Origin of the sequence: Sphingobium jiangsuense (genome assembly GCF_014196495.1) — a bacterium.
GTDB classification, from domain to species: domain Bacteria; phylum Pseudomonadota; class Alphaproteobacteria; order Sphingomonadales; family Sphingomonadaceae; genus Sphingobium; species Sphingobium jiangsuense.
On record NZ_JACIDT010000006.1, the window covers coordinates 110,954 to 165,463 of the forward strand.

At 66.9% G+C, this 54,510-nt stretch carries 64 protein-coding genes and 1 tRNA gene (2 of these 65 only partly in view); 47 read left to right on the plus strand and 18 right to left on the minus strand.

All coding sequences use genetic code 11. The annotated features are described in order from the left end of the window. The 7 genes from GGR43_RS10050 to GGR43_RS10080 form a co-directional block, all read right to left on the minus strand. Positions 1-516, minus strand: the 5' portion of a protein-coding gene (locus GGR43_RS10050; RefSeq protein ID WP_188071850.1) for a phosphoadenylyl-sulfate reductase. Its footprint begins 264 nt before the window's first position; the window shows 516 of its 780 coding nt (coding positions 1-516); the start codon lies at positions 514-516; the stop codon falls past the left edge of the window. Between the two features lie 3 nt (positions 517-519). Further along, positions 520-951: a DUF934 domain-containing protein gene (locus tag GGR43_RS10055; RefSeq protein WP_188071851.1), complete on the minus strand. Its 432-nt coding sequence runs from the start codon at positions 949-951 to the stop codon at positions 520-522. Further along, on the minus strand, positions 944-2,575 hold the full coding sequence (locus GGR43_RS10060) for a nitrite/sulfite reductase (protein WP_188071852.1): 1,632 nt from the start codon (positions 2,573-2,575) through the stop codon (positions 944-946). The genes GGR43_RS10055 and GGR43_RS10060 overlap by 8 nt, the downstream gene beginning before the upstream one ends. A gap of 2 nt (positions 2,576-2,577) precedes the next feature. Then, positions 2,578-2,865 (minus strand): DUF2849 domain-containing protein, encoded by a 288-nt coding sequence (locus GGR43_RS10065; protein ID WP_188071853.1) that lies wholly within the window; start codon positions 2,863-2,865, stop codon positions 2,578-2,580. Continuing rightward, complete coding sequence (gene cobA, locus GGR43_RS10070) at positions 2,862-3,662, minus strand: uroporphyrinogen-III C-methyltransferase (RefSeq protein WP_188071854.1); 801 nt, start codon at positions 3,660-3,662, stop codon at positions 2,862-2,864. The genes GGR43_RS10065 and cobA overlap by 4 nt, the downstream gene beginning before the upstream one ends. A gap of 101 nt (positions 3,663-3,763) precedes the next feature. Then, positions 3,764-5,197, minus strand: coding sequence for a succinylglutamate-semialdehyde dehydrogenase (gene astD, locus GGR43_RS10075; protein ID WP_188071855.1), 1,434 nt, complete (start codon positions 5,195-5,197; stop codon positions 3,764-3,766). Positions 5,198-5,213: 16 nt separating this feature from the next. Continuing rightward, entirely contained in the window at positions 5,214-6,623 is a 1,410-nt protein-coding gene (locus GGR43_RS10080) for a protein adenylyltransferase SelO family protein (protein ID WP_188071856.1), read from the minus strand. A gap of 37 nt (positions 6,624-6,660) precedes the next feature. Here GGR43_RS10080 and GGR43_RS10085 point away from each other — a divergent pair, with 37 nt between their 5' ends. The 3 genes from GGR43_RS10085 (at position 6,661) to GGR43_RS10095 (ending at position 10,235) form a co-directional block, all read left to right on the plus strand. Continuing rightward, positions 6,661-7,554 (plus strand): alpha/beta fold hydrolase, encoded by an 894-nt coding sequence (locus GGR43_RS10085; protein WP_188071857.1) that lies wholly within the window; start codon positions 6,661-6,663, stop codon positions 7,552-7,554. Beyond that, positions 7,547-8,716, plus strand: a complete 1,170-nt coding sequence (locus tag GGR43_RS10090) for a glycosyltransferase (RefSeq protein ID WP_284277181.1) — start codon at positions 7,547-7,549, stop codon at positions 8,714-8,716. Before GGR43_RS10085 ends, GGR43_RS10090 begins: the two co-directional genes overlap by 8 nt. 112 nt (positions 8,717-8,828) lie before the next feature. Continuing rightward, positions 8,829-10,235: an NAD(P)H-dependent flavin oxidoreductase gene (locus GGR43_RS10095; protein WP_188071858.1), complete on the plus strand. Its 1,407-nt coding sequence runs from the start codon at positions 8,829-8,831 to the stop codon at positions 10,233-10,235. A gap of 303 nt (positions 10,236-10,538) precedes the next feature. Here GGR43_RS10095 and GGR43_RS10100 read toward each other — a convergent pair whose 3' ends face one another. Beyond that, positions 10,539-11,252: an endonuclease/exonuclease/phosphatase family protein gene (locus GGR43_RS10100; protein WP_188071859.1), complete on the minus strand. Its 714-nt coding sequence runs from the start codon at positions 11,250-11,252 to the stop codon at positions 10,539-10,541. Between the two features lie 111 nt (positions 11,253-11,363). On the opposite strand from GGR43_RS10100, the gene radA reads away from it, so the two are divergent. From radA to GGR43_RS10125, 5 genes are all read left to right on the plus strand, one after another. After that, positions 11,364-12,731, plus strand: a complete 1,368-nt coding sequence (gene radA, locus GGR43_RS10105) for a DNA repair protein RadA (protein WP_188071860.1) — start codon at positions 11,364-11,366, stop codon at positions 12,729-12,731. Between the two features lie 72 nt (positions 12,732-12,803). Beyond that, positions 12,804-13,367: a CvpA family protein gene (locus GGR43_RS10110; protein WP_188071861.1), complete on the plus strand. Its 564-nt coding sequence runs from the start codon at positions 12,804-12,806 to the stop codon at positions 13,365-13,367. A 92-nt stretch (positions 13,368-13,459) separates the two neighbouring features. Further along, positions 13,460-13,942 (plus strand): iron-sulfur cluster assembly scaffold protein, encoded by a 483-nt coding sequence (locus GGR43_RS10115; RefSeq protein ID WP_188071862.1) that lies wholly within the window; start codon positions 13,460-13,462, stop codon positions 13,940-13,942. 17 nt (positions 13,943-13,959) lie between these two features. Then, positions 13,960-15,762, plus strand: coding sequence for a cation:proton antiporter domain-containing protein (locus GGR43_RS10120; RefSeq protein WP_188071962.1), 1,803 nt, complete (start codon positions 13,960-13,962; stop codon positions 15,760-15,762). 1 nt (position 15,763) lies between these two features. Beyond that, a complete protein-coding gene (locus GGR43_RS10125) occupies positions 15,764-16,090 on the plus strand; it encodes a DUF423 domain-containing protein (RefSeq protein WP_188071863.1) in 327 nt (108 codons plus the stop codon). Positions 16,091-16,097: 7 nt separating this feature from the next. Here the strand turns inward: GGR43_RS10125 and aroB are convergent, their stop codons facing one another. Together aroB and GGR43_RS10135 are read right to left on the minus strand one after the other, a co-directional pair. Further along, positions 16,098-17,207 (minus strand): 3-dehydroquinate synthase, encoded by a 1,110-nt coding sequence (gene aroB, locus GGR43_RS10130; protein ID WP_188071864.1) that lies wholly within the window; start codon positions 17,205-17,207, stop codon positions 16,098-16,100. After that, positions 17,204-17,770, minus strand: coding sequence for a shikimate kinase (locus GGR43_RS10135; protein WP_188071865.1), 567 nt, complete (start codon positions 17,768-17,770; stop codon positions 17,204-17,206). Before GGR43_RS10135 ends, aroB begins: the two co-directional genes overlap by 4 nt. 100 nt (positions 17,771-17,870) lie before the next feature. Between GGR43_RS10135 and GGR43_RS10140 the strand changes: the two genes are divergently transcribed. The 5 genes from GGR43_RS10140 (at position 17,871) to GGR43_RS10160 (ending at position 23,452) form a co-directional block, all read left to right on the plus strand. Beyond that, a complete protein-coding gene (locus GGR43_RS10140; RefSeq protein WP_188071866.1) occupies positions 17,871-18,059 on the plus strand; it encodes a hypothetical protein in 189 nt (62 codons plus the stop codon). Positions 18,060-18,137: 78 nt separating this feature from the next. Next, the gene (locus GGR43_RS10145) at positions 18,138-19,979 is read left to right on the plus strand and encodes a hypothetical protein (RefSeq protein ID WP_188071963.1); all 1,842 of its coding nucleotides are present in this window, start codon (positions 18,138-18,140) and stop codon (positions 19,977-19,979) included. A 7-nt stretch (positions 19,980-19,986) separates the two neighbouring features. Next, the gene (locus GGR43_RS10150; RefSeq protein ID WP_284277183.1) at positions 19,987-20,922 is read left to right on the plus strand and encodes a tyrosine recombinase; all 936 of its coding nucleotides are present in this window, start codon (positions 19,987-19,989) and stop codon (positions 20,920-20,922) included. Positions 20,923-20,931: 9 nt separating this feature from the next. Continuing rightward, positions 20,932-21,876 (plus strand): acetyl-CoA carboxylase carboxyltransferase subunit alpha, encoded by a 945-nt coding sequence (locus GGR43_RS10155; protein ID WP_188071867.1) that lies wholly within the window; start codon positions 20,932-20,934, stop codon positions 21,874-21,876. 97 nt (positions 21,877-21,973) lie between these two features. After that, a complete protein-coding gene (locus GGR43_RS10160; RefSeq protein ID WP_188071868.1) occupies positions 21,974-23,452 on the plus strand; it encodes a M48 family metalloprotease in 1,479 nt (492 codons plus the stop codon). Positions 23,453-23,600: 148 nt separating this feature from the next. On the opposite strand, the gene GGR43_RS10165 is transcribed toward GGR43_RS10160, so the two are convergent. Further along, entirely contained in the window at positions 23,601-23,771 is a 171-nt protein-coding gene (locus GGR43_RS10165; RefSeq protein WP_188071869.1) for a Flp family type IVb pilin, read from the minus strand. A 125-nt stretch (positions 23,772-23,896) separates the two neighbouring features. Then, the gene (locus GGR43_RS10170) at positions 23,897-24,091 is read right to left on the minus strand and encodes a Flp family type IVb pilin (RefSeq protein WP_188071870.1); all 195 of its coding nucleotides are present in this window, start codon (positions 24,089-24,091) and stop codon (positions 23,897-23,899) included. 63 nt (positions 24,092-24,154) lie between these two features. Between GGR43_RS10170 and GGR43_RS10175 the strand changes: the two genes are divergently transcribed. After that, the gene (locus tag GGR43_RS10175; protein ID WP_425502185.1) at positions 24,155-24,619 is read left to right on the plus strand and encodes a (deoxy)nucleoside triphosphate pyrophosphohydrolase; all 465 of its coding nucleotides are present in this window, start codon (positions 24,155-24,157) and stop codon (positions 24,617-24,619) included. Between the two features lie 99 nt (positions 24,620-24,718). On the opposite strand, the gene GGR43_RS10180 is transcribed toward GGR43_RS10175, so the two are convergent. Further along, the gene (locus GGR43_RS10180) at positions 24,719-25,582 is read right to left on the minus strand and encodes a methyltransferase domain-containing protein (RefSeq protein WP_188071871.1); all 864 of its coding nucleotides are present in this window, start codon (positions 25,580-25,582) and stop codon (positions 24,719-24,721) included. Between the two features lie 43 nt (positions 25,583-25,625). Between GGR43_RS10180 and GGR43_RS10185 the strand changes: the two genes are divergently transcribed. The 5 genes from GGR43_RS10185 (at position 25,626) to GGR43_RS10205 (ending at position 28,288) form a co-directional block, all read left to right on the plus strand. Beyond that, positions 25,626-26,498 carry a ComF family protein gene (locus GGR43_RS10185; protein ID WP_223177387.1) on the plus strand — a complete coding sequence of 291 codons (873 nt, stop codon included), beginning with the start codon at positions 25,626-25,628 and terminating at the stop codon, positions 26,496-26,498. A gap of 15 nt (positions 26,499-26,513) precedes the next feature. Further along, positions 26,514-26,771 (plus strand): glutaredoxin 3, encoded by a 258-nt coding sequence (gene grxC / locus GGR43_RS10190; protein WP_188071872.1) that lies wholly within the window; start codon positions 26,514-26,516, stop codon positions 26,769-26,771. 13 nt (positions 26,772-26,784) lie between these two features. Further along, a complete protein-coding gene (locus tag GGR43_RS10195) occupies positions 26,785-27,615 on the plus strand; it encodes a carbon-nitrogen hydrolase family protein (protein WP_188071873.1) in 831 nt (276 codons plus the stop codon). Further along, positions 27,612-28,136, plus strand: a complete 525-nt coding sequence (locus GGR43_RS10200) for a DUF1178 family protein (RefSeq protein ID WP_188071874.1) — start codon at positions 27,612-27,614, stop codon at positions 28,134-28,136. The genes GGR43_RS10195 and GGR43_RS10200 overlap by 4 nt, the downstream gene beginning before the upstream one ends. A gap of 75 nt (positions 28,137-28,211) precedes the next feature. Beyond that, positions 28,212-28,288: transfer RNA gene (locus tag GGR43_RS10205), tRNA-Arg, on the plus strand. Here GGR43_RS10205 and GGR43_RS10210 read toward each other — a convergent pair. From GGR43_RS10210 to GGR43_RS10225, 4 genes are all read right to left on the minus strand, one after another. Further along, complete coding sequence (locus tag GGR43_RS10210; protein WP_188071967.1) at positions 28,247-29,944, minus strand: recombinase family protein; 1,698 nt, start codon at positions 29,942-29,944, stop codon at positions 28,247-28,249. The two genes, GGR43_RS10205 and GGR43_RS10210, sit on opposite strands and share 42 nt — an antisense overlap. Before the next feature lie 18 nt (positions 29,945-29,962). After that, positions 29,963-30,139, minus strand: a complete 177-nt coding sequence (locus GGR43_RS10215; RefSeq protein ID WP_188071983.1) for a hypothetical protein — start codon at positions 30,137-30,139, stop codon at positions 29,963-29,965. 142 nt (positions 30,140-30,281) lie between these two features. Continuing rightward, positions 30,282-30,773, minus strand: a complete 492-nt coding sequence (locus tag GGR43_RS10220; RefSeq protein WP_188071875.1) for a type II toxin-antitoxin system YhaV family toxin — start codon at positions 30,771-30,773, stop codon at positions 30,282-30,284. Between the two features lie 3 nt (positions 30,774-30,776). Next, entirely contained in the window at positions 30,777-31,103 is a 327-nt protein-coding gene (locus GGR43_RS10225; protein ID WP_188071876.1) for a type II toxin-antitoxin system PrlF family antitoxin, read from the minus strand. A gap of 433 nt (positions 31,104-31,536) precedes the next feature. On the opposite strand from GGR43_RS10225, the gene GGR43_RS10230 reads away from it, so the two are divergent. Both GGR43_RS10230 and GGR43_RS10235 read left to right on the plus strand, forming a co-directional pair. Next, on the plus strand, positions 31,537-32,208 hold the full coding sequence (locus GGR43_RS10230) for a DNA methyltransferase (protein ID WP_188071877.1): 672 nt from the start codon (positions 31,537-31,539) through the stop codon (positions 32,206-32,208). Positions 32,209-32,300: 92 nt separating this feature from the next. Further along, a complete protein-coding gene (locus tag GGR43_RS10235) occupies positions 32,301-32,579 on the plus strand; it encodes a hypothetical protein (protein ID WP_223177388.1) in 279 nt (92 codons plus the stop codon). A gap of 140 nt (positions 32,580-32,719) precedes the next feature. Here GGR43_RS10235 and GGR43_RS10240 read toward each other — a convergent pair whose 3' ends face one another. After that, positions 32,720-32,941: a helix-turn-helix domain-containing protein gene (locus tag GGR43_RS10240; protein WP_343054474.1), complete on the minus strand. Its 222-nt coding sequence runs from the start codon at positions 32,939-32,941 to the stop codon at positions 32,720-32,722. A gap of 165 nt (positions 32,942-33,106) precedes the next feature. Between GGR43_RS10240 and GGR43_RS10245 the strand changes: the two genes are divergently transcribed. The 26 genes from GGR43_RS10245 to GGR43_RS10370 form a co-directional block, all read left to right on the plus strand. Continuing rightward, on the plus strand, positions 33,107-33,379 hold the full coding sequence (locus tag GGR43_RS10245) for a DNA -binding domain-containing protein (RefSeq protein WP_188071968.1): 273 nt from the start codon (positions 33,107-33,109) through the stop codon (positions 33,377-33,379). Between the two features lie 146 nt (positions 33,380-33,525). After that, positions 33,526-33,744 (plus strand): transcriptional regulator domain-containing protein, encoded by a 219-nt coding sequence (locus tag GGR43_RS10250; RefSeq protein ID WP_188071879.1) that lies wholly within the window; start codon positions 33,526-33,528, stop codon positions 33,742-33,744. Between the two features lie 13 nt (positions 33,745-33,757). Continuing rightward, positions 33,758-34,303, plus strand: coding sequence for a DUF2285 domain-containing protein (locus GGR43_RS10255; RefSeq protein ID WP_284277184.1), 546 nt, complete (start codon positions 33,758-33,760; stop codon positions 34,301-34,303). A gap of 130 nt (positions 34,304-34,433) precedes the next feature. Next, entirely contained in the window at positions 34,434-34,700 is a 267-nt protein-coding gene (locus tag GGR43_RS10260) for a helix-turn-helix transcriptional regulator (RefSeq protein ID WP_125726080.1), read from the plus strand. Beyond that, a complete protein-coding gene (locus tag GGR43_RS10265; RefSeq protein ID WP_125726078.1) occupies positions 34,697-35,581 on the plus strand; it encodes a replication initiator protein A in 885 nt (294 codons plus the stop codon). Before GGR43_RS10260 ends, GGR43_RS10265 begins: the two co-directional genes overlap by 4 nt. Before the next feature lie 184 nt (positions 35,582-35,765). After that, on the plus strand, positions 35,766-36,914 hold the full coding sequence (locus GGR43_RS10270; RefSeq protein ID WP_125726076.1) for a phosphoadenosine phosphosulfate reductase domain-containing protein: 1,149 nt from the start codon (positions 35,766-35,768) through the stop codon (positions 36,912-36,914). Beyond that, positions 36,911-38,362, plus strand: coding sequence for a DNA cytosine methyltransferase (locus GGR43_RS10275; protein WP_125726074.1), 1,452 nt, complete (start codon positions 36,911-36,913; stop codon positions 38,360-38,362). Before GGR43_RS10270 ends, GGR43_RS10275 begins: the two co-directional genes overlap by 4 nt. After that, positions 38,359-38,946, plus strand: coding sequence for a DUF2840 domain-containing protein (locus tag GGR43_RS10280; protein WP_125726072.1), 588 nt, complete (start codon positions 38,359-38,361; stop codon positions 38,944-38,946). The genes GGR43_RS10275 and GGR43_RS10280 overlap by 4 nt, the downstream gene beginning before the upstream one ends. Continuing rightward, complete coding sequence (locus GGR43_RS10285; RefSeq protein ID WP_125726070.1) at positions 38,943-39,500, plus strand: S26 family signal peptidase; 558 nt, start codon at positions 38,943-38,945, stop codon at positions 39,498-39,500. The genes GGR43_RS10280 and GGR43_RS10285 overlap by 4 nt, the downstream gene beginning before the upstream one ends. Beyond that, positions 39,497-40,186, plus strand: coding sequence for a lytic transglycosylase domain-containing protein (locus GGR43_RS10290; protein ID WP_125726068.1), 690 nt, complete (start codon positions 39,497-39,499; stop codon positions 40,184-40,186). Before GGR43_RS10285 ends, GGR43_RS10290 begins: the two co-directional genes overlap by 4 nt. Then, entirely contained in the window at positions 40,183-40,764 is a 582-nt protein-coding gene (locus tag GGR43_RS10295) for a hypothetical protein (RefSeq protein WP_223177389.1), read from the plus strand. The genes GGR43_RS10290 and GGR43_RS10295 overlap by 4 nt, the downstream gene beginning before the upstream one ends. 238 nt (positions 40,765-41,002) lie before the next feature. Further along, positions 41,003-42,760 carry a relaxase/mobilization nuclease domain-containing protein gene (locus GGR43_RS10300; protein WP_125726066.1) on the plus strand — a complete coding sequence of 586 codons (1,758 nt, stop codon included), beginning with the start codon at positions 41,003-41,005 and terminating at the stop codon, positions 42,758-42,760. Between the two features lie 20 nt (positions 42,761-42,780). Next, on the plus strand, positions 42,781-44,760 hold the full coding sequence (locus GGR43_RS10305) for a conjugal transfer protein TraG (protein ID WP_125726064.1): 1,980 nt from the start codon (positions 42,781-42,783) through the stop codon (positions 44,758-44,760). Between the two features lie 9 nt (positions 44,761-44,769). After that, positions 44,770-45,192, plus strand: coding sequence for a ribbon-helix-helix domain-containing protein (locus GGR43_RS10310; protein WP_125726062.1), 423 nt, complete (start codon positions 44,770-44,772; stop codon positions 45,190-45,192). 63 nt (positions 45,193-45,255) lie between these two features. Continuing rightward, on the plus strand, positions 45,256-45,546 hold the full coding sequence (locus GGR43_RS10315) for a type II toxin-antitoxin system ParD family antitoxin (protein WP_125726060.1): 291 nt from the start codon (positions 45,256-45,258) through the stop codon (positions 45,544-45,546). Further along, on the plus strand, positions 45,546-45,914 hold the full coding sequence (locus GGR43_RS10320; protein ID WP_125726058.1) for a type II toxin-antitoxin system RelE/ParE family toxin: 369 nt from the start codon (positions 45,546-45,548) through the stop codon (positions 45,912-45,914). The genes GGR43_RS10315 and GGR43_RS10320 overlap by 1 nt, the downstream gene beginning before the upstream one ends. 177 nt (positions 45,915-46,091) lie before the next feature. Beyond that, positions 46,092-47,078 (plus strand): P-type conjugative transfer ATPase TrbB, encoded by a 987-nt coding sequence (gene trbB, locus GGR43_RS10325; RefSeq protein ID WP_125726056.1) that lies wholly within the window; start codon positions 46,092-46,094, stop codon positions 47,076-47,078. Positions 47,079-47,113: 35 nt separating this feature from the next. Next, positions 47,114-47,425: a TrbC/VirB2 family type IV secretion system protein gene (locus GGR43_RS10330; RefSeq protein WP_125727399.1), complete on the plus strand. Its 312-nt coding sequence runs from the start codon at positions 47,114-47,116 to the stop codon at positions 47,423-47,425. After that, positions 47,422-47,703, plus strand: coding sequence for a VirB3 family type IV secretion system protein (locus GGR43_RS10335; RefSeq protein ID WP_125726054.1), 282 nt, complete (start codon positions 47,422-47,424; stop codon positions 47,701-47,703). Before GGR43_RS10330 ends, GGR43_RS10335 begins: the two co-directional genes overlap by 4 nt. Continuing rightward, the gene (gene trbE / locus GGR43_RS10340; protein WP_125726052.1) at positions 47,700-50,147 is read left to right on the plus strand and encodes a conjugal transfer protein TrbE; all 2,448 of its coding nucleotides are present in this window, start codon (positions 47,700-47,702) and stop codon (positions 50,145-50,147) included. The genes GGR43_RS10335 and trbE overlap by 4 nt, the downstream gene beginning before the upstream one ends. Further along, positions 50,144-50,863 (plus strand): P-type conjugative transfer protein TrbJ, encoded by a 720-nt coding sequence (trbJ, locus tag GGR43_RS10345; RefSeq protein ID WP_125726050.1) that lies wholly within the window; start codon positions 50,144-50,146, stop codon positions 50,861-50,863. The genes trbE and trbJ overlap by 4 nt, the downstream gene beginning before the upstream one ends. Positions 50,864-50,876: 13 nt before the next feature. After that, positions 50,877-51,182 (plus strand): putative entry exclusion protein TrbK-alt, encoded by a 306-nt coding sequence (gene trbK-alt / locus GGR43_RS10350; RefSeq protein ID WP_125726047.1) that lies wholly within the window; start codon positions 50,877-50,879, stop codon positions 51,180-51,182. Further along, positions 51,179-52,483: a P-type conjugative transfer protein TrbL gene (gene trbL / locus GGR43_RS10355; protein ID WP_125726045.1), complete on the plus strand. Its 1,305-nt coding sequence runs from the start codon at positions 51,179-51,181 to the stop codon at positions 52,481-52,483. Before trbK-alt ends, trbL begins: the two co-directional genes overlap by 4 nt. A 6-nt stretch (positions 52,484-52,489) precedes the next feature. Beyond that, entirely contained in the window at positions 52,490-53,173 is a 684-nt protein-coding gene (trbF, locus tag GGR43_RS10360; protein WP_188071881.1) for a conjugal transfer protein TrbF, read from the plus strand. Continuing rightward, complete coding sequence (trbG, locus tag GGR43_RS10365; protein ID WP_125726224.1) at positions 53,170-54,195, plus strand: P-type conjugative transfer protein TrbG; 1,026 nt, start codon at positions 53,170-53,172, stop codon at positions 54,193-54,195. Before trbF ends, trbG begins: the two co-directional genes overlap by 4 nt. Further along, positions 54,192-54,510, plus strand: partial view of a TraB/TrbI/VirB10 family type IV secretion system protein gene (locus GGR43_RS10370; protein WP_125726222.1) — the beginning only. Its footprint extends 911 nt past the window's final position; the window shows 319 of its 1,230 coding nt (coding positions 1-319); it begins with the start codon at positions 54,192-54,194; the stop codon falls past the right edge of the window. Before trbG ends, GGR43_RS10370 begins: the two co-directional genes overlap by 4 nt.

Below are 54,510 nucleotides of genomic sequence, written 5' to 3' on the forward strand. Positions count from 1 at the left end.
GTCCTCGATCTCGAACCGGGGCAGGTTCTGGCGGGTGACGGACTGGAACGCCTTGCGGCCGGAAATCCACGCATCCAGCCCTTTTTTCGCGCGGGCGAGCGGCTCCACCTTGCGGATTTCGCAGCAGCCGTCGGGGTCGTAGGACCAGCGCAGGCCCTTGTCGTCCTTCTTCGCCAGCATTTCCGGGTCCGGCTCCACCACCCGGCTGTCGGTCAGCCCCAGCGTGGTGACGAGCGTCTGCCGATAGTCGAGCGTTTCCGGGAACATCTTGAGCGTATCGACGAAGATCACCGGCACCGACGGATCGGCCTGCGCGATCAGGTGCAGCAGCACCGCGCTTTCCGTGCCGAAGGAGGAGACGACCGCCACCTCGCCGATCGCCTTCTCCGCGAACAGGGTGCGCAGCATGGTCTGCGTATCGACCCCTTCGAAGCGGGCGTTGAGCGCGTCCGCATCCGCCTGGGTGAAGGCGGGGCGGGCGTCGATCACATCGATCTGGCGGGCAGCAGTGGTCATCGTTCAGTTCACCTCATGCCGTTTCGCCCAGATCGGGCGGCGGCCATCCACGGATTTTTGATAGACATCGGCGTAGCGGGAAAGCGTGGCTTCCACCACCGCCGGGTCGAGCGCCTTGTCGGGCGCGAAGCTGTCGAAGCCGCAGCGGCGCATCGCGAACAGCTGGTCCACCAGCACGTCGCCGCTGGCGCGCAGTTCGCCCCGATAGCCCGCCTCGCGCAGGATGCGGGCCGAGCTGTAGCCGCGCCCGTCGCCGAAGGCGGGAAAGGCGACCTCGACCAGTGCGATGCGATCGAGATGCGGCAGCAGCGCGCGGGCATCCTCGCCCGGTGCGATGCGGACGGCGGTGGCGTTGGACGCGCCGAGGAATTCCTCGATCGACACCGGAGTCTCGCCGATGGTCTCGCCTTCGCGGAAGTTCAGCAGATCAACCATAGATCGCCTCCTTGAACGGAGCCATGCCGAGGCGGCGATAGGTGTCGAGGAAACGCTCCCCCTCCTGCCGCTGCGCGAGATAGAGGTCGGTCGCCCGCTCGATCGCATCGACCACGCCGTCCTCGGTGAAGCCGGGGCCGGTGATGGCGCCGAGCGAGCAATCCTCCGCGCCCGATCCGCCGAGCAGCAGCTGATAATTTTCCGTGCCCTTCCGGTCCACGCCCAATATGCCGATATGCCCGGCATGATGGTGGCCGCAGGCGTTGATGCAGCCGGAAATCTTCAGCTTCAGCTCGCCGATCGCCTCTTCCTTGCCGTTCCCGGCGAAGCGCCGGGCGATCTTCTGCGCGACCGGGATGGAGCGCGCATTGGCGAGGCTGCAATAATCGAGGCCGGGGCAGGCGATCATGTCGCTGATCCGGTCGAGATTGGCGGTGCCGAGGCCCGCCGCGTCCAGCTGTTGCCAGATGGTGTAGAGATCCGCCTTCTTCACATAGGGCAGCACGATGTTCTGCGCATGGGTGACGCGCAGCTGGTCGAGCGAATGGCGCTCCGCCAGGTCCGCCATCAGGTCGATCTGGTCGGCGCTGGCGTCGCCGGGGATGCCGCCCACCGGCTTCAGGCTGATGTTGACGATCGCATAGCCGGGCTGCTTGTGGGGGAGGACATTGCGGTCGAGCCACAGCGCGAAATCCGGGTCGGAGCGGTCCACCTCTTCGGGCAGGCCGGTTTCATAGACCGGCGGCGCGAAATAGGCGCGGATGCGGTCCAGCTCCTCGGTCGGCGGCTGGATGCCGAGCTGCCGCATATGGGCGAACTCTTCCTCCACCTGACGGCGATATTCATCGACGCCCAACTCGTGGACCAGGATCTTGATCCGCGCCTTGAACTTGTTGTCGCGGCGGCCGTAGCGGTTGTAGACGCGCAGGCAGGCCTCCAGATAGGAAACCAGCTCGTCCTCTTCCACGAAATCGCGGATTTCCGGGGCGACCATCGGCGTGCGGCCCATGCCGCCGCCGGCGAACACGCGCGCGCCGATGCGGCCGTCGCGCTCCACCAGTTCGAGGCCGATGTCGTGCAGCCGCATCGCCGCCCGGTCATTGGCCGAGGCGATGACGCAGATCTTGAACTTGCGCGGCAGATAGGTGAATTCCGGGTGGAAGCTCGACCATTGGCGCAGCAGCTCGGCCCAGGGGCGCGGGTCGGTGATCTCGTCCGCCGCCACGCCCGCATATTGATCCGAACTGATGTTGCGGATGCAGTTGCCGCTGGTCTGGATCGCGTGCATTTCCACCGTCGCCAGATCCGCGAGGATATCCGGCGCGTCCTCCAGCTTGATCCAGTTGTACTGGATGTTCTGGCGCGTGGTGAAATGGCCGTAGCCCCGGTCATATTTGCGCGCGATATGGGCGAGCATCCGCATCTTGCGAGAGGACAGCGTGCCATAGGGCACCGCGACGCGCAGCATATAGGCGTGCAGCTGGAGATAGAGGCCGTTCATCAGGCGCAGCGGCTTGAACTGGTCCTCGGTCAGTTCGCCCGCGAGGCGGCGGCGGGCCTGATCGCGGAATTCCTCGACGCGGGCATCGACCATCGCCTGATCGTAGGAGTCGTAAAGATACATGGTCAGGCCCTCACGATGGGAATGTCGGCGTTGATGGCAAGGTCCGTGCGGACGGTCGGACCGCTGGCGCGGATGCGTTCCTTGATATGGTTGGGCAACGGGCCGGAGTCGGTCTGTTCCGCATCGACGATATAGGCGACGTTGACGCGGCGCGCCTGCTCCTCGCGGGCGAGGATGGCGTCGCCCTCATCCCCTACATCTACGGCCTCGCCGATGTGGCGCGACCAGCCCTTGCCGGTCCACCAGATCACGTCGCCGCTGGCGAGGTCGTTTCCGGTCAACAATTTCACGCAATAGTCTCCAGTTCCGGCGCGAAGCGCGCCTTTATTCCATCCGGTTCGATCTGGCGCACCACATCGCCCACGACGATGAGGGCGGGGCTCTGCACCCGTTCCTCGGCCACCAGCCGGCCCAGGTCGGCGAGGCAACTGACCAGCGTGCGGCTGTCGGCGCGCGTGCCCTTTTCCAGCACCGCGACCGGCATGGCGGGCGTGATGCCGTCGGCGATCAGCTTTTCGGCGATATCGGCCGCCGTCGCAACACCCATATAGATGACGAGCGTGCGGTCGTGCCCGGCAAGGCCCGCCCAGTTCTGGTCGGTCAGGCCCTTGCACTGCCCGGCGACGAAGGTGACGGCGCTCGACAGGCCGCGATGGGTGAGGGGCAGGCCCGCTTCGGCGGCGCAGCCCACGGCGGCGCTGATGCCCGGCACGACCTCGACCGGCACGCCCGCCGCGCGGCAGGCCTCGGCTTCCTCGCCGCCGCGCCCGAAGATGAACGGATCGCCGCCTTTCAGCCGCACGACATCGCGCCCGGCCAGCGCCTCGCGCACCAGCAGCGCGTTGATCTGGTCCTGCGGCATCGAATGGCGGGACCGGGCCTTGGCGACGGAGATCATCTCGGCATCGGGATGGGTGAGCGCCAGGATTTCCGGCGCGACCAGCCCGTCATGCACGACCAGCCCGGCCTGGCCGAGCAGCCGCGCCGCGCGCAGGGTCAGCAATTCGGGGTCGCCCGGCCCCGCGCCGACCAGATGGACGGTGCCGACGCGCGTGCGCACGGGAAAGGAGGATGCACTGATAGCCATGGTGGGGGACATGATGTTTTCGCCCCCGCGCCGCAACGCAAAATCTTTTGACGGGGATGAAGTTAATCTTTGCGATGAGGCGGAATGCCGGTTTTCCGCCCTTAATCGCCCATCGCGCTGGTGTCCACCGGGGCAAGGCCGATGGCGATCGAGGCGCGCAGATGCTCGTCCTCGGTCGAGGTCACCGGATAGGCGCAATAGTCCGCTGCATACCAGGCGCTGGGGCGGTGGTTGCCGGAAAGGCCGACGCCGCCGAACGGGGCGTTGGAAGGCGCGCCGTTGGTCGGGCGGTTCCAGTTGATGACGCCCGCGCGCACCTGCGCCCAGAATTGCTCATAGTGCTCCGGCCCGCCGCCCACCAGCGCGGCGGACAGGCCGTAGCGGGTGGCGTTGCAGGCAAGGATGCCCTCGTCGAAATCGCCGACCTGCACGATCTGGAGCAGCGGGCCGAACAGCTCCATGTCGGGCCGCTCCGTCGCCATGGTCATGTCGATGATCGCGGGCGAGAGGAAGGGCAGGTCGCCATGGGGGCGCTTCAGGTGGAGCACGGGCCGCCCGCCCGCCTCCAGCAACGAGAGGAATCCTTCGGTCAGCCCGTCCGCCGCGCGGCCGTCTATCACCGGGCCCATGAACGGGGCAGGGCTGGCATGGGGATGATCGACGATGAGCCGGGCGGTGAGCTTCTTCAGTTCCGCGATGATCGGGGAGGCGAGGGCGTCGCGCACGATCAGCCGCCGCGCGCAGGTGCAGCGCTGCCCCGCCGACAGGAAAGCCGACTGGACGATCAGCGCCGCCGCGCTGGCCAGATCGGGCGTGTCCCAGAGCAGGATCGGGTTGTTGCCGCCCATTTCCAGCGCGACGATCTTGTCCGGCCGGTCGGCCAGCGCCCGGTTGATCGCGATGCCGGTGCGGGCCGAGCCGGTGAAGAGAACGCCGTCGACCAGCGGATGCCCGACCAGCGCCTGCCCCTGTTCCGGCCCGCCGAGGACGAGCCGCACGACATCCTCCGGCACGCCCGCCTCATGATAGCAGGCGACCAGCATCCCGGCGGTGGCGGGAGTCTTCTCGGAGGGCTTGAACAGCACGGCGTTGCCCGCGATCAGCGCCGGGACGATATGCCCGTTGGGCAGATGGGCGGGGAAATTATAGGGGCCGAGCACCGCCAGCACGCCATGGGGCTTGTGCCGCAAATTCTGCCGCGCGCCCAGCGCGCCTTCGAGGCTGCGCTGGCCGGTCCGTTCCGAATAGGCGGCGATCGAGATTTCGACCTTGTTGATGACGGCGCCGACCTCGGTGCGGGCTTCCCACAGGGGCTTGCCGGTTTCGCGGGCGATCAGGTCGGCGAACGCCTCTTCCTTCGACCGCACGACATTGGCGAACCGGCGCAGCGTTTCCATGCGGAAGGAAACCGGCCGCGCTGCCCAGTGCGCCCATGCCGCCGCCGCGCGCTCCGCTTCCCGGTCGACGTCATGCGTGGCGCCTTCCCACAGCAGGGCGCCGGTGGCCGGTTCGAAGGACTTGAGCGTTTCAACCATCGCCGGCGATAATGCCTTATTCCGCAGGGCTTTGGAAGGCGGCGGGGGCATATTCATGCGCCTCCCGCATCGACCGGATCGCCGCCACCTTGTCGTGGAGCGGCTGCCAGTCGTCCCGCTGCGCGATGGCGTCCCAGATCGTCTCCACCTCGTCGATATGCATGGAGCAGGGGCCGGGGCCATGCCAATAGGGATGACGCGTCGCGCCCTCATCCGCCAGCCCGTCGAGAGCCTTGCGAAACGAGTCCCAATGCTCGCCCGCATAGCCCTCGTCGCGCAAAGTTCCGCCGCGCCAGTCGAAGAAGAAGCGGTCGATCGTCACCCGGTCCGCGACCATCGCCTGAACGCCCTGCTGGATCAGCGCCGCCGCCCGCTCCTCACCGGGCCAGCCGATGCCGAGCCGCCAGCAGAAGCGCCTGCGCATCGCGTCGGCGTACAGGTCCGGGAAACGCTCCAGCGCGGCGACCAGCGGCTCGCTCTCCGCAAGCTCGCGCAGCGAGATCGCCAGCTGGGCGACGTCCCAATGGATCGCCTCGGCCTGCCGACCGAAGGCGTAGAGGCCCTGATGGTCGAAATAGGCGGCGGTGAAACCCGGTTCCCAATAGGGGGTGAAGCGCCACGGACCGTAATCGAAGCTCTCGCCCGTCACGTTGATATTGTCGCTGTTGAGCACGCCATGGACGAAGCCGGCGATCATGTAGCTGGCAGCGAGGTCGGCGGTGCGCTCGACCACCAGATTGAGCAGCTGGCTCGCCGGGTCGGCTTCCGGCTCCACCCGGTAGAGGCGGGTCAGCGCATAATCGGTGAGCGCGCGCAGCAGCGGCTCGTCGCGCAGGAACGCCGCGCGCTGGAAGCTGCCGATGCGGATATGCGAATGGCTCAGCCGCACCAGCACGCAGGAGCGGGTGGGGGACGGCTCGTCGCCGCGATGCAGCGCCTCGCCGGTCTCGACGACGGAGAAGGTCTTCGACGTCGCGACGCCCAGCGCCTCCAGCATCTCGGTGGCGAGGATTTCCCGCACCCCGCCTTTCAGCGTCAACCGCCCGTCACCGAAGCGGCTATAGGGCGTCTGGCCCGATCCCTTGGTGCCGAGGTCCATCAGACGACCCGCCCCGTCGCGCATCTGGGCGAAGAGGAAGCCGCGTCCGTCGCCGATCTCCGGGTTGTAGACGCGGAACTGATGGCCGTGATAGCGCAGCGCCAGCGGCTGTTCGAGGGAGCCGGGCAGCGGCGCGAACCTGCCGAAATGCTCGATCCACGCCGCATCGTCCAGCCCGTCGAGGCCGACGCTCGCCGCCCAGCGGTCGTTGCGGAAGCGCAGCACATGCTGCGGAAACCGGGCCGGGGCGACCGGATCGGCGAGGCCGGGCACGGACATTATGTCGGTGGCGGGCGTGAATTTGGTGGCTTGCGGGGTCAGGATCATGCGGCAATATGGGGGCATGATAGCGGGAGGATCAAGCATGACGGAACAGGCCGACGCAAATTGGGTCGATGGATATTGGTGGTCCAACGACGGTTTGCGCCTGCATTATCGCGATTATCCCGCCTTGCCGGAGCATGCCGACCGCCCGGTGCTGCTCTGCCTGCCGGGCCTGACCCGCAACGCCCGCGATTATGAGGCGCTGGCGCGACGGCATGCCGGGGAATGGCGCGTGATCTGCCCGGAAATGCGCGGACGGGCGGAGAGCGCCTATGCCAAGGACCCGATGACCTATGTGCCGCTGACCTATGTGCAGGATGTGGAGCGGCTGCTCACCGATCTGGGCCAGCCGCGCTTCGTCGCCATCGGCACCTCGCTGGGCGGCATCATGACGATGATTATGGCGCCGACGCATCAGGACAGGCTGGCGGGCGCGGTGCTCAACGATATCGGGCCGGAAATCGAGGCGGCCGGGCTGGATCGCATCCGGGGCTATGTCGGCTCCGGCAGCAATCATCCGACCTGGGTGCACGCGGCGCGGGCGCTGGCCGAAAATCAGGGCGCGGCCTTCCCCGATTACGGGCTGGAGGACTGGCTGGGCATGGCCAAGCGGCTCTTCCGCCTCAACAATAACGGCCGGGTGGTGCTGGATTACGACATGCGCATCGCCGAGCCGCTGCGCATTCCCGGCGGCGAGGCTGGCGTCGACCTCTGGCCGCTGATGGCCGCTTTCCGATCCATCCCCACGCTGATCCTGCGCGGAGAGCTGTCCGACCTGATGAGCGAGGCGACGGCGGAACGGATGAAGGCGGAGATCGGCGAGGAGGCGGAACTGGTGACGGTGGCGCGCGTCGGCCATGCCCCGACCCTGAACGAGCCGGAGGCGGTGGCGGCGATCGATCGCCTGCTCGCGCGGGTGGCCGCGCGTGGCTGACGGCAGACCGTCGATTCTCCATAGGCCGTCGATCCTCCATCTTCACAGCGGTTTCGATCTGGGTGGCAAGGAAGCGCGCGCCGTCCGTCTGATGAACCTGTGGGGCGGGCGCGCGCGGCACAGCATCATCAGCGCCGATCCCGATGCGCTGGGCGCGGCGAAGGCGATCGCGCCGGATGTGGAGTGCGATTTTCCCCATGACCTGCTGCCCCCGCTCCACGGCCTGCCGGAGCCGCACCGCTACTGGCGCTGGGCGCAGGTGATGCGGCGCTTCGATCTGGTGCTGAGCTATAATTGGGGGTCGATGGACGGGGTGATGGCGCATCGCCTCTTTTCTCCCTTCATGGCGCTGCCGCCGCTGATCCATCATGAGGACGGCTTCAACGCCGACGAGGCCGAGCGGCTGAAACCCAAGCGCAACCATTTCCGCCGGCTGGCGCTGGCCCGCGCCCATGCGCTGGTGGTGCCCTCGCAGCGGTTGCAAGGGATTGCGCGCGCCGTCTGGCGCCAGCCGGAGAAGCGGCTTCACATGATCGCCAACGGCATCGACGTGGACGACTATGCGCGACCGCCCGCACCCGACGCGATCCCCGGCTTCGTCCGCTCCCCCGGCAAGCTGGTCGTCGGCACGCTCGCCGGGCTGCGCGCGGTGAAGAACCTGCCCCGGCTGGTACGCGCGGTTGCGCCGCATCGCGACCGGCTGCACCTGGTGATCGTCGGCGAAGGGCCGGAACGCGGCGCGATTCTGGAGCAGGCGCGGGCGCTGGGCGTCGAGGATATTTATCTGCCCGGTTTCCTGCCCGACCCCTCGCATTATGTCGGCCTTTTCGATATATTCGCCCTGTCGTCGGACAGCGAGCAATTCCCCATCTCGCTGGTCGAGGCGATGGCCGCCGGATTGCCGGTCGTCTCCACCGATGTCGGCGATGTGCGATCGATGGTCGCGGACGCCAATCGCGATCATATCGTGCCGGTGGGCGACGAGGCGGCGATGGCCGATGCCTTCGCGCGGCTGCTGGCCGATGAGGGGCTGCGCGCCCGCATCGGCGAGGAGAACCGGCGCAAGGCACGGGCCGACTATCGCGAGGCGGACATGGTTCGCCGCTATGCCGCGCTTTACGAAGGCGCGATGGGACGGCCGGGCGCGCTGTCAGGCAGCTGACGCGGCCGGATCGACACTATCCGGCGGCGGCATGCGCGATTTTCCATGCGCGGCGCTGAAAACTTGCTATAGGCGGCGATTGGCAGGGGTGTTACGACTGTTAGGAGTGCAAATGACGTTCAAGGGGGTAAAACCCATCAACTATGGCGGTCGCGAGGTCTGGCCGCTGGTCGAGGGTGGAAAGGGGGTCGCGGTTTCCAACCACGCCAGTTCCGGCGCATGGGCCGCGGCGGGCGGCATCGGCACGGTTTCGGCCGTCAACGCCGACAGCTATGACGCCTTCGGCAACCCCATCCCGCAAATCTATTCCGGCCGCACCCGGCGTGACCGTCATGAGGAACTGGTCGCCTACGGCATCGAAGGCGCGGTCGAACAGGTGAAGCGCGCGTTCGAGATCGCCGGGGGCAAGGGCGCGATCAACATCAACGTGCTGTGGGAAATGGGCGGCGCGCAGCGGGTGCTGCACGGCGTGCTGGAACGCACGCGCGGCATGGTCGCGGGCGTGACCTGCGGCGCGGGCATGCCCTACAAGCTTTCCGAGATCGCAGCGCATTATGGCGTGCATTATCTCCCCATCGTCAGCTCCGGCCGTGCCTTCCGCGCGCTGTGGAAGCGCGCCTATTCCAAGGCCGCCGAATGGCTGGCGGCGGTGGTTTATGAGGATCCGTGGCTGGCGGGCGGGCATAACGGCCTGTCCAATGCCGAGGATCCGCTGAAGCCGGAGGATCCCTATCCCCGCGTCAAGGCGCTGCGCGACACGATGCGCGAAGGCGGCATTTCCGACGAGGTGCCGATCGTGATGGCAGGCGGCGTCTGGTATCTGCGCGACTGGAACGACTGGATCGACAATCCGGAGCTGGGGGCGATCGCCTTTCAGTTCGGCACGCGTCCGCTGCTGACGCAGGAAAGCCCAATCCCGCAGCAGTGGAAGGACAAGCTGACCCAGTTGGATGAAGGGGATATCCTGCTTCATCGCTTTTCGCCGACCGGTTTCTATTCCTCCGCCGTGCGGAATCCCTTCCTGCGCAATCTGGAGGCCCGGTCCGAGCGGCAGATCGCGTTCAGCCTGGAACAGGCGGGCGACCACACGCACCAGCTCGACGTGGGCGTGCGCGGCAAGAATTTCTGGGTGACGCGCGGCGACCTGATCCGCGCGCGCGAATGGGTGGGGCAGGGCTTCACCAGCGCGCTCAAGACGCCGGACAATACGCTGGTGTTCGTGACGGAAGAGGAAAAGGCGATCATCCGCAAGGATCAGGCCGATTGCATGGGCTGCCTGTCGCAATGCTCCTTCTCCAGCTGGATGGACAGCGAGACGAACTCGACCGGCCGCCTGGCGGATCCGCGCAGCTTCTGCATTCAGAAGACGTTGCAGGACATCGCCCATGGCGGCGACCCGGAACAGAACCTGATGTTCGCGGGCCACGGCGCCTATCAGTTCAAGAAGGATCCCTTCTATTCCAACGGCTTCGTGCCTACGGTGAAGCAGCTTGTGGATCGTATCCTGACCGGCGATTGAGGCCGGTCGAAACGAGGACTATGCGACGGGGGCGGCTTCGGCTGCGCCCGTTTTGCTTGTCTCGCTCGTCACCCCGGCGCAGGCTGGGGCCGCAGGCCATGTTGCGCGCCGCCTCAGCAGATGCCAGCCTGCGCTGGCATGACGTAATAGGGATGGTGGATTGGTGGGGATGGCTGCCATTCTCCCATATCCGTTCGCCCTTAGCTTGTCGAAGGACTGTCTTTCCTTTCAGGTCAAGGAAGTACAGGGCTTCGACAAGCTCAGCCCGAATGGTTCCTCCATATCTGCGAAGGTGCGGAGCGCTCAGCCCTGGCGCAACCGCAGGTCGGCCCAGATCGGCAGATGGTCGGAGGCCCTGCGCGCCAGCAGGCTGGCGTGCACGCCCGAATCCAGCAGTTCGATCCGCTCGTTCACCATGATCCGGTCGAGCCGCCCGACCGGCCGCCGCGACGGGAAGCTCTGGCCGCAGGGCGCGAAGTCGAAATGCCGCTCGAAATCGACGAGGCAGCCGCCGCTGGCCCGCCATTCGTTGAGATCGCCCGCCATCAGCGTCGGCATCGGGTCCGCCCCGGCATAGCTGTTGAGCAGCGCATGGGCCTGCCGCCGCCGCCACAGGCCCGACAGGTCGAGATGCATGCCGTAGAGGCGCAGCGCATGGCCGCCGGGAAACTCGACCTCCGCCACCACCGCCCCGCGCGGCTCCAGATAGGGCAGGTGGATGATGTCGCTCATGTGGATGGTCGCGGACTTGCGCACCAGGATGCTGTTGCCGTGCCAGCCGATGCTGTCCGTCTGCACGTTGAGCGGCGCGACATGATAATCGCTGTGCCGCTCGATCAGATGCGGGGGCAGCACCGCCTCGCGCGGGCCGAAGCGCCGGTCGGCCTCTTGCAGCGCGATGATGTCGGCATCGATTTCGGCCAGCACCGCCAATATGCGTTCGGGGTTGCGGCGGCGATCCGTTCCGACGCCCTTGTGGATGTTGTAGCTGGCGACGCGCACGCAGAGATCCGGCATGGGGCGTTCATGCCGCAATGCCGCACGGCTTTCCAGCCCTGTTGGGACGGCCTTTGCGATTTGCCCTTCAAATTGGCTTGATGTTCTCTCTATGTTCTGCAAGATGGGCCGATGGCGAAGGCGAAGAAAAAATTTGTGTGCCAGCAATGCGGCGCGGCATCGCCCCGGTGGCAGGGGCAGTGCGACGATTGCGGCGGCTGGAACACGCTGGCGGAGGAAGCGCCGGAGAGCGTCTTTTCCGCGCGGCACGACCTGCAAAGCGGCGGGCGGGCGCTGGTGCTGAGCAGCCTCGACAGCGTGACCGCGCTGCCCGACCGGGAAAGCACCGGCATCGCGGAGTTCGACCGGGCGCTGGGCGGCGGCCTCGTGACGGGCAGCGCGACGCTGATCGGCGGCGATCCGGGCATCGGCAAGTCGACGCTGTTGTTGCAGGCGGCGGCCTCGATCGCGCGGCGGGGGCTTTCCGTCGCCTATATCAGCGGCGAGGAGGCGTCCGATCAGGTGCGGCTGCGCGCGCGGCGGCTGGGGCTGGGCGATGCGCCGGTGCAACTGGCGAGCGCCACCTCGGTGCGCGACATATTGACGACGCTGGGCCGGGGCGAGGCGCCGGATTTCCTCATCATCGATTCGATCCAGACGATGCACAGCGACCTCATCGAAAGCGCGCCCGGCACGGTCAGCCAGGTGCGGGCGAGTGCGCAGGAACTGATCCGCTTCGCCAAGGAGCAGGGCACCGCGCTGGTGATGGTCGGCCATGTGACCAAGGACGGCAGCATCGCGGGGCCCCGCGTGCTGGAGCATATGGTCGATACGGTACTGAGCTTCGAGGGCGAGCGCAGCCACCAATATCGCATCCTGCGGGCGATCAAGAACCGCTTCGGCGGCACGGACGAGATCGGCGTGTTCGCGATGGCCGAAGAGGGGCTGGAGGAAGTCGCCAACCCCTCCTCGCTGTTCCTGACCGACCGGGCCGAAAGCGTGACCGGGGCGACGGTGTTCCCGGCGCTGGAGGGCACGCGGCCGGTGCTGGTCGAGATACAGGCGCTGACCGTGCGGCTGGCCAGCGGTGCGACGCCCCGCCGCGCGGTCGTCGGCTGGGACAGCGGGCGGCTGGCGATGATCCTTGCCGTGCTGGAGGCGCGCTGTGCCATCAGCTTCGCCAATTGCGAGGTCTATCTGAACGTCGCGGGCGGTTATCGCATCGCCGATCCCGCCGCCGATCTGGCGGTCGCCGCCGCGCTGATTTCCGCGCTGGCCGAGCGGCCCGTGCCGGGCGGGGCGATCTTCTTCGGCGAGGTCGCGCTGTCGGGCGAGATCAGGCCGGTCGCCCATTCGCCGCTGCGCCTGCGCGAGGCCGCCAAGCTGGGCTTCGGCACCGCCTCCGTACCGGCCAATCTGGCAGGCGAGGCGGCGGGCATGGACCTGCGCGGCTATCGCACCCTGTCGCAATATGTCGACCATGTGCTCGGCCGGGGCTGACCGGCCTTGTTTTTCGACCTTGGCAAGTCGTCGGATGTTCCCTCTGGCCTCAAAATGCTCTAGCGCGACGTCATGAATTCATTGGACATGGCGCTGCTGCTGCTGACCGGAGGGATGGCCGTTTTCGGCTTCCTGCGCGGATTCGTCGAGGAATTGCTGGTGCTGCTCGCCTGGGTGCTGGCTGTGGTGGCGGTGCGCCTGTTCCTGGCGCCGATGTCCGATCTGGCGGGCATCTGGGTCGGCGCGGGGGCGGCGGCGGAAATTCTCGCTTTTGCGGGTCTGTTCATCGTCACCTTCGTCGTGGGCAAGCTTGTCGCCCGGCGCGCGGGGCGGGGCATGCGGACGTCGGTGCTGGGCCCGGTCGACCGCCTGTTGGGCGCGGGCTTCGGCGTGCTCAAGGGCATATTGGTGGCGACGGTGCTGTTCCTCGCCTTCACCCTTGCCTATAATCTCGTCTACACGGTGAACGCCAAGCGCCCGGACTGGATGACGGAGGCGCGCAGCTATCCCCTGCTCAAGGCCAGCGGCGACGCGATGAGCCGTCTGGTGAACGAGCGCACCGATGGCGCGCAGGCTGGCATCGTTCGAGGCGAGGTTCCACGCTATCGACGACGATCCCAGCCTGCGCTGGGATGACGGAGTGGGAGGGATGCCTCAGCTTGCAGGCGGGTGCACTTTTTCCATTGCCGCCCCTTTCCCTGAAGCCCGCGACCGCTTAGGTCTGGTTCATGTCCTCCGCCCTTTATAACCGGGAAATATTGCGGCTCGCGGCGTCGATCCCGCACCATCATCGCCTCGACCAGCCCGACGCCAGCGCCGACAGGCGCTCGCCCACCTGCGGCAGCCGGGTGATCGCCGATGTGCGCGTCGATGCGGACGGACGGATCAGCGCCCTCGGCCTCGACGTGCGCGCCTGCGCGCTGGGACAGGCTTCGGCTTCGCTGATGGCCGCGCATGCGATCGGGCGCACCGCCGAAGAGGTACGGCAGGCGGGTGAGCGGCTGCGCGCGTGGCTCGCCGATCCGGCGGGCGGCGAAGAGGCCGCTTTCTGGCCGGGCCTGTCGGTCTTTGCCGCCGCCCGCGCCTATCCGGCGCGTCATCCCTCCATCCTGTTGTCGTTCGAGGCGGTAGGCGAGGCGGCGGGCGAGGCGGCGGGGCAGGCTGGCGCGCGCGCCGTTTCCGGCAACGACAAGGGGAGCCTGCGCGCATGAGCGGCTGGCAGGAGCTGATGCCGGTGCATCATGCCCCCATCACGCCAACCGACCTGCTGCTGGACGAAGGTTTCATCCTTCTGGGCTTCGCGACCTTCTTCGTGCTGCTGTTCCGCAGGCTGGGGCTGGGCGCGGTGCTGGGCTATCTGGTCGCGGGCGCGCTGGTCGGGCCGCAGGTGCTGGGGCTGGTCGGCGGCGGGCAGACGAAGCTCGACATCGCCGAAATCGGCATCGTGCTGCTGATGTTCATCATCGGGCTGGAACTCAACCCCGCCCGGCTGTGGCGGCTGAAGCGCGACATCTTCGCGCTGGGGCTGGCGCAGGTGGTGCTGTCCGGCGTGGCGCTCGCGACGATCATCTATTACGGCACCGCCTTCTCGACGGGCGCGGCCATCGCGCTCGGCCTGCCGCTGGCGCTTTCCTCCACCGCGCAGGTGCTGCCGGGCCTCAAGAACAGCGGGCGCATCAACTCGCCCTTCGGCGAAAAGGCCTTTTCGATCCTGCTGTTTCAGGATCTGTCCATCGTCCCCCTGATCACCATCGTCGCCGCGCTGTCGCGCAATCCCGCCGATGCCGGAGGGCCGCCGGGCTGGCTGCTCGTCCTCTACACCATCGGCGCGATCGGCGGGCTGGGGCTGGCGGGCCGCTTCATCCTGAGGCCGGTGCTGCAACTGGTCGGCACCATGGGCGAGCGGGAGCTGTTCGTGGTCGTCGGCCTGTTCACGGTGATCGCCAGCGCGCTGCTGATGCATTCGCTGGGGCTGTCGACGGCGCTGGGCGCGTTCGTCGCGGGCGTGCTGCTGGCCGATTCGCCCTACCGGCACGAGATCGAATCCGATATCGAGCCGTTCCGCTCGATCCTGCTGGGGCTGTTTTTCCTCGCGGTCGGCATGGTGCTGGATATCCGGGCGGTGCTGGCCAATCCGTTGTTCGTGCTGTCGATGGCGCTGCTGGTGGTCGCGGTGAAGGTGCTGATCCTCTGGGGCCTTGCGATGCTGTTCGGCATGCGCGGCAAGGCGGCGCTGGGCCTCGGCCTGTTGCTGAGCCAGGGCGGCGAGTTCGGCTTCGTGCTGTTCGCCCAGGCGCGCGACGCGCTGCTCATCGCGCCGCAGGCGGCGAGCATGTTCAACGCGGTCGTCACCCTGTCGATGGCGACAACGCCGTTCCTGATGCTGTTCGCCCGCCGCCTCGAATTCGCGCGGCCCTCGGCGGACAGGTTCGAGACGCCGGAGGTCGCGGCGCGCGGCACCGCGATCATCGTCGGCTATGGCCGCTTTGGCCAGACGGTCGCGCAGATGCTGATGGGCCATGGCTTCGCGGTGACGATGATCGACCGCAAGCCCGCGCAGATCCAGCTGAGCGACCAGTTCGACATGAAGGTCTATTATGGCGATGGCACCCGCGTCGAGCTGTTGCGCAGCGCTGGCGCGGACGAGGCGCGGCTGATCGCCTTCTGCATCGACGACCCCGCGCTCGACGCGCCGGTGCTGGAGCATGTGAAGGAAGCCTTCCCCAATGCCGCCATCGTCGTGCGGGTGTTCGACCGGCGGCACATGATCCGCCTGCACGGGATCAATCTGGGTGGCGTCATCCGCGAGCTGTTCGAATCCGCCATCGCCATGGGCCGCCTGTCGATGCAGCTTCTCGGCGTCAAGCCGGAGGAGATCGCCGAGGTCGAGCAGCAATATCGCGAGAACGACCGCACCCGCTTCGAGGTGCAGTTGAAGGAAGGCGATCTGTTCGCGGCGAAGCATCTGATGTATCGCCCTGGGCGGACGATGAATCTGCGCTCGCGCGAGCAAAGCGGGGAAGGGGAATGAGATGGTCGGTTTTCTGGCGGCCTTGAGCGCGGCGCTGGCGATAGCGGCGGGCGCGTTCGGGGCGCATGGGGCCTCCTCGCCGCAGGCGGCGGAATGGCTGCGCACCGGCGGCCTCTATCAGCTGATCCATGCCGTCGCGGCGATCGCGCTGATGCAGGCGGCACGCCCGGCCGCGATGCTGATGCTGGCGGGCGCGGCGATCTTCGCCTTCACCCTCTATGCGATGGCGTTCGGCGCGCCGCGCTGGTTCGGGGCGATCACGCCGATCGGCGGCACGCTGATGATCGTCGGCTGGCTGTGGGCCGCCTGGGGCTATTGGCGCGCCTGACGCTGGTTCAGGCGGCGACCCGTTCCCCGTCGAGGAACGCCTCGACCGCCTTCAGGTCGACCTGCTTGTCGAGATAGGTTTGCCCGATGCCGCGGGCGAGGAGGAAGGGCAGCTTGCCGCCGTCCATCTTCTTGTCGTGCATCATATGCGCCACCAGCGTCGCGCCGTCGGCATCGACCCCGGCATCGCTGAGGCCGGCGGGCAGCCCCGCCGCGCGCAGATGCGCGGTGACGCGCCGCGCGTCCTCGGCCGGGCACAACCCCTGCGCGGCGGAGAAGCGGAAAGCGAGGGCCATCCCGGCCGCCACCGCCTCGCCGTGGAGCAGCCTGTCGCTATAGCCCGTCTCCGCCTCCAGCGCGTGGCCGAAGGTATGGCCGAGGTTGAGCAGCGCCCGGCGGCCGCTGCGCTCTTCCTCATCGTCCGCGACGATCGCCGCCTTGGCGCCGACGCTCTTCTCGATCGCATGGGCGCGCGCCTGCGGGTCGCCCGCCAGCAGCTTGGTGCCATCCTTCTCGCACCAGTCGAAGAAGGCCGCGTCGTCGATCAGGCCATATTTGACGACCTCGGCATAGCCCGCCCGCACCTCGCGCGCGGGCAGGGTGTCGAGGCTGGTGGGGTCGATCAGCACCAGCGAGGGCTGGTGGAAGGCGCCGACGAGGTTCTTGCCCGCCGCCGTGTTGATCGCCGTCTTGCCGCCGACCGAGCTGTCCACCTGCGCCAGCAGCGTGGTGGGCACCTGCACGAACTGGCAGCCGCGCTTCAGGATCGCGGCGGCGAAGCCCACCAGATCGCCGATCACGCCGCCGCCCAGCGCGATCACATGATCGTTGCGCTCGACCTCCAGCGCCAGCAGCCGGTCCATCAGCGAGGAAAGGCCGTCCCAGCTCTTGGTGCCCTCGCCTGCGGGCAGGGTGATGACCTCGGCGGCGACCCCCGCGCCGGTCAGCGCGGCGAGCAGACGCGGCAGCTGGGCGGCGGCGACATGCTCGTCGGTGACGACGACGAGGCGGCCGCCGCGCGCATAGCGGGCGAGCCGCTCGCCCGCGCGGTCCAGCAGGCCGTCCTCGATCACTATGTCATAGCTGCGCGCGCCCAGCGCCACGCTGACGGTGCTCATCGTCCCAATACCTCCATGATGCGGTCTACCGTCTGTTCGTGCGGCCCGGCCCCGCTGCGGATCTTGATCGGGGCCAGCGCATAGACGGGCGTGCGGATGGCGGCGAGCTCGGTCAGCACCTGCCGGGGATCCTTGCCTTGCAGCAGGGGCCGCCCTTCGCGGCGGGACACGCGCTCCACCAATATGTCGATATCCGCGTCGAGCCAGATGGCGATCGCCCGGTCCAGAATCAGCGCGCGCGTCTCCTCGTTCATGAACGCGCCGCCGCCGGTCGCTATGACCTGCTGTCCTTCCTCCATCAGCCGGGCAATGACCCGGCGTTCCCCGTCGCGGAAGCCCGCCTCGCCATAGCGGGCGAAAATCTCCGGGATGGTCATGCCCGCCGCATGCTCGATCTCGTCGTCGGCATCGACGAAAGGCAGGCCGAGCCGCAGGGCGAGGCGGCGCCCGATGGTCGACTTGCCTACCCCCATCATGCCGATCAGCACGATGGGGCGCGGATCGGCGAGCCGGTCGCCGGCTCGCTTGTCGGGGGCTTGAACGGATTTGTTGTTTCGTTGCATGCTGCGCGGGGCTATACAGCGCCGCACGCGGCAGGCAAAAGCGAAATTGCGCGCCGGGCCGCAAGGAAAGTGAAACAGTTCAGGATTTGCCAGCAGCCTTATGAAAATCAAACGCAGCAACAGCATGTTCGAAAGCTCCCGCCGTCGCGGCGGCCCGCGTTTGCCCGTCATCCGTCTGGCGCTGGCGATTCTGGTTCTCGCGATATTGGTGCTGGCATGGCAGCGCGGCGGGGAGCGCCCCGTCACCCCCGTCGAAAAGCCGATTCCCGCCGAGAAACTCGGACAGTAAGCGGCGATGGCAGGGGAAGGCACCGCGCGGCCGGCCGAAGAGGCGGCGGCCGAGGACCGGGCAGGCGGCGCGCCGGGCATCCGGCGTTTGCCTGGGCGGGTACGCTGGCTGGCCGGGGCGGCGGTCGCGCTTCTCTCCCTCGGCGTCGCGGTGCCGCTGGTCGCCGAGCGCGGCCCAACCTCGCTGCTTCCCCCCGGTTTCGGCGACGAACCGGCGGGCGATGAACCTTCGGGCGAGCCGCAGCAGGCGCAGCCTTCGCCTTCCTCGCCGGGATCGCCCGCTGTCCGGCCGAGCCTGCAACTCGATCTCGGCACGGCGGGCGCGCCGCCGGAAGCTGCCGGAAACGCGCAGGAAGCCGTAGCCGTCCCGGAGCTGACGCCGGAAGAGCTGGCCGCGCAGCAGGCCAAATATGACCTTCCCGACCGCGCGCGGCGGTCGCTGGACCGGGTGGGGCCGCTGACCGACCGCACCGGCGGACTGGCCGCCAATGCCTATGGCAGCGAATCCGGGCAATATCTGGTTGCCCTGATGCGCACGGCCAAGGCGCCCTTCGTATCGCGCTGGGCCTCGATCCTGCTGCGCCGCGCGCTGCTGTCCGCCACCGACACGCCCGCCGACATAGAGGGTGCCGACTGGGTGGCCGAGCGCGCCTGGTTGCTGGTGCGGATGGGCGAGGCCGATGCCGCGCGCCTGATGGTGCAGAGCGTCGATGCCGATCAGTACAGCAAGCGCCTCTACGCGGTGGCGATGCAGGCCTATCTGGCCAGCGCCGACCCGGTGGGCCTGTGCCCGATCTATCAGGGTGCGCTGGCGACCAGTTCCTCGCCGAGCTGGCGCATGGCCGAGGCGATCTGCGCCTCCTTCTCCGCCGAGCAGGGCCGGGCGAGCGCGATCCTCAACCAGACGCAGCGCGGCGGCAAGGTGAGCGGCATCGATTACCGGCTGACCGAGAAGATCGTCGGCGCCGGGGCCAATGCGCGCCGGTCGGTGAAGATAGAATGGGACGGCGTCGATCGCCTGACCGCCTGGCGCTTCGGCCTCGCGACCGCCGCCAATGTCGATATCCCCGCCGAGCTGATGCAGGGCGCGGGGCGTCAGGTGTTGGCGTGGCAGGCCATCGCGCCCGCGCTGGCGGTCGAGAAGCGGCTACCCTCGGTAGAGGCGGCCGCGCGTCTCGGCGTGTTTTCCGGCGGGGCGCTGGTCGATTATTATGCGCAGCTCGCCGCCGCCGATGCCGCGCCGGACGGCTTCCGCACGCGCGTGGACCTGTTGCGCAAAGCCTATGGCGCGCCGTCCGCGGGCGAGCGGATAGAGGCGATGCGCGGCTATTGGGGCGAGGCGGGGCATCGTGATCTGGTCGCGATGCTGGCGCTCGCCCGCGCCGCCGCCGCGCTGCCCACGGCGCAGGTCGGCGGGGCGGACGTCTCCAACCTGATCGCCGCGATGCTGAGCGCGGGCTATGACCTGAGCGCGCTGCGCTGGGCCGGGGCGTCCGACGCGCTTGCCGAGGATGAGGGGCTGGACGGCTGGGCGATGCTGGCCGTGGGCGCGCCGCGCGTGGCGGTGAGGATATCGGCCGACCGGGTGCAGTCCTATATCGGCGCCAACGGCGCGCGCGGACGGATGCTGCTCGCCGGGCTGGCCGGGCTGGGCCGGATCGGGCAGCAGGATGCGGCCCGGATCGCCGGGGATGCCGGGGTGAACCTGCAACCGCGCACCCGCTGGGAACAGACGATCGATCGCGCCGCCCGGCGCGGGGAAAAAGCGACGGTCGCGCTGCTCGCCGGGGTCGGCATGCAGGTGTCGGACTGGCGCCGGATGCCGGCGGAGCATCTCTATCACATCGTCGCCGCGCTCCATCGCGTCGGGTTGAACCCGGAGGCGCGGATGATCGCCGCCGAAGCGATCATGCGGAGCTGAGCCGGACGTGGCGGGCGAAAGGCCCCCCAAAGCCGAGGCGGCGGCGGTGGATCGCGCGCCGATAGACCGTTTCATCGCGATGCTGGCGGCCGAGCGCGGCGCGGCGCGCAACACGCTGCTCGCCTATCGCACCGACCTGGAAGGGGCGAGCGCGGCGCTGGACGCGGCGGGGCTCGTTGGGGCCGACGCGGAGGCGCTGCGCGGTCTTGCCGACCGATGGGCCGGACTGGCGGCTTCCTCGGTCGCGCGCAAATTGTCGGCGCTGCGCCGCTTCTACACCTTTCTGGAGGAGGACGGCGCGCGCGCCGACAATCCGGCGATGCGGATCGCGCGGCCCGGCCTGCGCCGCCCGCTGCCCAAGATCCTCTCCCATGAAGAGGTCGGCCGCCTGTTCGCCGTCGCCGAGGAGAAGGCAGGCGGAGACCATCCCCCGGCCCGGCATGTGCGCATGCTCGCGCTGCTCGAACTGCTCTACGGATCGGGGCTGCGCGCGACGGAGCTGGTTTCGCTGCCGCGCAATTCCATCCACCCCGACCGACCCTTCCTGATCCTGCGCGGCAAGGGCGGGCGGGAGCGGCTCGTGCCCGTTTCCGATCGCGCGCGGGCGACGGCGGCGCGCTGGGCGGGCCATGTCGACCCGGCGTCGCCCTGGCTGTTCCCGTCGGGCAAATCGCATCTCAGCCGCGTGCGCCTGTTCCAGATGGTGCGGGAACTGGGCGCGGCGGCGGGGATCGCGCCCGACCGGCTCAGCCCCCATGTGCTGCGCCACGCCTTCGCCACCCACCTGCTGTCGGGCGGGGCGGACCTGCGCGCGCTCCAGACGATGCTGGGCCATGCCGATATCGGCACGACGCAGATTTACACCCATGTGGACGCCTCGCATCTGGTGGAATTGGTCAATCGCCGTCATCCGCTCGTTGACCTGAGGCGCGGGGCGGCTTAACGGCAGGGCATGGTAAGTTTTCTCGATTTCGAAAAGCCCATCGCGGCGCTGGAAGCCCGCATCACCGAACTGCGCGAAACCGCCGCGACCGGCGAACTCGACATAGATGCCGAGATCGCCAAGCTGCAACAGCGCGCGCAGAAGATGCTGAAGGACAGCTATGCGAAGCTGACCCCGTGGCAGAAAACGCAGGTGGCCCGCCACCCGGAACGGCCGCATTTCAAGCATTATGTCGCGGGCATCTTCGAGGAGTTCATTCCGCTGGCGGGCGACCGCGCCTTTGCCGACGATCAGGCGATCCTGGGCGGCTTCGCGAAGCTGGGCACGCGGCGGGTGATGGTGATCGGCCATGAAAAGGGCGACGATACGGCGAGCCGCCTCAAGCATAATTTCGGCATGGGCAAGCCGGAGGGCTATCGCAAGGCGATCCGCCTGATGGAACTGGCCGATCGCTTCGGCCTGCCGGTGGTGACGCTGGTGGACACCTCCGGGGCCTTCCCCGGCGTGCAGGCGGAGGAGCGCGGGCAGGCCGAGGCCATCGCCCGATCGACCGAGGCCTGCCTCGCGCTGGGCGTGCCGATGGTCGCGGCGATCGTCGGCGAAGGCGGGTCGGGCGGCGCGATCGCGCTGGCGGCGGCCAACCGCGTGCTGATGTTCGAACATGCGGTCTACAGCGTGATCTCGCCCGAAGGCTGCGCGTCGATCCTCTGGCGCACCGCCGAGAAGGCGAGCGAGGCGGCCACCGCAATGCAGGTGACGGCGCAGGACCTGAAGGCGCTGGGCGTCATCGACCGCATCGTGCCGGAACCGGTCGGCGGCGCGCATCGCGACGCGGCGGCGGCGATCACCGCGCTGGGGCAGGCGATCGCCGAGGAACTGGACGGCCTGTCTTCCCTCGACGCCGACACGCTGCGCAAGGACCGGGGCGTAAAATTCCTCAACATGGGTGGATAAACCGCCCCTTCCTCCGCTATTCCGATAGGGAACAGCTCCCCGTGGCGGAGCGTTCCGGTGCTGGTCATGGAATGGACGAGACAAGGGGAGGTGGCCGATGAGCAGGACATATTGGATCGCGGGCGGAGGCGTCGCCGCGGCGCTGGTGGCGCTGGGTGCGTGTTCCGGCGGCGGCGCGGCACGCGACATCCCGCTCGCGACCTCGATCAGCGCCAGCGACAAGGAGCAGGGGGCGAAGGCGCATCCGGAATTGCTCAAGGAATTCGGCGGCGCCTATAGCGGGCCGCAGACCGCCTATGTGACGGGCGTGGGCCGCAAGATCGCCGTGCAGTCCAGCCTTTCCCGCGCGCAGAACGACTTCACCATCACCCTGCTCAATTCATCGGTGAACAACGCCTTTGCCATCCCCGGCGGCTATGTCTACATCACCCGCCAGTTGATGGCGCTGTGCAATGACGAGGCGGAGATGGCGGGCGTGCTGGGGCACGAGATCGGCCATGTGGCCGCGATGCACAGCCAGCGGCGGCAGAAGACAGCCACTCGCAACGCGATCGGCGGCGCGCTACTCCAGATCCTGACCGGTGCGGTGCTGGGCGATTCGGCGCTGGGCGGCCTGTTGCAGAAGGGCATCGGTTCGGGCGCGCAACTGCTGACGCTCAAATTCTCGCGCAGCCAGGAATATGAGGCGGACGATCTGGGCATCCGCTATCTGGCCTCGGCCGGTTACGACCCGAAGGCGCTGTCCGGCATGCTCGCCTCGCTCGCCGCGCAGAGCGCGCTCGATGCGCGGGTGGCGGGGCAGGCGGGCAATGTGCCGGAATGGGCGAGCACCCATCCCGATCCGGCCTCGCGCGTCACCCGCGCGCTGAACAAGGCGAAGGAAACCCGATCCACCAACACGCTGCGCAACCGCGATGCGTTCCTGAACGCGCTCGACGGCGTGACTTATGGCGACGATCCGGCGCAGGGCATCGTCAGCGGCGGGCGCTTCACCCATCCGCAACTGCGGCTGAGCTTCACCGCGCCCAACGGCTATGTGATGCTGAACGGCAGCGACGCGGTGACCATCAGCGGATCGGGCGGCAAGGCGCAGTTCGGCGGGGCCGCCTATTCGGGCGATCTGGGTACTTATGTCGCCTCCGTGTTCCGGTCGCTTTCGCAGAACAGCAGCCTGTCCGCCGATGCGGTGCGGCGCACGACCGTCAACGGTATCCCGGCCGCCTATGCGACGATGCGCGCGAACAGCCAGTCCGGGCAGATGGACGTCACCGTCTTCGCCTATGAGATGGGATCGGGATCGGCCTATCATTTCCTGACCATCGCGCCCGCAGGGCAGGGGCTGGGGCCGTTCAGCACCACGGTCCAGTCGCTCCGGCGGATCACCGCGCAGGAAGCCGCCGCCGTCAAGGCGCGCAAGGTGGACGTGGTGACGGTGAAGGCCGGAGAGACGATCGACACGCTCTCCGCCCGCATGGCCTTTGACGACCTGCGCAAGGAGCGGTTCCTGACCCTCAACGGGCTGACGGCATCCTCCGTGCTGAAGGCGGGGGACAAGGTGAAGATCGTTACCTATTGAACGGAAGATCGGGCTGGCGCCATGTTGCGCCGCCTCCTGAGATGCCAGCCTGCGCTGGCATGACGAGGGAGATCGGGATCGCCGCCCACGAAAAAGGGCGACGGGATGACCCGCCGCCCTCTTTTTTCCGTCAAAACCGGTCAGTCGATTACTGGCCGTTTTCGAGCGTCGTCGCAACATTGTTGAAGGTGTTGGTCAGCGAGTCGCCGACGCGGCCCATCGCCACGATCGCGGCAACCGCGATCAGAGCAGCGATCAGGCCATATTCGATGGCGGTGGCGCCTTCTTCATTCTTCAGCATCTTGCGGATGAACTGCATAATGTGTCTCCTTGAAATCGTAATGAACTACCCGGCCTTATGGTTTCCCAATTCAGCACCTGCCGTTTTATCAATTGCTGGTTGAGAAATTCCTAATAAGAGCCACGGATTTGTTAAAATGATGGTTAATCTTTATTAACCGAATTGGCGACATGGTTCCACATGTCGTTTGTCTTCAAAGCAACGTTCGATGCGGCGGTCACTATCGCCAGGAATATAAGCGAAACAATCAGAGCATATTCGATCGATGTCGCTCCCTTTTCATTTTGGGACAGGCGACCGTTAACTTTTTCGACATCATCTTCTTTCGAATCGCGCATCGGTTTTCTTTCATCGCGGGCGAGCGGCTTGGCAACATAAGCGGGGCCGGTTAATAAACTGATATGATGGACGCTTTATCTGTTTCTCAATCCGCCTCGAACCGCCCCGACTCCGCCCCAACGGCGGAAAGGGCGCGCCTTCTCGTCACCGCCGCCGCACTGGTCGATGCCGACGGCCGGATATTGGTGCAGCAGCGCCCGGAGGGCAAACCGATGGCGGGGTTGTGGGAATTCCCCGGCGGCAAGGTGGAGCCGGGCGAAACCCCCGAAGAGGCGCTGATTCGCGAGCTGAAGGAGGAACTGGGGATCAGCACGCACAAGAGCTGCCTTGCCCCCGTCACCTTCGCCAGCGAGCCACTGGGCGACCGCGACCTGCTGCTCCTGCTCTATATCTGCCGCAAATGGACGGGCGTGCCGCGCCTTCACCATGCCAGCCCGATGCAATGGGTGCGCCCGGCCGAGATGTTCAGCCTGCCGATGCCGCCCGCCGACTTGCCGATGATCGGCATATTGGACGCGCTGGTCTGAACGGGGACATATAATCCTTTCCCCCAAAAGAAGGACAGGGCTTCGACAAGCTCAGCCCGAACGGGGAAGGGGTCGGGCTTGGCTTTGGTCTCCGCCCCCTCAAATCTTCGACTTGAGCGCCTGCGCCAGCGAGACCGTGGCCGATCCGCGCCGTGCCGCTTTGGGCTGCGAGGGGTCGGGCTTCCAGCCGCTGAAATAGAGCAGCGAGAAATGCTCGGCGGTCTTGCCGTCAGGGTCCGCCGCCTCGGCGAAGGCGGCGCAGGCGCGGGCGATCACCTCGCGGGTCAGCGCGCCACGGCGCGGCGCGGTCATCACATTGCCATAGCCCATCCCCCGCAGGTCGCGCATCAGCGCCAGCGCGGTGGAATAGCGCACCGTCAACGCCTCCACATCCGCGACCGGCATCGCATAGCCCGCCCGCGCCAGCAGGTCGCCCGCCGACCGCACGTCGATCTGCGGATGGATATGGGGCGTGGGCCGGTCGCCTTCGGCCGCGAGCAAGGCGGATTTGAGGCGCGCGAGGCTGCCCGCGCCGACGCAGGCACCCAGCAGCAGCCCGTCGGGCCGCAGCAGCCGCCGCATCAGGATCAGCGCGCCGGGCAGGTCGTTGACGCTGTCGAGCGTCCCGCAGGCGAGGATCAGGTCGAAGCTTTCCCCGGCGAAGGGCAGGGCGTCCTCCTCCGCCTGCACCCCCCGGTTGGCGGCGGCGTTGCGCGCGCCGGGATCGCAGCAGGTCACCTCCTTGCCCAGCGCCCGCAGTGCCCGCGCGGCGCTTTCGTCCGGGCAGCCGATCAGCAGCACCTGCCGCAGCGGCCGCTGCACGTCGTCGAGCCGCTCCAGCAGCCCATCCAGCATATGGCGGTAGAGGAAATCATGATCGGCAAATCCATCGAACGCCCGGTCCCGCGCCAGCGCGCGCCGTTTCGGGTCGAAGATCAGCGGGGGGCCCTGCGGTTCGTCCATTTTCGGGCTTGTGCCGATCCGCGCCGCGATGGACAAGCATTATATGGGGGTATTTTCCTTTCTCTCCGCGATCGGCGGACCGATCCTCGGTTCCTTTTCCGCCAGGATCTGCAAGCCGATCCTCGATTCTTTTTCTGTCGGGATCTGCAAGCCGATCCTCGACTATGCGCTGCCGCTGCGCTGTCCCGGTTGCGGAACGATCACCGCCGAGCGGGACCGATTCTGCCTCGATTGCTGGGGGCAGCTCGATTTTCTGGGCGATCCCTGCTGCGCGCGTTGCGGCCTGCCTTTCGAACTGGAGCCGGATGGGCCGGGCAGCCAGTGCGGCCCGTGCGCGTCAGCGCCTCCGCCATGGCAAAGCGCGCGGGCGGCGCTCGCCTATGGAGAGATTGCGCGCAAGGTGGCCATTCGCCTCAAATATGGACGGCGCACCGGCATGGCGCGGCTGATGGCGCATTATATGGTGCCTCATATCCGCTCGATCGCCGAATCCGGGGATAGCCCGCTGCTGGTTCCGGTGCCGCTGCATCGCTGGCGGCTGTGGAACCGCGGGTTCAACCAGTCCGCGCTGATCGCCCGTCATCTGGGGGCGGCGACTGGCCTGCCCGCCGATCCCTTCCTGCTCCGGCGCTCCCGTTCCACCCGGCCGCTGCGCGCGATGAGCCCGCGCGCGCGGGAGAGGGAGGTTCGCGGCGCCTTCGCCATCGATCCCTCCCGCCGGGCGGCCCTGCGCGGGCGGACGGTCATCCTTATCGACGACGTGCACACCAGCGGCGCGACCGCGCGGGCCTGCACCGAAAGGCTGCTCGACGGCGGGGCCGCCGCCGTCCATCTGCTGTGCTGGGCGCGGGTGCTGCCGGGCGGGACGATTGACAAACATCATGGCGCACCCGATTTCGGCATGGGAAACAGTTGAAGGAGCCCTTCGGCCATGAGCCATGTCGAAATCTATACCAAGGATTATTGCGGATATTGCAGCCGCGCCAAGGCCCTGCTGCGCGACAAGGGCGTCGCGTTCGAGGAATATGACATCACCATGGGCGGCCCCAAGAGAACGGAGATGATCGAGCGTTCCAACGGCGGGATGACGGTGCCGCAGATTTTCATCGACGGCAGGCATGTCGGCGGATCGGACGATCTGGCCGCGCTCGACCGGGCGGGCAAGCTCGACCCGCTGCTGGGGCTATAGGAGGGCGGTGACGATGCGCGCAGCCCTGCTCCAGACCACCAGCGGCATCGATCCGGCGGCCAATGCGACGATGCTGGCCGATGCCATCGCCAGCGCGAAGCGGCAGGGGGCGGACATGCTCTTCACCCCCGAAATGGTCGGCTGCATCGATCAGGATCGCGCGCGCGCGACCGCGACCCTGCGCGACGAGGCGCATGACGTGGTGCTCGCGACCGTGCGGGAAGCCGCCGCGCGCGAAGGGCTATGGGTGCATATCGGCTCGCTCGGCCTGAAGGACGAGCGGTCGGACGGGCGGTGGAGCAATCGCAGCTTCGTCATCGACGCGGGCGGCGAAATCCGCGCACGCTACGACAAGATCCACCTGTTCGACGTCGATCTGCCCGATGGCGTGAGCTGGCGGGAATCCTCGGTCTACGGGCCGGGGGAAAGGGCGGTCGCGGTCGATACGCCATGGGGGCGCATCGGCCTTTCCATCTGCTACGACCTGCGCTTTGCCGATCTCTACCGGCGGCTGAGCGATGCCGGGGCGACGCTGCTGCTGGTTCCGGCAGCCTTCACCGTGCCCACAGGCCGCGCGCATTGGGAAACCCTGCTGCGCGCGCGCGCGATCGAATCGGCCGCGTTCCTGCTGGCCCCGGCGCAGACCGGGCGGCATGAGGACGGGCGGGAAACCTACGGCCACAGCCTCGCCATCGACCCGTGGGGGGAGGTGCTGCTCGACATGGGGGAGGAGCCGGGGCTGGCACTCGTCGATATTGATCTGGCGCGCATCGACGCGGTAAGGGCGCGAATCCCGGTGCTCACGCATCGGCGGATGTTGGAGGGAGGCGTCGCGGTCCTGTGATTGTGTTTGATCTGAAATGCTTGCGGGGCGGCCATGTGTTCGAAGGCTGGTTCGGGTCGAGCGAGGATTTCGAGCGGCAGAAGGTGGGTGGATTGCTGCTGTGCCCCTTTTGCGGCGATGTGGAGGTCGAAAAGGCGGTCATGGCGCCCGCGGTCGGCGCGAAGTCGAACCAGCGGGACGGCGGTGGCGTTCCGGCCCGGTTGCAGTCCGGCGCTCCGGCGGAAGGCGCCGCTGCAGGGGCGGCAACGGAGCGGACGCTTTCGATGCACAAGGGCATGGACAGCGAAAAGGTGGGGAAGCTGATGCAGGCGCTCGCCCATGCGCAGGCCGAGGCGCTGGCCGACAGCGAATGGGTGGGGCGACGCTTCGCCGAGGAAGCCCGCGCCATGCATTATGGCGAGGAGGACCAGCGCCCGATCCACGGCGAGGTGGACGCGCGGGAAGCGCGCGACCTGATCGAGGAAGGGGTGGAGGTCGCCCCGCTGCTCTTCCCGATCGTGCCGCCCAAGGCGCAGAATTGATGCGCGGGGATGCAAGCCGGTGGTTGAACCCGGCCGCATCCCCTCCTATAGCAGGCAAGCCGACACAACCGGCGCGCGCCCGTAGCTCAGCAGGATAGAGCATCAGATTCCTAATCTGGGGGCCACAGGTTCGAATCCTGTCGGGCGCGCCATTTCGGTTCAAAACCACGAACGCCTAGCACCGCCGCCTCTACGCCAGAGGCGGCGGTGAGGGTGCGGAGCAGTTCGGTGCGGGTGCCGAGGATGCGGACCTCGGTCTTGCTGACCACTTCGACGCGTTGCGCTATCGCTCGCAGATGGTCGCGGGCAAAGCTGCCATCATCGTTCCGCAGCTTGCGCTTGGCGGCCAGGGCGAACCGCCGCAGACTCTCGGCCGTGATCGCCGGGCCGATCTTCTCGATATGCGCGACCGCACGTTCGGCATCGCCTCTGGTCTGGTCGCGGATGACAGTCAGCTCGGCGATGCGATCCTTGAGCGACGAATCGCGCATGTCGATCAAGCCATCCTCAATCGCTTCATAGAGACGCTTGAGCTTCGTTTCCGCTTCGGTCGCGCGGCGCTCCAGCTCGGCGACGTGCTGGCGTCGGCGATCGACCCATTCGTCACGCCGGTCGATGATCTGATCCATAAGGGCTTCGAGCCGCTTCGGCTCCAGCAGGCGCGATTCCAGATGCTCGGCGACCGCCGCGTCCAGCTTGTCCATGGGGACCGTGAGGCCGGGGCAGCCTTTCGAGCCCTGCCGTGCCTTGGTCGAGCAGGTGTAATAGCGATACTTGCGACCGACGCTGCTGGTGCCGGTGCGCAGCGTCATCGCGCCGCCGCAGCAGGCGCAGAAGCAGATGCCGGTGAGCAGCGTCGTGCCGCCCACCGCGCGAGGCGGCATCGCCATCGGGCTACGCGCCTTCAATGACCGCTGGACGGCCTCCCATTCCGCCCGCGTGACGATCGGCGGCACTTCCATGACCGCGTGCTCGGCCTCCGGCTTGGGCGTGCGCGTCTTGTGGTCGCGGGTGTTGAAGCGATGCTCGCCGATATAGGTGGTGCGGGTGAGCACCTGATGCACGGCGGCCAAGCCCCAGCGTCCGCCGGTGCGCGTGCGGATGTTGTTGTCGTTGAGCCAGGTGGCGATCCGCTTGAGGCCCATAGCCCCGCTGTTGTCGATGCCGTTCAGCGCCATGCGGTAGATGAGCCGCACGGTCTCGGCATGGATCGGGTCGATCTCCAGCTTCTTCTTCAACTTCGCGCCGCGCTGTTCGGACACGACGATGCGATAGCCGATCGGCGCCCGCGCGCCGTTCCAGAAGCCTTGCCGCGCGTTTTCGTTCATCGCCCGCAGCGTGTGCTTGGCGTTCTCCTTGGACTGGTATTCGTCGAACAGCGTCATGATCTGGCGCATCATCACGCTCATCGGATCGTCGCCCAAATCCTGCGTGATGGAGACGAGCTTCACGCCGTTCTTCGCCAGTTTGCGGACGTAGAACTCGAACTGGAACTGGTCGCGGAAAAACCGGCTGAACGAGTGGACGACGATCACGTTGAACGCGGGCGGCTTTTCCATCGCCGCATCGATCATCGCCTGGAATGAGGGCCGGCGATCATCGGTCGCGGTGTTGCCCGGCTCGACGAACTCGGCCGCGATTTCCCAGCCTTTGCTCAGGCAATGGCCTGCCATCTGCCGCCGCTGATCGGGGATCGACAGGTCATGCTCGGCCTGCCGGCTGGTCGAGACGCGCATGTAGAGTGCAGCGCGGGCAGTCGCCATGACCGGCGTGGCCTCATCGACGCGAATGGCGGCGGCGTTGGTCATGGGATAATGCTCCTCAGTTCATGGCAAGGGACCGAGCAGCGCGTCCAATTCCTTGCGTAGATGGCCTTCGATGACGCGAAGCTCCGTGTCACCGATCGGCACCTGCTCGGGCCAGTCATCGGTGACGACGATCGGGCGGTCATTTTCGACCGCACGAGTGCGGGTTGATGGGCGGCGGCGCGGCGGCGCGTGCATATAATCGTGGAGGTCTTCGAGACCTTCCGACCAACGGCGGGGCGCACGACGGCGACGTTTGCGAGACAAAGCCATGTGCGAACGCTGCCGTGCGATACCGCACGATGCAAATGGCGTAATGGAGCGTAGTAGAGATAAGTGCTCACGGCGGGTTCGGCGAAGCTGCTTCCAGCCGCTCCCGCACTTCCGACTCGTTGGCGGCCTCCAGCAGCGCTGCCCAATCGTCGGGTGGATTGCCCTTGTCGAGCATCTTGCGGAACACCGCATAGGCGTCTGACTTCGACCCGTAGGTGCGCAGCGTGTTCCCATCGTTAACCCACGCGAAGACTATGATCTTCGCGCTCGTGCTGTAGCGGAAGAACAGCCGGAACCGCCCCGCGCCGAACTTTGCGCGGAACCAATGCTTGCGGTCGTCCCCCAACGTGCCGCCCTGACGATACTCCGCCCGTGTCGGGTCTTGCGGGATGATCTCGAACACGAGCTGGCGAAGCGCCGCCAGCAGCTTTGCGTTGGCGGACTTGCGCCAGTTTCGCGGGTCTTTAGTCCGTGCGCGCTCGACCGCCGCAGTCAGTTTCTCGATCTGGTCGAGAAATAGCGGGTGCGCAAACAATTCCCATTCGTTGACGGCAACCATCGTTTAAAGCTCGACATCGCCATCGATCGGCGCGTCGAGATCTACGGCGATCCCTTTTGTCAGTCCGATGATCCGCTCCGCCAGAGCGGGCGACAGGGCGGCCAGCGCCTCGGGCCGGCGTCTGATGTCAGTGGCAAGGAACGCCAGAAAGCTGTCGATCGCTGGATCGTCGTTTTCGGCATCGGCGCGATGGACCGTGACACCACGTTCATCGACGCGGAAGGCGATGCGGCCACCATAATCGACGCCGAGTGCCTGGCGCACGGACTTTGGGACGGTGGTCTGCCCTTTGGCAGTGATGGTGCTGATTTCCTCAAGCAAAGCGGGCATGACAAACCTCCAGTTTCAACAAGGAGGTAAGGTAATTTCCTTACTTTGTCAAGGGTGACATATGACTTGACAGCGGCGAGCCAAGCTAACGGTGCACCCGAAGCCTTGCCACTGGAGAGTGCACTCAGGCGACGCCTATCAAAGATCGCCCGCAAGGTAATTGAACCTGCATGGAAGCGAGCCTGCTCGCTGTCTCTCACTACGCGCCGCAGGCGGCGCGGGAGTGGCTAAGGACGCTGTCCTCGCGCCGGTCAAGGGAAGTGGAACCGTCCGGGGCGGTATCCCCGGCCTTCCGCGGCAAGCCTTGTGCAGGCCGGGTGATCCCCCTCCACCCCGGACGCCCTTGCCCGTTGCTACCCCGGTCTCGCCGACGGGCAGAAGATCAGGCGCGGCGTTCCGCTTCGCTGACCTTCAGACCCAAAGGATTTGAGACATGACAGGCAATGCAAAGGCTCCCCGCAATGCGATCTTCAATGCGGATTGCATCGACGTAATGCAGGCTTTAGATACCGGCACGGTGGATTTCATTCTGACCGATCCGCCCTATGTGACCCGCTACCGGGACCGCCAGGGGCGCAAGGTGGCGAACGACGATAACGGCCGCTGGCTCCGTCCGGCTTTCCACGGGATGCACCGCGTTTTGAAGGATGGCGGCTTTTGCGTCAGCTTCTACGGCTGGAACAAGGTCGATCTGTTCATGGACGCATGGAAGGCGGCGGGCTTCCGCATCGTCGGCCATCTTGTGTTCCGCAAGCGCTATGCGTCGTCGGCCCGCTTCCTTCGCTATGAGCATGAGCAAGCCTATTTGCTGGCGAAGGGTAATCCGTCCCGTCCCGCGCGGCCCATCCCCGACGTGCTGGACTTCCCCTATACCGGGAACCGGCTGCACCCCACGCAGAAGCCCATTGAGGCGCTGGCGCCCCTGATCGAGGCGTTCACCCAGCCGGGCGAGCTTGTGCTGGACCCGTTCAGCGGCAGCGGCTCGACACTGGCGGCAGCGCAGCAGCTTGGCCGTGACTGGACCGGCATCGAGCTGGACAACGGGCACTATCACACCGCCAGCAAGCGCCTTGCCTCGCGGCGGCATCACCGGGCGGCCGCATAGGTCGCCCCTCTTTTTCCGACACATGCGCCCGCCCATGCGGCGGGCGCTCACGCAAGGAATCATGTCATGCGCTGGATTACACGTTCGACTATATGGGCGGCTGTCTGGGCTTGGGAGAAAACGCCGAAGGCATCCTATTGCGCGCCGACCGCGAGGAAGGTGACAGCCTGCCGATGGAGTTTCGGCTATATGACGCACGCGGCCAGCTTTGCTTTGAAGGGCGGTGCGGCGACATCGACGCCGATTGGTGGCACGGCTTCGAACCGCTGATATTCGCCTGGAACAGCCATGCGCGCTGTCGGCGGCTCACCTACCGCCGCGCCGACCCGCGCGCCCAATGGCGCTCGTTCGCGCCCTTTCCCCACCGATAGGGCTCCGCAACGCTTCCTGCCACCGCCGCCGGCCCCCTGAACCGGCGGCGGCCGCGCGTCTCGAAGGTCCGCTCGGCCGCTATACAGGCGCGCTCGCCGGGCGTGCGCCCGGCTCGCCATCTGAAACAACGCATAAATGGCTAGTCGGTCTGATCGCTCGTTACCTCGGCGACAAGATCGGCTGGCGTAACGTCAAGAGCCGAGGCCAGGTGAAACAGCGTGACCACTGTCGGGTTACGTCGGCCCCTTTCAAGATCACTTACATATTGCTGGGTAAAGCCGGACGTTTCGGCAAAGCGCTCTTGAGTGAAGCCCTTTTCCTTTCTTAATCGGGCGAAGTTCATCCCTACAAGGTAGCGCATATCCATGTGCGCGAGACTGGACGATACATCCTATCCGGTTTATCCCATATAAGTTGTATTGAGCTTCGCTGTTGCGGAGTATGCGCGCAACTATGCCCTGCACGCGCGTAGAATCGCCTTCGTTTCAGTTTAAAAGGGTTAACGGGGCTGGAGACTGAGGACATGATGAGCGGCAAGCATTTCGAGGATCGCGCGCCCGACCCGCCGCAGCTCACTGTCTATGATGAGGAACATCTGGCGGATTATCTACGGCTGCTCGACGCCGACGACGACGGCACCGACTGGCGCGATATTGCGGTGCGTATTTTCGGCATCGATCCCGCCGCCGAGCCCGAGCGGGCACAGGAAATGCACGCGAGCCATCTGGCCCGAGCACGCTGGATGACCGAAGTCGGCTATGCCTGGCTGCTCGGGCCGCTCGCCACGAAACAGCGTTAACAACTTGGCCTGACAGGATTTTTTGTTCAGAATCGCCGTGCAACACTCGCATGGTTCGGCGCGGCCTTCGCGCTGTCGGATGACCTGCCGCCTGCCGATCCTGAGTATCCAGAGTCCGCGCAAAAAGCGCAGCGGGGAGGATGCTCATGCCGACGCCACCACCACGCCCCCGGCGTGCCGGTCAGAAGCCGGACGCGCTCGGCAGGGCCGAATTCGCCGCCGCCTTCCTGCGGCGCAATCGCCGCTATCGCGCCGATCACGACAGCATGGTCCACCGCATAGCGGATGGCGCGGCAAGCAAGGACGCTGCCTCGGCGGCGCTCGCGCGCCGATGGGGGTTGTCTTTTCGCCTGTATCCCGGATGACCTGCCGGACACCGTGATCTGGCGGCCAGAGCTGACCGCCATCACCGTGATCCTCGATGCCGTTCCCGAGAGTTTTGCCGGCGCGGTGGTCGATCCGCTGGCGCTCGGCACACTGCTCGCCGACCAGGCCGGACTTGACGGCCGCCATGTCGTTGTCGCGGATGCTGCCGGCGGGCACCGGCTATGGCTGCGTGATCCGACGCCCGGTCGGCCGCTCGCCGCGATCATCCCGCTGGACAAGGATTTCGTTACTCGCATCGCCAGCTTGCAGCGCTTCCACCGTCGCCTGTTCGGCAAAGCCGCCGGTCCCCTGCCACGCGGCTGGCCGCTCACCGCCTATCGGCGGACGCGGCTCGAACTGATGCTACGCGCGCTCGATTTGCGCCTCGGCGGCGCCACCTACCGCGACATCGCCATTGCGCTCGGCAAGGACGAAGCCGCCCATCTGTCCGCGACCGAATGGAAGACGTCGGGCGTCCGTTCCTGCGTCTATCGCCTGGTCCGCGATGCCCACACCATGATGAACGGCGACTATCGCAAGCTGCTGCGTATCCGCTGACCGCACTGGCCTCGCAACCCGTTTGCGAAGGGTGGGCACATCGGTGCGGTTACGAATCTTCATACTCCACCGGGGCGTCGATACTTCGCCAATTTCGCCTCCTGCCGACACGAACCGCAGGAGCCGATCCTTGACCAATTCGCCCGCCAACCTGCCACCGCGCTTCCTGCGGACGCCCGAGGCGGCGCGTTTCCTCGGTCTGTCCGGCCGCACGCTGGAGAAGCACCGCTATTTCGGCACCGGCCCTGCCTATCGGCGCATCGGCGGCCGGGTGGTCTATTCGGTGGACGACCTGCGTGCCTGGGCCGATCTCGGCACCAAATATTCGACCTCCGATCCGGGCCAGGACGATCTCATGCCCCGCCGGGATTCGAGCATCGTGCAGAGCCGCCGATGACGCCGCGCGCCGCTTCTCCTTCCGGCGAACGCGCCCAGCTTGCGCTGTTCCCCTCGCTCGGCGGCGACATAGCCCCGCGCGATGCCCAGGACCTTATGTCCTGGCCGTTTTTCAGCCTCGCCAAGCGCAGGCGGGTAACGCCGATCGACTTCCGCATGGGAAGCACATGGATTTCGGTCGAGGCCGTGCCCGAGCATGGCATGGCGACCATCTGGGACGCCGACGTGCTGATATGGGCGGCAAGCCAGATCGTCGCCGCACGCGACGCGGGCCTGCCCACCTCACGGCTGATGGCGGCGACACCGCATCAAATCCTGACCTTCACCGGGCGCGGCACCGGCAAGGATCACTATGATCGCCTGAAAGCGGCGCTCGACCGCCTGCAATCCACCACTGTCGCCACGTCGATCCGCCAGCAGCACCAGCGCCGTCGCCATCGCTTCTCCTGGATCAACGAGTGGCAGGAGCGGCTCGACGGCAATGGTCGCCCGCTCGGGCTGGAACTGATCCTGCCTGACTGGTTCTATGCCGGGGTGGTCGATCACACGTTCGTCCTGACGATCGACCGCGCCTATTTCGATCTCACCGGCGGGCTCGAACGCTGGCTCTACCGGATCGTGCGCAAGCATGGCGGCCGCCAGACCGGAGGCTGGTCCTTCGATTTCTCCCATCTGCATCTCAAGTCGGGCGTGCTGTCGCCGCTCAAGCAATTCGCGTTCGAGCTGCGTGGCATCGTCCAGCGCCAACCCCTGCCAGGATACACATTGGCGATCGACCGCGCCCTTGGCCGGGAGCGGCTGACCTTCGCGCCGGTTCCTGCCGATCCCTTCGAGGCGGCGGCGCGGCGCATGGGCATCCGGCTTGTGGATAACCGGCCATGAGACTCGGCCTATTGAAAACCGCCGGACTCGGCCGATTAAAAACCGCTGACTCGGCCTATAAAAAACCGGAGTGGCTCGCAAACCCGCAGAAATCCTCGCGGAATCGGCCCCCTTCTAACTATGCTAATAGAATAGAATCCTTCGGATTCTTGCTAACGCGGATTCGCGTTGTGGATAGCCGGCGATGATCGCCGTCCAGCACTTCGGCAGCATCTCGGGCGGCAAGGACAGCCAGGCCGTCCTTTGCCGGATGGTCGAGCGGATCGAGCGCAAGGGGCTGGCAGCGTTCTGCAACCGAGCGCCGCGCTTCCTCTCGGCCGACAACGGCCACGAAAACCCGATCACGCTCGATCACATCGCTTATCTCGACGATTGGCTGCGGCAGCGCGTCGGCCTGCACATCGAAATCGTATCGGCGAACGACGTGCCGGGCCTCACCGATGCGGCCGCCTTTGCCCGCAAGCGCGAGATGCTCCGCGAGGAATGGACGAAGGAGAAACGGCGGACGCGCCATAAGGGCGCGTGCAACCAGCGCCGGGCGGCATGGCAGGCAGGCACGATCACCAGGGCCGAGTGGATCGCCCGATGCGATTGCCCCGTGCTGGTATCGCCGCCGGTCCCCGATCCTCTGATCGAGCGCGCGCTCGCGCTGCTGCATCCCACCGGCATCCCGTTCCTCGACATGGCGACGCTCCACGGTCGGTTTCCCGGCACGAAGACGCGCTTCTGCACCGACGAAACCAAACTCATCCCGATGATGCACCGCAAGCGTCCGCTGCTCGACGCGGGTGTGTCGATCATCGACTGGATCGGCGAGCGGGCCGACGAAAGCCCGGCGCGGGCGAAGAAACCGCCGGTCCAGTCCAAGCGGCAGCCGACCGGCGCGCGGCATGTGCTCTATCGCCCCATCTTCCGCTGGTCGGCCGCCGACGCATTCGCCATCTCCGAGCGCCACGGCCTCAAGCATAACCCGCTCTACACGATGGGGATGAGCCGGGTCGGCTGCTCGACCTGCATCATGGTCAAAAAACGCGAGCTACGCGCCTGGGCCATGCGCTTTCCGGCCGAGGTGGGCCGCGTGCGGGAGTGGGAACGGCTGGTCAGCCTCGTTTCGCGTCGCACCGCGGCAACCGGAACGCCGGCATCCCTTCTGCCCGCACCGACAGTCCCCGGCGATCCCGACGATCATGGCCGGGCAACCATCGACAGGGCGATCGACTGGGCGCGAACCGGCAGAGGCGGCCGCAACTACGACCTGTTCATTGAGCTGGAGCAGCGCGAGGCCGACGAGAACGGCCTGCTTTGCGACAGCGAATACGGGCTTTGCGAATGATGCGCGCGCTCGACCTGTTCAGCGCGGCGGCGGGTGGCTGGTCGCTCGGCCTGCATCGCGCCGGTTTCGTCACCGTGGCCGCCTGCGAGATCATCGAATGGCGCCGCATCCTCTACGCGGAGAACAATCCCCATGTCCGCCTCTACGCCGACGTGCGTGACCTCACGGCAGCTCGACTTCTTTCAGACCTCGGGATGCTCCCCGACATCATCGTCGGATCGCCGCCCTGCCAGGACATCTCCAGCGCCAACACCAAAGGCAAGGGGATCGACGGCGAGCGGTCGGGCCTCTACCTCGAAGCCATCCGCCTTGTCGGAGATTGCCGCCCTCGCTGGTTCGCTTTTGAGAACAGCGCTAATCTGCGAACTCGCGGCGCGGACCGGCTGCTCGATGCGCTGGAAACGCTCGGCTACGCCTGCGAACCGTGCGTGGTGGGTGCTGGCGACGTCGGCGCCAACCATGTCCGCAAGCGCTCATGGCTCATCGGTTACGACCCCGAACAGCTTGCCGACGCCGGTATCCAACTCGGGGATGAGGCTCGAAGGCGGCTCGGGAGCGCGCCGGAAGATGGAAGCGTCGGGCCTGTTCGCGTTCTTCCGAGATCCGAAACTGCCCACGCCGCGCACCAGCGACGCCGCGCACGGCCCGGAAATGTGCAAGGTTCATGGAGAGAAGCGCACGGGCATGAACCTGCCGACGATGTTGCACCCGGCGGCACTGAACAGACTGCCGACCCCGATGGCATCGGACGGGATGACGGACGGTGCGGGCGGCGGGGCGGGATCGACATATCCGCTACGGACGATCCTGGCGACGCCCCGCAAGTCGGACGCGGATCGGGGCGGTCGGGGCGATGTCCTGAGCCAGTTGCAGGGTCACGCCAGCCGTCATGCGGGGATGATGCCGACGCCGGTGAAGCCGAACGGCGGCCGTCGATTGAGCGCCCAGGAGATCGAGACGGGGCGCCGGACGAATGGCGCAAAGGCGCAGATCGATACGCCGAATCTGCTGCGCCACGCGGCGGAAATCCTGCCGACCCCGACGAAGCGCGACAGCCGGATGGACGGCTGGAGTCCGGCCTACGACCGGAGGAAATCGCCGACGATGGACGCGGTGATGGACGGGGCAATGACCGACCGGGCGCCGGACAAATGGGCGGGCGCGAGGGCGCTGGCGGCGATGCTGCGGAACCATGGGCTGACTGGAACGGCGGCCTTGCCCATCACCTATGGCTGGATGATGGGCTTTCCGCCTGGGTGGCTGACACGCGCATTGCGATCGGCGGTCCACGCGGGACATCTGCGGCCAGCCTGATCGTCGAAGCCTTCGGCGACGCTGTTCTTCCGCAAGTCCCCGAAGCCATCGGCCGCGCGATCCTGCGCACCGAAGCCGCGCTCGACCTCGTGTTCGGGCGAACATCCATCGACATTCCAGGAGAGGAACGATGAGCGATCCCGCGCGTCCGCCGCGCATAGACTTCAGCGGCTTTGCCGAAGCGTTGCGCCGCCAGGCGAATAATCCGCTGCAACACCGACCCATCACCACGGCCATCTCCCGCCCGGCGCAGCAATCGCGCCTGACCGAAGTGGAACTGATCTGGATCGAGCAGAAGCTGGAGCACTGGATCCGCTTCGGCCGGATCGCGCAGGAGCGCATCGTTACGCGCCGCACCCGCATCATGGGCTTCCGGCCTGGCGCGATCTTCGCCTTCGTCCGCTGGATGGCGAACGACTATGGCACGGTCAGCTCGCGCATCGACGTGGTGCGCGCGGTCAATGCTGGCGAGCCCTACACGACGCTGCCTTTCGTGCGCCCAGGCGGCGAAGTCCTCCTGCATATCGAAAGCTGGCCCAAGGTGAGCCAGGTGCTTGCGGCCATCGACGCGGTGGAAGCTGCCAGCGTCGATCCCTGCGATGCCGCGCCCGATCACTGGCGGCACGTTCATAACCGCATCACCGCCGGCCAAGAGCCGCGCGCCTACACGCTGGAGCGCCATCGCGCATGGCTTCGTCGCCGGGAGATCGAGGGATGACCCGGTTCGGCTATGTCATGGTGACGGTGCTGGCGGCGGAACTGTTCGCTGCCTTGTTCATCGCTGTCGCCGCACTCGACCCGAACCCGCGCCTGATCTGGAACGCCAGTGCGAGCGCGCCGATCGGACTCTACCGGATCGCCGCCGACAACGATCCGCCAGTCGGCACGCTGGTGGCGGTCACGCCGCCCGAACATCTCGCGCGCTGGCTTTCGGCGCGCGGCTATCTGCCCGAAGGCGTGCCGCTGCTTAAAGCTGTCGCCGCCAGGCCCGGACAGCGCGCGTGTCGGATCGGCGACGTGGTGAGCGTCGATGCCCGGCCGGTCGCCGTTGCCCGTTCTCACGATAGTCGGGGCCGCGCCCTGCCAGTGTGGCAGGGCTGCCGGACGCTCGCATCGGATGAATTGCTGCTGCTCAACCCGGCCGTGCCCGGCAGCATGGACGGCCGCCATTTCGGGCCGCTGCCGGCTTCCACGCTGCTCGGTCGGGCAATCCCGATCCTCACCCGCGATACGCCCGACGCTCCGCTCACTTGGCGGGGGATGGGATCATGAAGCGCCGGGCCTTCATCATCGTGCTGGCGCTCGGATTGCAGCCGCTTTGCGCTTCCGTCGCGGACGCGCAGCAACCGGCAGACGCTCAGGCTGCGCATCCCTATGCACTCCACGTTGCCGACGCCGCGCGTCGCTTCGGCATCCCCGAACGCTGGATATGGGCCGTCATGCGCGTCGAGAGCCGGGGCAATTCCCGCGTAATCTCGCCCGCCGGTGCTATGGGCCTGATGCAGATCATGCCCGGCACCTGGGCGAACCTGCGCACCCGCCACGGGCTGGGGAGCGATCCCTTCGACGTGCGCGGCAACATCATGGCGGGCGCGGCCTATCTGCGCGCCATGTATGATCGCTACGGCAATGCCACGGCGATGCTGGCGGCCTATAATGCCGGGCCGGGACGCTACGACGAGCATCTGTCGCGTGGCCGTCCACTGCCCGCCGAGACGCGCGGCTATCTGGCGAAACTGGCGCCGATGGTCGGTGGCGCGGACGACGTGCAGCTTGCCGTTGCGACGTCGCCCGATCCCTTCTCCTGGCGTCGGGCATCGTTGTTCGCGGCGCGGGCGACCAACAGTCCGGCTGCACCGGATGCGGCGCTGGATGAACGCCCGGCCGACGTTCGCGCCGCGGTCCAGCCGACTGCCAACGGCCTGTTCGTCGCACTGTCAGCGCAGAGGCAGCCATGAAGATTGCCTACGCCGATCCGCCCTATATCGGCTGCGCGCATCTCTATCGCGGCCATCCCGACTATGCGGGCGAAGTCGATCACGGTGCGCTGATCGAGCAGCTTGAGCGCGACTATGATGGCTGGATATTGCACGCCGCCGCGACGCCGCGTTCGATCGCCGTCCTCGCACCGCTGGTCGAACGGACGGGCGCGCGCTGGATGGCCTGGGTGAAGGGCTTTGCCGCCTTCAAGCGCAACGTGCCGGTCGCTCATGCCTGGGAACCTGTCATCGTGAAGCCCGCGCGCAAGCCGGTCGTCAGCAAGCGGCTGATCATGCGCGACTGGATACAGGAGAGCATCACGCTGCGTCGCGGCCTTGCCGGTGCCAAGCCTGAAGCCGTCTGCCATTGGGCGTTCGAGATGGTCGCCGCGCGTCCCGACGACATGCTCGACGACCTGTTCCCCGGCACCGGCGCCGTCGCCGAAGCGTGGCGCACCTGGCGCCTCAAATTCGCGTTGCCGGACGATCCGGCCACGGTTCCGCCGCAGTCTGGTCGCGCACCGTCCCCCGGCCGGCAGGAGGCCGGCACGCCATGATCGGCCACGTTTTCAGTTTGCCCGGCTCGACGGGGGAAGTGTCTGGAAGGGCAGGAAAAAGCCGAAGAAAGGGACGGCAAGATACAAGCCGCACCCCATTTTGCCGAAAAGCCGGGGCTTTTCCGTGGCTTCATGCGGGTGCATCGGTCGGCGAGCGTGCCGCTCGGAAGGAAAAGGCCAGCAATTTCAAAGCGCCGAATGGCACCATAGGCCATTTTCGGCGGAAAGCGCGCCGGTCATGACCGAGGACAGCGATTTCCGCGTCCGGCCGGGCAAGGCCAAGCGCAGCAGCGCACAGGGACGCAATGCGCGCGGCCTGGTCGCCGAGGTGCTGCGCGTCGCCGCACGCAGCGGCGGAGGCCGGAGACTCGGCTGGGGTGGAGCGCGCCGACGAGGGCAATCGAACTTCGGCCGTGGCCGCACGGCCTTCGCACGCAGCCGCCTGTTCGGATCGGGCCGGCGCGCGGTGGTCAAGATGCTGCCCGTTACCCGCTTCCACCGGAACGGGCAGCCGAAGGCGCCGCTATCCGCGCACATCACCTATCTCAAACGTGAGGGCGTCACCCGCGACGGATCGCCCGCGCGGATGTTCGACGCCAACGGCGATGGCGCCGACGATCGAGCCTTCGCCGATCGCTGCAAAGACGACCGGCATCATTTCAGGATCGTCGTCTCGCCCGAGGACGCGGCGGACCTCACCGATCTGCGCGAATACACCCGCGATCTCGTTCGGCAGATGGAAGCCGATCTCGGCACAAAGCTGGATTGGGTCGCCGTCGATCATTGGAACACCGACAACCCGCACGTCCATCTGCTCGTGCGCGGGGTCAACGACCAGGGGCAGGATCTCGTAATCAGCCGCGACTATATCAGTCACGGCTTGCGCTCGCGCGCCGAGGAACTGGCCCTGGCCGAACTCGGGCCGAAGCCCGAGCATGAAATCCAGCGCGCGCTCGACCGCGAGGTGACGGCCGAACGCTGGACCCGGCTCGACGCCGAGATCAGCCGCTCGGCCGACGAGCTGGGCGTCATCGACCTTCGTCCCGAACGGCCCGGCCAGGACGATCCGCGCTTGCGGCGATTGATGACCGGGCGCTTGCAGTATCTTGAGACGATGGGGCTCGCGGCCGAGGCCGAGCCCGGTCAATGGGTGATGGCCGAGGGCGCACAAGCCAAGCTGCGCGACCTGGGCACGCGCGGCGATATCATCCGAACCATCGGCCAGGCATTGAGGGATCGCGGCCAGGACCGGCCGCTCGACAGCTATGCGCTCGTGAGCAGCGCGCCGGAAAAGCCGATTATCGGACGGCTGATCGACAAGGGGTTGCACGATGAGTTGACCGGCACGGCTTATGCCGTGATCGACGGCACGGACGGTCGCACCCACCATGTCCGGCTTCCCGGCATCGAGGCGCTGGAGCACAGCCCCGACCGGGGTGGCGTCGTCGAACTGCGCGCTACGGCCAGGGCGGGCGAGCAGAAGCCCACGCTGTTCCTCGCCACCCGCTCCGATCACGACCTTGCCGTCCAGGTGAAGGCGCCCGGCGCGACCTGGCTCGACCATCGGCTGATCGAGCGCGGCGCTGGCGTCGCGGACGGTGGATTCGGCGCCGAGGTGCGCCGCGCGATGGACCAGCGCACCGACCATCTCGTCCGCGAGGGACTGGCGCGGCGCTATGGTGATCGTGTCGTCTTGCAGCGCAATCTTCTCGACACGCTGCGTCGCCGTGAAATGGACGCGGCTGGCGCGCGGATCGCCGCAGAGACGGGCCTTGAATACCGGCCCACCACTGCGGGTGAGAAAATCGCCGGCATCTGCCGCCAGCGCCTCGCGCTCACCTCCGGTCGCTTCGCCATGATCGACGACGGGCTCGGGTTCAGCCTCGTGCCCTGGTCGCACGGCCTTGAACGCCAGCTCGGTCGGCAGGTCGCAGGCGTCATGCGCGGTGGCGGCATCGACTGGACGCTCGGTCGCCAGCGCGGGCTCGGCCTTTAACCTTCCAAGGAGATTTCCCTATGTCCGCCACCAAAATCCTCTGGGGCCAGGTCATCACCGTTTTTCTGATCGTGCTCGCCGCAATCTGGAGCGCGACCCAATGGACGGCCGCCGCGCTCGGCTATCAGCCCGAGCTTGGGCAGCCATGGTTCATGCTTGGGCAGACGCCCATCTATCCACCGCCGGCTTTCTTCTGGTGGTGGTTCTCGTTCGACGCCTATGCGCCGGAGATATTCCAGACCGGCGCGTTCATCGCCGTGTCAGGCGGCTTTGCAGCGATCGCCGTGGCGATCGGCATGTCGGTCTGGCGGGCGCGCGAGATGAAGAACGTCGAGACCTACGGCTCGGCGCGTTGGGCGGCGCACAAGGAAGTCCGCACCGCCGGCCTGCTCGGCAATGACGGCGTGGTGCTGGGCAAACTGGGCAAGCACTATCTGCGTCATGACGGGCCGGAGCATGTCTTGTGCTTCGCTCCGACAAGGAGCGGCAAAGGCGTCGGCCTGGTCGTGCCTTCGCTGTTGACCTGGCCCGGATCGGCCATCGTTCACGATATCAAGGGCGAGAACTGGACACTGACCGCCGGTTTTCGCGCCCGGCATGGCCGCGTGCTGCTGTTCGATCCCACCAACGGGGCGTCGGCCGCCTACAACCCGCTGCTGGAGGTGCGGCGTGGCCAGTGGGAGGTCCGCGACGTGCAGAATGTCGCGGACGTGCTGGTCGATCCCGAGGGCTCGCTGGAACGCCGCAACCATTGGGAAAAGACCTCGCACGCGCTGCTGGTCGGCGCGATCCTGCATGTGCTTTACGCCGAGCCCGACAAGACGCTGGCCGGGGTTGCCGCTTTCCTGTCGGACCCCGCACGCACGATCGAGCAGACCCTCGCCGCGATGATGGCGACGCCCCATCTGGGTGAAGCGGGTGTTCATCCCGTCGTCGCCTCGGCCGCCCGCGAGCTGCTGAACAAATCCGAGAACGAGCGGTCGGGCGTGCTCAGCACCGCCATGTCCTTTTTGGGGTTGTATCGTGATCCCGTCGTGGCGCAGGTCACGCGGACCTGCGAGTGGCGCATAGCCGATCTTGTCGAGGGCGAGCAGCCGGCGACGCTCTACCTCGTCGTGCCACCCAGCGACATCTCGCGCACCAAGCCGCTCATTCGCCTCGTGCTCAATCAGATCGGCCGCAGGCTCACCGAAGAACTCAATCCTTCGGGCAAGCGCCATCGCGTGCTGCTGATGCTGGACGAGTTTCCGGCGCTGGGCCGCCTGGATTTTTTCGAGAGCGCGTTGGCGTTCATGGCGGGGTATGGCCTGAAATCGTTTCTGATCGCGCAGAGCCTCAATCAGATCGAGCGCGCCTATGGCCCCAACAACGCCATTCTCGACAACTGCCATGTCAGGGTGAGCTTTGCGACCAATGACGAAAGAACGGCAAAAAGGGTGTCGGACGCGCTCGGCACCGCCACCGAAATGCGGGCGATGCGAAATTATGCCGGGCATCGCCTGTCGCCCTGGCTGGGGCATTTGATGGTCTCGCGTTCCGAGACCGCTCGTCAGCTTCTCACCCCCGGTGAAATCATGCAGCTCCCGCCCGACGACGAGATCGTCATGGTCGCGGGCGTGCATCCGATCCGGGCGAAAAAGGTCCGCTACTACAGGGACCGACGCTTTACGGAGCGGGTGCTGACGCCGCCGGACATGAATGTCGGGGGAGGCCCGCCGCGCCCGGATGACTGGACCGGACGGGTGGCAGCCGCCGATCCCGGCGCGCTCGCCGCGGTCGTCCGCGCCCAGGAGGATGCCGCCAATGGCGGGCTGCGCCGCGAGCCCGAGCTGCCCGAGCATGTCGCCATCGTGAAGGAGACCACGGCGCCGCCCGCGCAGGAGTTTTCCATCGTCGAGGATGAACCCGAGGACGCCGCGCGACAGGCGGCGGTGCGGCGCCGGATGCAGGGCATCGCGCGGCAGGCGTCGCTCGATCCCGGCGACGGCATCGAATTGTAGGAGGTAGCTATGCGCGTTCGTCTCAATGTCTATTTCCCGCCCGAGCTGGCCCGCCAGGTGAGCGAGCTGGCGATCCGGCGCCGCATCTCGCGCTCCGCGATCGTGGAGGCGGCGGTCGCTTCCTATATGTCGCCGGACGGTGCAGACCGGCTGGAGGCGGCCTTCGCGCGCCGGCTCGACCGCCTCTCGCGCCAGGTCCAGCGGCTTGAGCGCAACACCGGCCTGACCACCGAGGCGCTGGCGCTGTTCGTGCACTTCTGGCTGTCTGTGACACCGCCGCTCCCCGATGAGGATCAGGCAGCCGCCCAGATAAAGGGCCGCAAACGCTATGAGGGTTTCGTCGAGACGCTCGGCCGGCGCTACGCCAGCGGCAAGAGTCTGCTCGACGAGATCCCCGAGGACGTCTCGGCGCAGGCGCCAGACCCGTCGTGACGGCCATTGGCATAATATGCCATAGTTGTTATGATGCAGACCGGAAACAAGGAGATTCGCGCGATGCCGACCCGCAACGTCGTTCTGACCGATCGTCAGGCCGAGTTGGTCGATAACCTGGTGCGTTCGGGACGCTATCAGAATGCCAGCGAGGTGCTGCGCGAAGGCTTGCGGCTGATCGAGCGGCACGCGGCCGAGGATGCGGCCCGGCTTGAAGCCCTGAAGAAGGCGGCCGAACTGGGCTGGAATGACATCGACGCCGGCCGCTATGTCGACGTCGCCGAAGACGGGCTTTCCGACTTCATCGGCGGCCTTGGCCGGCAGGCGGCGGATCGCGTGCGCCCCGCCAACTGATGTCGCTTTATCGGCTGTCCGCTGCCGCACAGGCGGACATCATCGAAATTCTGACCCGGACGCAGGAACGCTTCGGCGAGGCTGCGCGCCTTCGCTACGAGGCGCTGATCGTGGCGGCGATCCGCGACATCGCCGAAAACCCGTCCCGTCCCGGCGCTCCCGAAAGGCCGGAACTGGGCGTGGATGCGCGAACCTGGCACCTGCGGCATAGCCGCGAGAAGGCGCGCACCGGCACGGGCACCGTTCGGCGGCCAAGGCACTTCATCGTCTTCCGAACCCATGCGTCGGGCATGGTCGAGATCGGCCGCATCCTTCATGACGCGATGGAGCTGGAGCGGCACCGGCTGACGACTCACGACTGGAATTGAATCTCCGCGGGTGAGTTTTCAGGACAGGCGCGCAAGACGGAATCCGCCGCCCGCAAGTATCTGCCGCCGCTTCCACTACGCCGCGACGTAGCTGTTGCAACCGATCATTTCCTGCGTCTCTTGATGTGCCCCTGATGCCGGGCGGCAATTCGCCCGGCCTGGTTCAGGGGCCAGTTCTTGTCCGTCCAACCGATCCGATCCGTAAGTGAGACCCGTGGTGCGCGGATGCTGCGCACGGCGCTGGGGGGCGCCATCGCGGGCTGGCTGGAAGACCCGACCGTCGTCGAGGTGATGCTCAACCCGGACGGCCGGCTCTGGATCGACCGGCTGGGCGAAGGGATTTCCGACAGCGGCATGACGATGGCCGCCGTCGATGGCGAGCGCATCGTGCGCCTGGTCGCGCACCATGTCGGCGCCGAGGTTCATGCGAATGCTCCGCGCGTGTCGGCCGAACTGCCCGAAGGAGGCGAGCGGTTCGAAGGGCTGTTGCCGCCCGTCGTCGCAGCGCCCGCCTTCGCCATCCGCAAGCCCGCCGTCGCTGTATTCACGCTCGGCGACTATGCGGCGGCCGGGATCATGTCGGCCGCCCAGGCAGAAACGCTCCGCCAGGGCATCACGGCCCGCGCCAACATCCTGATCGCCGGCGGCACCGGCAGCGGCAAGACCACGCTGGTCAATGCGCTGCTGGCCGAGGTGGCCAGGACCACCGACCGTATCGTGCTGATCGAAGACACGCGCGAGCTGCAATGCGCCGCGCCCAATCTTGTCGCCATGCGGACGAAGGATGGCGTCGTCTCGCTGTCCGATCTGGTCCGTTCATCGCTGCGCCTGCGGCCCGATCGCATCCCGATCGGCGAGGTGCGCGGCGCCGAGGCGCTCGACCTGCTCAAAGCCTGGGGCACTGGCCATCCAGGCGGCATCGGAACGATTCATGCCGGAACCGCACTCGGCGCGCTGCGACGCATGGAGCAGCTCATCCAGGAGGCCGTCGTCACGATCCCCCGCGCGCTGCTCGCCGAAACCATCGACCTGATCGCCGTGCTGGTCCGTGACGGCCATGGCCGCCGGCTTTCCGAACTCGCCCGCGTCGAGGGCCTCGATTCCACGACCGGCGACTATCGCATCATCCCCATTTCCACCACCGAACCCGGAGACCTCCCATGAAGAAGGACACCAGACGCCGCCTCCTGGGCGGCACCATGCTCGACCGCATGGGCCATATCGGCGTCACTGCCGCCGGACTGCTCTACGCATTGCCGGCCCACGCAGCCGGATCGTCGATGCCGTGGGAGGCGCCGCTCCAGTCGATCCTCGAAAGCATCGAGGGGCCGGTGGCGAAGATCGTCGCGGTAATCATCATTATCGCGACCGGCCTGACCCTGGCGTTCGGCGATACGAACGGAGGTTTCAGGCGGCTGATCCAGATCGTCTTCGGTCTGTCGATCGCCTTCGCGGCCAGTTCCTTCTTCCTTACCTTCTTCTCGTTCGGCGGCGGGGCGCTGATCGCATGACTGGCGTCGTCGACCATGGGGAGCCGATCGCGGGCTTCTATGCGCCGGTCCATCGCGCGCTGACCGAGCCGATATTGCTCGGCGGCGCCCCGCGCGTACTCGCTATCGTCAACGGCACGCTTGCCGGGGCGATCGGTCTCGGCCTGCGCCTCTGGATCGCGGGTCTCGCCATCTGGGCGATCGGCCATGCGCTGTCGGTCTGGGCCGCGCGGCGCGATCCGCAATTCGTGGACGTGGCCCGGCGCCACCTCCGCTACCCGACATGGATGCAGCCATGATATCCCTACGCGAATACCGCAATCGGGCGGCGCACCTCGCCGACTTCCTGCCCTGGGCCGCGCTGGTCGGCGAAGGCATCGTTCTGAACAAGGACGGCAGTTTTCAGAGGACGGCCCGTTTTCGCGGTCCCGATCTCGACAGCGCCACGCCGTCCGAGCTGGTCGCCATCACGGCGCGGCTGAACAATGCGCTGCGCCGCCTGGGTTCGGGCTGGGCGATCTTCGTCGAGGCGCAGCGCACCCCCGCGCTCGACTACCCGGAGTGCGGTTTTCCCGATCCCGTCTCGGCGCTGGTCGATATGGAGCGGCGCGAACAGTTTCGCGAGGAAGGCGCGCATTTCGAGAGCGCCTATTATCTGACCCTGCTCTGGATGCCACCGGCCGAGGACGCGGCGCGTGCTGAAACCTGGCTCTACGAGGGCCGCTCGCAAAGCGGAGTCGATCCGTGGGAATTGCTGGCCGGTTTCACCGATCGCAGCGACCGCGTTCTCAATCTGGTCGAGGGCTTCGTGCCCGAGGTCTGCTGGCTCGATGATGCCGAGACGCTCACCTATCTGCACAGCACGATCTCGACCCGTCGCCAGCGCGTGCGCGTGCCGGAAACCCCGATGCACCTCGACGCGCTGCTCGCCGACGAGCCGCTGACCGGCGGGCTGGAACCAAAGCTGGGCGATCATCACCTTCGCACGCTGACCGTCGTCGGTTTCCCCAGCGTCACCTTTCCCGGCCTGCTCGACGAGTTGAACCGGCTGGCCTTCGAGTATCGCTGGTCCACCCGCGCGATCATGCTCGACAAGACCGACGCGACCAGGCTGCTGACCCGTATCCGTCGCCAGTGGTTCGCCAAGCGCAAATCGGTCGCGGCGATCCTGAAAGAAGTAATGACCAACGAGGCGAGCACGCTGCTCGACAGCGATGCCTCGAACAAGGCGGCTGACGCCGACATCGCCCTGCAGGAACTCGGCGCGGACTATGCCGGCATGGCCTATGTGACGGCGACGGTGACGGTATGGGATCGTGATCCGGCCGTTGCCGCAGAGAAGCTGCGGCTGGTCGAGAAAGTCATCCAGGGCCGCGACTTCACCGTGATTCCCGAAGGCATGAACGCGATCGAGGCATGGCTGGGGAGCCTCCCCGGCCATGCCTACGCCAACGTCCGCCAACCTCCGATTTCCACCATCAATCTCGCCCGCCTGATTCCCCTGTCAGCGGTGTGGGCGGGGCCGGAACGGGACGAGCACTTCGGGTCGCCCCCCTTGCTCTATGGCAAGACCGAGGGAAGCACCCCGTTCCGGTTTTCCCTTCACGTCGGCGATGTTGGCCATACGCTGATCGTCGGGCCGACCGGCGCCGGCAAGTCGGTGCTGCTCGCCCTGATGGCGATGCAGTTTCGCCGCTACGCGAGCGCGCAGGTCTTCGCCTTCGACTTCGGCAGTTCGATCCGCGCCGCCGCGCTTGGCATGGGCGGCGACTGGCAGGATCTTGGCGGTGGCCTGTCCGACGACAATGACGGCGGTGTCCAGTTGCAGCCGCTGGCCCGGATCGACAATCCCGCCGAACGGGCCTGGGCGGCCGAATGGCTCGCCGCGATCCTGGCGAGCGAAGGCATTGCAGTCGATCCGCAGGCCAAGGAGCATATCTGGTCGGCGCTGGGTTCGCTTGCCAGCGCGCCAGTTTCCGAACGCACGCTGACCGGCCTCGCCGTGCTGCTCCAGTCGCAGCAGCTCAAACAGGCGCTCGCGCCTTATTGCATTGGCGGGCCGTGGGGCCGGTTGCTCGATGCCGAAGCCGAACGGATCGGCGAAGCCGATATCCAGGTGTTCGAGACCGAGGGGCTGGTTGGCGCCGGATCGGCCGCCGCCGTGCTGTCCTATCTGTTCCACCGGATCGAGGGCCGGCTGGACGGTTCGCCGACGCTCATCATCATCGACGAGGGCTGGCTGGTGCTCGACAGCCCGGACTTTGCCGCCCAGCTCCGAGAATGGCTCAAGACCTTGCGCAAAAAGAACGCCAGCGTCGTGTTCACCACCCAGAGCCTCGCCGACATCGAGACCAGCAGCATCGCGCCGGCCATCATCGAAAGCTGCCCGACACGGATATTCCTGCCCAATGAGCGCGCCGTCGAGCCGCAGATCGCAGCGATCTACGAACGGTTCGGACTCAACGAACGCCAGATCGAAATCCTGAGCCGGGCGACGCCCAAACGCGATTATTACTGCCAGTCGCGGCGCGGCAACCGGCTGTTCGAGCTGGGACTGGGCGAAGTCGCGCTGGCGTTCGCCGCAGCGTCATCGAAGACCGACCAGCTCGCCATCGCCGACATCGCCGAAACCCACGGGGCAACCGCGTTCGCTGCCGAATGGCTGCGCCATCGCGGCTGCGCCTGGGCCGTCGAGCTTCTTCCCGAAGCCCACAGTCAACCTCAGCAGGAGATGCCCCTATGAAATCCACCGTCCTGCGCCGCGCCATACTGGCCAGCGCCATCGCTACGTCGAGCGTTATCGGCATCACCGCGGCTATGCCCGCACACGCGCAGTTCGGCGGGATCGTCTATGATCCGACCAACTATGCGCAGAACGTGCTGACGGCCGCACGGTCGCTGCAACAGATCAACAACCAGATTCAGCAAATCCAGCAGCAGGCGACGAGCCTCATCAACGAGGCGCGCAATCTGACCTCGCTGCCGTTCAGTTCCCTCCAGCAATTGCAGCAACAGGTGCAGCGCACCCAGCAGCTTCTCGGCGAGGCGCAGCGCATCGCCTATGATGTCCAGAACGTGCAGCAGGCGTTCAACGGTCGCTACAAGGGTGCCGCACTGACCGGCACCCACGCGCAGATGATCGCCAACGCCAATGCCCGCTGGGAGGACAGCGTCGGCGCATTCGAGGATGCGCTGAAGGTGCAGGCCGGCGTGGTCGGCAATATCGATGGCGCCCGCGGCACGATGGACCGGCTCGTCTCGGCCAGCCAGTCCGCGACCGGCGCGCTTCAGGCCGCACAGGCGGGCAATCAGCTTCTCGCCCTGCAATCGCAGCAACTCGCCGACCTCACCGCCGCAATTGCCGCGCAGGGCCGCGCGCATGCGCTCGACGCCGCGCGGCAGGCCGCGATCGAGGCGGAAGGACGCGAACGCTTCCGCCGCTTCTTCGGCCGCGACTGACAGGAGACGTCCGATGTCGCGCAATGCGAAGATCGCAGGGATAGCGACGCTCGCCGGGATCATGCTGGCTGTGGCGCTCACGAGCTTGCGCGAACCGCACGACCCGCCGCCCGAGGCGATCCTGCCCATCCTTGAAGAAGGAGAGCAGCAGAAGCTGCTGGCGCGCGAACTGAAACGCTGCGCCACGCTCACCATGCCGGATTCCGGGTGCGAACAGGCATGGGCGGCGAACCGCGGCCGCTTCTTCGGGAAGGCAGCCGTCGAGGGCGCACCGGAAATCGGGGATGGAGCCGAAACAGTCGGGAGAACCGCGCCGTGAGCGATACCGGCATCGTCGATACCTTTCTCGACACTTTCACCACCTACATCGATTCGGGCTTCGGCCTGCTCGGCGCCGAGATCGGCTTCCTGTCCTCGACGCTCATCGCGATCGACGTGACCATCGCCGGGCTGTTCTGGGCCTGGGGCGCCGACGAGGATGTCATCCAGCGGCTGGTGAAGAAGACGCTCTACATCGGCGCGTTCGCCTTCATCATCGGCAACTTCCAGACATTGGCGACGATCCTGTTCGAAAGCTTTGCGGGATTGGGGCTCAAGGCGAGTGGTGACGCCCTCAGCCTCGCGGAGTTCATGAAGCCGGGCACGATTGCGGCGAAAGGGCTGGATGCCGCTCAGCCGCTGGTCGACGCGACCGAGGCGTTCAACAGCATGTGGTCCGTGTTCTCCAACCTTGCGATCATCGTCGTGCTGCTGCTGGCCTATCTGATCGTCGTCCTGGCCTTCTTCATCATCGCCATCCAGGTCTTCATCACGCTGATCGAGTTTAAACTGGTGACGCTGGCCGGGTTCGTCCTGCTACCCTTTGCCTTCTGGAACCGCACTACGTTCATGGCCGAGAAGGTGCTCGGCCATATCGTCTCCAGCGGGATCAAGGTGCTGGTGCTCGCGGTCATCACCGGGATCGGCACGACGCTGTTCAGCCAGTTCACTGTCACGGTCGGGGCCGAACCCGACGCGCGGCAGGTGCTGTCGATTGCGCTCGGCGCATTGTCGCTGCTCGGTCTTGCGATCTTCGCCCCCGGCATCGCCAACGGCATCGTCTCGGGCGGCCCCGCGCTGGGTGCTGGTGCCGCAGCCGGAACCGCGATCGCCGCGGGCGGGGCGCTGGTGGGAGGCGCCGCTGCCGCCCGTCTCGGTGCTGGCGCGGCGGTGGGAGCCGTTGCTGGAACCGCGAGGGGCGCTGCCTTCACTTCGGGTGCGGCGAGCAGTGCCTATGCGCTGGGCTCGGCCGGCAAGTCCGGCTCGGCCGCCGTCGCCGGAGGCGCTGGCGGCATCGGCAAGGCAGCGGTCGGCGCTGCCATGTCACCGCTGCGCAAGGCCGCCGCGTCGCTGAAGGACAGCTATCGCTCGGGCGGACGCGCCGCCGTCACCGCTACCGGCGGCACGATCACCGGGAGCGCCCCATCGCCTGTATCATCGCCCGACAACCCGCCCGCCTGGGCGGCCGCGATGAAGCACCGCCAGACCATGACCCACGGCGCCACTGTCGCCGCCCATACGCTGCGGGGCGGCGATGGCGGTGGCGGCGGTGCGTCCGTCGATCTCAGCCAGAAGGACTGATCCGAAATGTTCCGACGTCCAACCATCCGCTACGGGCAGACACCCGAACCCGTCACCCCCTATCAGCGGGCCGCCCAGGTCTGGGATGACCGCATCGGTGCGGCCCGCGTGCAGGCGCGAAGCTGGCGTCTTGCCTTCTTCGGCGCGCTGGCGCTCTCAGGCGGGTTGACCGCTGGCATCGTCTGGCAATCGGCGCGAGGGTCTATCGTCCCCTGGGTGGTGCAGGTCGATCGACTGGGCGAGGCGCAGGCCGTCGCGCCCGCCGAGGCCGGCTATCGGCCGACCGATCCGCAGATCGCGTTCCATCTCGCCCGCTTTATCGAGCAGGTCCGCTCGATTCCGGCCGACGCCATCATCGTCCGGCAGAACTGGCTTCGCGCCTACGACTTCACGACCGATCGCGGCGCAATGGCGCTCAACGATCATGCCAGGAACAACGATCCCTTTGCACAGGTCGGCAAGGTGCAGGTCGCGGTGGACGTGTCGAGCGTGATCCGCGCGTCGGGCGACAGCTTCCGCGTCGCCTGGACCGAGCGCCGCTATCAGGATGGCAGTCTTGCCGAGACCACACGCTGGTCGGCGATCCTCACCGTCGTCGTGCAGACGCCGCGCACGCCCGATGCGCTGCGCAAGAACCCGCTCGGCGTCTTCGTCAACGCCATCAACTGGTCGAAGGAGCTGGCCCAATGAGACATCGCCATTTTCGAAAGGCCGCCTTGCCGGCCTTGTTCATCTCCGCGTCCGCGCTTGGCGGCTGTGCCAGCACGGCAGCGAAATCACTGCCTGTCACCTATGACGATCCGCCCGCCGGGATCGCCGCGATCCCGGCGGCGCAGCCGCCGCAGATGGTCGAGGTGGTGACGATTCCCGAACCGCTGCCGCTCCCCCGCCAGTTGAAGCCGATAGCAGCCGGTGCGCGGCGATCCGAACCGGCCGATCCGCGCCAGCGTGTCGGCGCGGCCAATGCCGCCGCTCGCGTCCAGCCCAGCCGCGACGGCTATGTGAATGCCATTCAGCAATATCCCTGGACGGACGGTGCGCTCTATCAGGTCTATACAGCTCCCGGGCAGGTGACGGACATCGCCTTGCAGGAAGGCGAGCAGCTGGTGGGACCGGGGCCGGTCGCGGCCGGTGATACCGTTCGCTGGATCATCGGCGATACGGTGAGCGGCAGCGGAGCCACGGCGCGCGTCCATATCCTTGTGAAACCCACCCGGCCGGACATCGGCACGAACCTCGTCATCAACACCGACCGGCGCACCTATCATCTGGAGCTGCGCGCCACGCCCGCGACATATATGGCATCGGTCTCGTGGACCTATCCGCAGGACCGGCTCATCGCGCTGCGCGGCACCAATGCGGCAGCAGCCGCCGCCGCGCCGATCGCCACAGGCATCGACGTTGCGGCGCTAAACTTCCGCTACCGGATCGAAGGCGACCGCGTTCTCTGGCGTCCTGCCCGCGCGTTCGACGATGGCCGGCAGGTCTTCATCGAGTTTGCTCAGCAGATCTCTCAAGGCGAGATGCCACCGCTGTTCGTGACCGGCGCGGCTGACAGCGCCGAACTGGTCAATTACCGCGTTCAGGGCCGCTACATGGTGGTGGACCGTCTGTTTGCCAGCGCCGAGTTGCGCCTGGGCGACAAGCGCAGCGAGCGGCGCGTGCGGATCGTGCGCGACGAAGCCGTCACTGCCCGCAGGGGGCGGCCATGACCGATCCCGCCACCGCACCCGCAACCGGGGCGACCGCCTCGCAGACTGCACCCGCCGCGCCGCAGCCCGCCGATCCCCGGCCATTCCAGCTCCGGGGCAATCCACCTCGCGTCATGCGCCTGTCGAGAAAGGCGCTCGCGGTCATGGGGATTGTCGCTGGTCTCGGCATTGGCGGTTCACTGATCTACGCGCTGCGGCCTCCGGGCGAAAAGTCTACCCAGGAACTCTACAGCACCGGGAGCAAGGCAACGGCCGAGACCATCACCTCGGGGCCGAAGGACTATAGCCAGGTGCCCAAACTCGGCTCGCCGCTTC

Coding starts and splice junctions, on each gene's coding strand:
- GGR43_RS10330 (WP_125727399.1), top strand. CDS start 47,114: ATGCTCGACCGCATGGGCCATATCGGCGTCACTGCCGCCGGACTGCTC.
- GGR43_RS10100 (WP_188071859.1), bottom strand. CDS start 11,252: ATGCCGGATCTCTGCGTGCGCGTCGCCAGCTACAACATCCACAAGGGC.
- GGR43_RS10055 (WP_188071851.1), bottom strand. CDS start 951: ATGGTTGATCTGCTGAACTTCCGCGAAGGCGAGACCATCGGCGAGACT.
- GGR43_RS10195 (WP_188071873.1), top strand. CDS start 26,785: ATGCGCGCAGCCCTGCTCCAGACCACCAGCGGCATCGATCCGGCGGCC.
- GGR43_RS10185 (WP_223177387.1), top strand. CDS start 25,626: ATGGGGGTATTTTCCTTTCTCTCCGCGATCGGCGGACCGATCCTCGGT.
- GGR43_RS10220 (WP_188071875.1), bottom strand. CDS start 30,773: ATGGTTGCCGTCAACGAATGGGAATTGTTTGCGCACCCGCTATTTCTC.
- GGR43_RS10085 (WP_188071857.1), top strand. CDS start 6,661: ATGACGGAACAGGCCGACGCAAATTGGGTCGATGGATATTGGTGGTCC.
- GGR43_RS10275 (WP_125726074.1), top strand. CDS start 36,911: ATGATGCGCGCGCTCGACCTGTTCAGCGCGGCGGCGGGTGGCTGGTCG.
- trbK-alt (WP_125726047.1), top strand. CDS start 50,877: ATGTCGCGCAATGCGAAGATCGCAGGGATAGCGACGCTCGCCGGGATC.
- GGR43_RS10165 (WP_188071869.1), bottom strand. CDS start 23,771: ATGCAGTTCATCCGCAAGATGCTGAAGAATGAAGAAGGCGCCACCGCC.
- GGR43_RS10310 (WP_125726062.1), top strand. CDS start 44,770: ATGCGCGTTCGTCTCAATGTCTATTTCCCGCCCGAGCTGGCCCGCCAG.
- trbE (WP_125726052.1), top strand. CDS start 47,700: ATGATATCCCTACGCGAATACCGCAATCGGGCGGCGCACCTCGCCGAC.
- GGR43_RS10060 (WP_188071852.1), bottom strand. CDS start 2,575: ATGTATCTTTACGACTCCTACGATCAGGCGATGGTCGATGCCCGCGTC.
- GGR43_RS10095 (WP_188071858.1), top strand. CDS start 8,829: ATGACGTTCAAGGGGGTAAAACCCATCAACTATGGCGGTCGCGAGGTC.
- GGR43_RS10160 (WP_188071868.1), top strand. CDS start 21,974: ATGAGCAGGACATATTGGATCGCGGGCGGAGGCGTCGCCGCGGCGCTG.
- GGR43_RS10300 (WP_125726066.1), top strand. CDS start 41,003: ATGACCGAGGACAGCGATTTCCGCGTCCGGCCGGGCAAGGCCAAGCGC.
- trbG (WP_125726224.1), top strand. CDS start 53,170: ATGAGACATCGCCATTTTCGAAAGGCCGCCTTGCCGGCCTTGTTCATC.
- GGR43_RS10245 (WP_188071968.1), top strand. CDS start 33,107: ATGAGCGGCAAGCATTTCGAGGATCGCGCGCCCGACCCGCCGCAGCTC.
- GGR43_RS10110 (WP_188071861.1), top strand. CDS start 12,804: ATGAATTCATTGGACATGGCGCTGCTGCTGCTGACCGGAGGGATGGCC.
- radA (WP_188071860.1), top strand. CDS start 11,364: ATGGCGAAGGCGAAGAAAAAATTTGTGTGCCAGCAATGCGGCGCGGCA.
- GGR43_RS10225 (WP_188071876.1), bottom strand. CDS start 31,103: ATGCCCGCTTTGCTTGAGGAAATCAGCACCATCACTGCCAAAGGGCAG.
- aroB (WP_188071864.1), bottom strand. CDS start 17,207: ATGAGCACCGTCAGCGTGGCGCTGGGCGCGCGCAGCTATGACATAGTG.
- GGR43_RS10285 (WP_125726070.1), top strand. CDS start 38,943: ATGACCCGGTTCGGCTATGTCATGGTGACGGTGCTGGCGGCGGAACTG.
- GGR43_RS10335 (WP_125726054.1), top strand. CDS start 47,422: ATGACTGGCGTCGTCGACCATGGGGAGCCGATCGCGGGCTTCTATGCG.
- GGR43_RS10140 (WP_188071866.1), top strand. CDS start 17,871: ATGAAAATCAAACGCAGCAACAGCATGTTCGAAAGCTCCCGCCGTCGC.
- GGR43_RS10240 (WP_343054474.1), bottom strand. CDS start 32,941: ATGCGCTACCTTGTAGGGATGAACTTCGCCCGATTAAGAAAGGAAAAG.
- grxC (WP_188071872.1), top strand. CDS start 26,514: ATGAGCCATGTCGAAATCTATACCAAGGATTATTGCGGATATTGCAGC.
- GGR43_RS10080 (WP_188071856.1), bottom strand. CDS start 6,623: ATGATCCTGACCCCGCAAGCCACCAAATTCACGCCCGCCACCGACATA.
- GGR43_RS10305 (WP_125726064.1), top strand. CDS start 42,781: ATGTCCGCCACCAAAATCCTCTGGGGCCAGGTCATCACCGTTTTTCTG.
- GGR43_RS10175 (WP_425502185.1), top strand. CDS start 24,155: ATGATGGACGCTTTATCTGTTTCTCAATCCGCCTCGAACCGCCCCGAC.
- GGR43_RS10210 (WP_188071967.1), bottom strand. CDS start 29,944: ATGACCAACGCCGCCGCCATTCGCGTCGATGAGGCCACGCCGGTCATG.
- trbJ (WP_125726050.1), top strand. CDS start 50,144: ATGAAATCCACCGTCCTGCGCCGCGCCATACTGGCCAGCGCCATCGCT.
- astD (WP_188071855.1), bottom strand. CDS start 5,197: ATGGTTGAAACGCTCAAGTCCTTCGAACCGGCCACCGGCGCCCTGCTG.
- GGR43_RS10315 (WP_125726060.1), top strand. CDS start 45,256: ATGCCGACCCGCAACGTCGTTCTGACCGATCGTCAGGCCGAGTTGGTC.
- GGR43_RS10115 (WP_188071862.1), top strand. CDS start 13,460: ATGTCCTCCGCCCTTTATAACCGGGAAATATTGCGGCTCGCGGCGTCG.
- GGR43_RS10270 (WP_125726076.1), top strand. CDS start 35,766: ATGATCGCCGTCCAGCACTTCGGCAGCATCTCGGGCGGCAAGGACAGC.
- GGR43_RS10170 (WP_188071870.1), bottom strand. CDS start 24,091: ATGCGCGATTCGAAAGAAGATGATGTCGAAAAAGTTAACGGTCGCCTG.
- GGR43_RS10215 (WP_188071983.1), bottom strand. CDS start 30,139: ATGCACGCGCCGCCGCGCCGCCGCCCATCAACCCGCACTCGTGCGGTC.
- GGR43_RS10125 (WP_188071863.1), top strand. CDS start 15,764: ATGGTCGGTTTTCTGGCGGCCTTGAGCGCGGCGCTGGCGATAGCGGCG.
- GGR43_RS10280 (WP_125726072.1), top strand. CDS start 38,359: ATGAGCGATCCCGCGCGTCCGCCGCGCATAGACTTCAGCGGCTTTGCC.
- GGR43_RS10135 (WP_188071865.1), bottom strand. CDS start 17,770: ATGCAACGAAACAACAAATCCGTTCAAGCCCCCGACAAGCGAGCCGGC.
- GGR43_RS10155 (WP_188071867.1), top strand. CDS start 20,932: ATGGTAAGTTTTCTCGATTTCGAAAAGCCCATCGCGGCGCTGGAAGCC.
- GGR43_RS10235 (WP_223177388.1), top strand. CDS start 32,301: ATGGGCGGCTGTCTGGGCTTGGGAGAAAACGCCGAAGGCATCCTATTG.
- GGR43_RS10290 (WP_125726068.1), top strand. CDS start 39,497: ATGAAGCGCCGGGCCTTCATCATCGTGCTGGCGCTCGGATTGCAGCCG.
- cobA (WP_188071854.1), bottom strand. CDS start 3,662: ATGGCTATCAGTGCATCCTCCTTTCCCGTGCGCACGCGCGTCGGCACC.
- GGR43_RS10230 (WP_188071877.1), top strand. CDS start 31,537: ATGACAGGCAATGCAAAGGCTCCCCGCAATGCGATCTTCAATGCGGAT.
- trbF (WP_188071881.1), top strand. CDS start 52,490: ATGTTCCGACGTCCAACCATCCGCTACGGGCAGACACCCGAACCCGTC.
- GGR43_RS10295 (WP_223177389.1), top strand. CDS start 40,183: ATGAAGATTGCCTACGCCGATCCGCCCTATATCGGCTGCGCGCATCTC.
- GGR43_RS10265 (WP_125726078.1), top strand. CDS start 34,697: ATGACGCCGCGCGCCGCTTCTCCTTCCGGCGAACGCGCCCAGCTTGCG.
- GGR43_RS10250 (WP_188071879.1), top strand. CDS start 33,526: ATGCCGACGCCACCACCACGCCCCCGGCGTGCCGGTCAGAAGCCGGAC.
- GGR43_RS10180 (WP_188071871.1), bottom strand. CDS start 25,582: ATGGACGAACCGCAGGGCCCCCCGCTGATCTTCGACCCGAAACGGCGC.
- GGR43_RS10120 (WP_188071962.1), top strand. CDS start 13,960: ATGCCGGTGCATCATGCCCCCATCACGCCAACCGACCTGCTGCTGGAC.
- GGR43_RS10320 (WP_125726058.1), top strand. CDS start 45,546: ATGTCGCTTTATCGGCTGTCCGCTGCCGCACAGGCGGACATCATCGAA.